55 protein-coding genes and 10 tRNA genes (2 of these 65 running past the window's edge) are annotated in these 56,342 nt (G+C 42.9%); 40 read left to right on the top strand and 25 right to left on the bottom strand.

The window, feature by feature from the left end:
* The 5 genes in view from NF865_RS00965 to NF865_RS00945 are tightly spaced (at most 30 nt apart) and all read left to right on the top strand, a layout consistent with a single transcriptional unit that may run on beyond the window.
* Nucleotides 1-118, top strand: the final stretch of a protein-coding gene (locus NF865_RS00965) for an L-fucose/L-arabinose isomerase family protein (protein ID WP_253304775.1). The gene continues 1,367 nt to the left of window position 1, outside the view; 118 of the gene's 1,485 nt are visible here — the last part of the coding sequence; the start codon falls outside the window, past its left edge; it ends in the stop codon at nt 116-118.
* Nucleotides 119-142: 24 nt separating this feature from the next.
* On the top strand, nt 143-2,056 hold the full coding sequence (locus NF865_RS00960; protein WP_253304774.1) for an amylo-alpha-1,6-glucosidase: 1,914 nt from the start codon (nt 143-145) through the stop codon (nt 2,054-2,056).
* Entirely contained in the window at nt 2,037-2,996 is a 960-nt protein-coding gene (locus NF865_RS00955) for a glycoside hydrolase family 130 protein (protein ID WP_253304773.1), read from the top strand. The genes NF865_RS00960 and NF865_RS00955 overlap by 20 nt, the downstream gene beginning before the upstream one ends.
* A 30-nt stretch (nt 2,997-3,026) precedes the next feature.
* On the top strand, nt 3,027-4,652 hold the full coding sequence (locus NF865_RS00950; RefSeq protein ID WP_253305695.1) for an ABC transporter permease: 1,626 nt from the start codon (nt 3,027-3,029) through the stop codon (nt 4,650-4,652).
* Nucleotides 4,646-5,659, top strand: coding sequence for an ABC transporter ATP-binding protein (locus NF865_RS00945; RefSeq protein WP_253304772.1), 1,014 nt, complete (start codon nt 4,646-4,648; stop codon nt 5,657-5,659). The genes NF865_RS00950 and NF865_RS00945 overlap by 7 nt, the downstream gene beginning before the upstream one ends.
* Here the strand turns inward: NF865_RS00945 and NF865_RS00940 are convergent.
* Nucleotides 5,648-6,721 carry a thiamine ABC transporter substrate-binding protein gene (locus tag NF865_RS00940; RefSeq protein ID WP_253304771.1) on the bottom strand — a complete coding sequence of 358 codons (1,074 nt, stop codon included), beginning with the start codon at nt 6,719-6,721 and terminating at the stop codon, nt 5,648-5,650. The genes NF865_RS00945 and NF865_RS00940 overlap by 12 nt on opposite strands.
* A 118-nt stretch (nt 6,722-6,839) precedes the next feature.
* Here NF865_RS00940 and NF865_RS00935 point away from each other — a divergent pair.
* A tRNA-Gly gene (locus tag NF865_RS00935) sits at nt 6,840-6,917 on the top strand.
* Nucleotides 6,918-7,031: 114 nt separating this feature from the next.
* Here the strand turns inward: NF865_RS00935 and NF865_RS00930 are convergent.
* Nucleotides 7,032-7,814: a BtpA family protein gene (locus NF865_RS00930; RefSeq protein ID WP_253304770.1), complete on the bottom strand. Its 783-nt coding sequence runs from the start codon at nt 7,812-7,814 to the stop codon at nt 7,032-7,034.
* A 71-nt stretch (nt 7,815-7,885) separates the two neighbouring features.
* Nucleotides 7,886-8,473 (bottom strand): RNA ligase partner protein, encoded by a 588-nt coding sequence (locus tag NF865_RS00925; RefSeq protein ID WP_253305694.1) that lies wholly within the window; start codon nt 8,471-8,473, stop codon nt 7,886-7,888.
* A gap of 85 nt (nt 8,474-8,558) precedes the next feature.
* Between NF865_RS00925 and NF865_RS00920 the strand changes: the two genes are divergently transcribed.
* The 3 genes from NF865_RS00920 to NF865_RS00910 are packed head-to-tail and all read left to right on the top strand — an operon-like array spanning nt 8,559 to nt 10,150.
* Entirely contained in the window at nt 8,559-9,755 is a 1,197-nt protein-coding gene (locus tag NF865_RS00920) for an L-arabinose isomerase family protein (RefSeq protein ID WP_253304769.1), read from the top strand.
* 58 nt (nt 9,756-9,813) lie between these two features.
* Nucleotides 9,814-9,963, top strand: coding sequence for a hypothetical protein (locus tag NF865_RS00915; RefSeq protein WP_253304768.1), 150 nt, complete (start codon nt 9,814-9,816; stop codon nt 9,961-9,963).
* Nucleotides 9,964-9,967: 4 nt separating this feature from the next.
* The gene (locus tag NF865_RS00910; RefSeq protein ID WP_253304767.1) at nt 9,968-10,150 is read left to right on the top strand and encodes a hypothetical protein; all 183 of its coding nucleotides are present in this window, start codon (nt 9,968-9,970) and stop codon (nt 10,148-10,150) included.
* Here NF865_RS00910 and NF865_RS00905 read toward each other — a convergent pair.
* The 3 genes from NF865_RS00905 to NF865_RS00895 are packed head-to-tail and all read right to left on the bottom strand — an operon-like array spanning nt 10,140 to nt 13,879.
* Nucleotides 10,140-12,440, bottom strand: coding sequence for a TRAP transporter permease (locus NF865_RS00905; RefSeq protein ID WP_253304766.1), 2,301 nt, complete (start codon nt 12,438-12,440; stop codon nt 10,140-10,142). The two genes, NF865_RS00910 and NF865_RS00905, sit on opposite strands and share 11 nt — an antisense overlap.
* 3 nt (nt 12,441-12,443) lie before the next feature.
* On the bottom strand, nt 12,444-12,893 hold the full coding sequence (locus tag NF865_RS00900) for a DUF1850 domain-containing protein (RefSeq protein WP_253304765.1): 450 nt from the start codon (nt 12,891-12,893) through the stop codon (nt 12,444-12,446).
* Nucleotides 12,890-13,879: a TAXI family TRAP transporter solute-binding subunit gene (locus NF865_RS00895; protein ID WP_253304764.1), complete on the bottom strand. Its 990-nt coding sequence runs from the start codon at nt 13,877-13,879 to the stop codon at nt 12,890-12,892. The genes NF865_RS00900 and NF865_RS00895 overlap by 4 nt, the downstream gene beginning before the upstream one ends.
* 298 nt (nt 13,880-14,177) lie before the next feature.
* Between NF865_RS00895 and NF865_RS00890 the strand changes: the two genes are divergently transcribed.
* The 8 genes from NF865_RS00890 to rpl12p all read left to right on the top strand — a co-directional run bounded on the left by NF865_RS00890 (nt 14,178) and on the right by rpl12p (nt 19,665).
* Nucleotides 14,178-14,996, top strand: a complete 819-nt coding sequence (locus NF865_RS00890) for a D-aminoacyl-tRNA deacylase (RefSeq protein ID WP_253304763.1) — start codon at nt 14,178-14,180, stop codon at nt 14,994-14,996.
* 132 nt (nt 14,997-15,128) lie between these two features.
* Nucleotides 15,129-16,250, top strand: a complete 1,122-nt coding sequence (ftsZ, locus tag NF865_RS00885) for a cell division protein FtsZ (RefSeq protein WP_253304762.1) — start codon at nt 15,129-15,131, stop codon at nt 16,248-16,250.
* A gap of 125 nt (nt 16,251-16,375) precedes the next feature.
* Complete coding sequence (locus NF865_RS00880; RefSeq protein WP_253304761.1) at nt 16,376-16,567, top strand: protein translocase SEC61 complex subunit gamma; 192 nt, start codon at nt 16,376-16,378, stop codon at nt 16,565-16,567.
* 17 nt (nt 16,568-16,584) lie between these two features.
* Complete coding sequence (locus tag NF865_RS00875; protein WP_004066285.1) at nt 16,585-17,040, top strand: transcription elongation factor Spt5; 456 nt, start codon at nt 16,585-16,587, stop codon at nt 17,038-17,040.
* Between the two features lie 13 nt (nt 17,041-17,053).
* Entirely contained in the window at nt 17,054-17,545 is a 492-nt protein-coding gene (locus NF865_RS00870; RefSeq protein WP_253304760.1) for a 50S ribosomal protein L11, read from the top strand.
* 82 nt (nt 17,546-17,627) lie between these two features.
* Nucleotides 17,628-18,278: a 50S ribosomal protein L1 gene (locus NF865_RS00865; RefSeq protein WP_253304759.1), complete on the top strand. Its 651-nt coding sequence runs from the start codon at nt 17,628-17,630 to the stop codon at nt 18,276-18,278.
* Between the two features lie 5 nt (nt 18,279-18,283).
* Nucleotides 18,284-19,303: a 50S ribosomal protein L10 gene (locus NF865_RS00860; RefSeq protein WP_253304758.1), complete on the top strand. Its 1,020-nt coding sequence runs from the start codon at nt 18,284-18,286 to the stop codon at nt 19,301-19,303.
* A gap of 47 nt (nt 19,304-19,350) precedes the next feature.
* Nucleotides 19,351-19,665, top strand: a complete 315-nt coding sequence (gene rpl12p, locus NF865_RS00855) for a 50S ribosomal protein P1 (RefSeq protein WP_004066279.1) — start codon at nt 19,351-19,353, stop codon at nt 19,663-19,665.
* Nucleotides 19,666-19,749: 84 nt separating this feature from the next.
* Here rpl12p and dcd read toward each other — a convergent pair whose 3' ends face one another.
* Entirely contained in the window at nt 19,750-20,223 is a 474-nt protein-coding gene (dcd, locus tag NF865_RS00850) for a dCTP deaminase (protein ID WP_253304757.1), read from the bottom strand.
* A 47-nt stretch (nt 20,224-20,270) separates the two neighbouring features.
* Here dcd and NF865_RS00845 point away from each other — a divergent pair.
* A tRNA-Arg gene (locus tag NF865_RS00845) sits at nt 20,271-20,346 on the top strand.
* Nucleotides 20,347-20,718: 372 nt separating this feature from the next.
* Here NF865_RS00845 and NF865_RS00840 read toward each other — a convergent pair.
* Both NF865_RS00840 and NF865_RS00835 read right to left on the bottom strand, forming a co-directional pair.
* Nucleotides 20,719-20,796: transfer RNA gene (locus NF865_RS00840), tRNA-Ile, on the bottom strand.
* A gap of 9 nt (nt 20,797-20,805) precedes the next feature.
* Nucleotides 20,806-20,881: transfer RNA gene (locus NF865_RS00835), tRNA-Asn, on the bottom strand.
* 98 nt (nt 20,882-20,979) lie between these two features.
* Between NF865_RS00835 and NF865_RS00830 the strand changes: the two genes are divergently transcribed.
* From NF865_RS00830 to rpsG, 10 genes are all read left to right on the top strand, one after another.
* A tRNA-Thr gene (locus NF865_RS00830) sits at nt 20,980-21,056 on the top strand.
* A gap of 7 nt (nt 21,057-21,063) precedes the next feature.
* Nucleotides 21,064-21,141 (top strand) — tRNA-Pro (locus NF865_RS00825).
* A gap of 182 nt (nt 21,142-21,323) precedes the next feature.
* Nucleotides 21,324-21,572: a DNA-directed RNA polymerase subunit H gene (locus tag NF865_RS00820; RefSeq protein ID WP_253304756.1), complete on the top strand. Its 249-nt coding sequence runs from the start codon at nt 21,324-21,326 to the stop codon at nt 21,570-21,572.
* Between the two features lie 18 nt (nt 21,573-21,590).
* Nucleotides 21,591-24,947 carry a DNA-directed RNA polymerase subunit B gene (locus tag NF865_RS00815; protein WP_253304755.1) on the top strand — a complete coding sequence of 1,119 codons (3,357 nt, stop codon included), beginning with the start codon at nt 21,591-21,593 and terminating at the stop codon, nt 24,945-24,947.
* A 4-nt stretch (nt 24,948-24,951) separates the two neighbouring features.
* The gene (locus tag NF865_RS00810; protein WP_253304754.1) at nt 24,952-27,669 is read left to right on the top strand and encodes a DNA-directed RNA polymerase subunit A'; all 2,718 of its coding nucleotides are present in this window, start codon (nt 24,952-24,954) and stop codon (nt 27,667-27,669) included.
* Nucleotides 27,670-27,674: 5 nt separating this feature from the next.
* Complete coding sequence (gene rpoA2, locus NF865_RS00805; protein WP_253304753.1) at nt 27,675-28,862, top strand: DNA-directed RNA polymerase subunit A''; 1,188 nt, start codon at nt 27,675-27,677, stop codon at nt 28,860-28,862.
* A gap of 13 nt (nt 28,863-28,875) precedes the next feature.
* Nucleotides 28,876-29,178, top strand: coding sequence for a 50S ribosomal protein L30e (locus tag NF865_RS00800; protein ID WP_253304752.1), 303 nt, complete (start codon nt 28,876-28,878; stop codon nt 29,176-29,178).
* A gap of 2 nt (nt 29,179-29,180) precedes the next feature.
* Nucleotides 29,181-29,618 (top strand): NusA-like transcription termination signal-binding factor, encoded by a 438-nt coding sequence (locus NF865_RS00795; RefSeq protein WP_253304751.1) that lies wholly within the window; start codon nt 29,181-29,183, stop codon nt 29,616-29,618.
* Between the two features lie 10 nt (nt 29,619-29,628).
* Nucleotides 29,629-30,072, top strand: a complete 444-nt coding sequence (locus NF865_RS00790) for a 30S ribosomal protein S12 (RefSeq protein ID WP_253304750.1) — start codon at nt 29,629-29,631, stop codon at nt 30,070-30,072.
* 5 nt (nt 30,073-30,077) lie between these two features.
* Nucleotides 30,078-30,725, top strand: coding sequence for a 30S ribosomal protein S7 (gene rpsG, locus NF865_RS00785; protein ID WP_253304749.1), 648 nt, complete (start codon nt 30,078-30,080; stop codon nt 30,723-30,725).
* Between the two features lie 6 nt (nt 30,726-30,731).
* On the opposite strand, the gene NF865_RS00780 is transcribed toward rpsG, so the two are convergent.
* Nucleotides 30,732-31,283: a DUF8121 family protein gene (locus NF865_RS00780; protein WP_253304748.1), complete on the bottom strand. Its 552-nt coding sequence runs from the start codon at nt 31,281-31,283 to the stop codon at nt 30,732-30,734.
* 187 nt (nt 31,284-31,470) lie between these two features.
* On the bottom strand, nt 31,471-32,589 hold the full coding sequence (locus NF865_RS00775; RefSeq protein ID WP_253304747.1) for an alkaline phosphatase family protein: 1,119 nt from the start codon (nt 32,587-32,589) through the stop codon (nt 31,471-31,473).
* Between the two features lie 119 nt (nt 32,590-32,708).
* On the opposite strand from NF865_RS00775, the gene NF865_RS00770 reads away from it, so the two are divergent.
* Nucleotides 32,709-33,287 (top strand): hypothetical protein, encoded by a 579-nt coding sequence (locus NF865_RS00770; RefSeq protein WP_253304746.1) that lies wholly within the window; start codon nt 32,709-32,711, stop codon nt 33,285-33,287.
* A gap of 206 nt (nt 33,288-33,493) precedes the next feature.
* Here the strand turns inward: NF865_RS00770 and NF865_RS00765 are convergent, their stop codons facing one another.
* From NF865_RS00765 to NF865_RS00750, 4 genes are all read right to left on the bottom strand, one after another.
* A complete protein-coding gene (locus NF865_RS00765) occupies nt 33,494-34,723 on the bottom strand; it encodes an Nre family DNA repair protein (RefSeq protein WP_253305693.1) in 1,230 nt (409 codons plus the stop codon).
* A gap of 116 nt (nt 34,724-34,839) precedes the next feature.
* Nucleotides 34,840-35,997 carry a tyrosine decarboxylase MfnA gene (mfnA, locus tag NF865_RS00760; protein WP_253304745.1) on the bottom strand — a complete coding sequence of 386 codons (1,158 nt, stop codon included), beginning with the start codon at nt 35,995-35,997 and terminating at the stop codon, nt 34,840-34,842.
* Between the two features lie 44 nt (nt 35,998-36,041).
* On the bottom strand, nt 36,042-37,223 hold the full coding sequence (locus tag NF865_RS00755) for a cation:proton antiporter (protein ID WP_253304744.1): 1,182 nt from the start codon (nt 37,221-37,223) through the stop codon (nt 36,042-36,044).
* Nucleotide 37,224: 1 nt separating this feature from the next.
* Nucleotides 37,225-37,470, bottom strand: a complete 246-nt coding sequence (locus NF865_RS00750) for a TIGR00304 family membrane protein (RefSeq protein ID WP_253304743.1) — start codon at nt 37,468-37,470, stop codon at nt 37,225-37,227.
* 73 nt (nt 37,471-37,543) lie between these two features.
* Between NF865_RS00750 and NF865_RS00745 the strand changes: the two genes are divergently transcribed.
* Both NF865_RS00745 and NF865_RS00740 read left to right on the top strand, forming a co-directional pair.
* Nucleotides 37,544-38,230 carry an HAD family hydrolase gene (locus tag NF865_RS00745; protein ID WP_253304742.1) on the top strand — a complete coding sequence of 229 codons (687 nt, stop codon included), beginning with the start codon at nt 37,544-37,546 and terminating at the stop codon, nt 38,228-38,230.
* Complete coding sequence (locus NF865_RS00740; RefSeq protein ID WP_253304741.1) at nt 38,214-38,834, top strand: diacylglycerol/polyprenol kinase family protein; 621 nt, start codon at nt 38,214-38,216, stop codon at nt 38,832-38,834. The genes NF865_RS00745 and NF865_RS00740 overlap by 17 nt, the downstream gene beginning before the upstream one ends.
* Nucleotides 38,835-38,871: 37 nt before the next feature.
* Here the strand turns inward: NF865_RS00740 and NF865_RS00735 are convergent, their stop codons facing one another.
* Nucleotides 38,872-41,466: a CARDB domain-containing protein gene (locus NF865_RS00735; protein WP_253304740.1), complete on the bottom strand. Its 2,595-nt coding sequence runs from the start codon at nt 41,464-41,466 to the stop codon at nt 38,872-38,874.
* A gap of 113 nt (nt 41,467-41,579) precedes the next feature.
* Here NF865_RS00735 and jtg point away from each other — a divergent pair, with 113 nt between their 5' ends.
* Entirely contained in the window at nt 41,580-43,559 is a 1,980-nt protein-coding gene (jtg, locus tag NF865_RS00730; RefSeq protein WP_253304739.1) for a 4-alpha-glucanotransferase, read from the top strand.
* A 54-nt stretch (nt 43,560-43,613) separates the two neighbouring features.
* Here jtg and ttuA read toward each other — a convergent pair whose 3' ends face one another.
* Nucleotides 43,614-44,516 (bottom strand): tRNA-5-methyluridine(54) 2-sulfurtransferase, encoded by a 903-nt coding sequence (gene ttuA, locus NF865_RS00725; RefSeq protein WP_253304738.1) that lies wholly within the window; start codon nt 44,514-44,516, stop codon nt 43,614-43,616.
* A 47-nt stretch (nt 44,517-44,563) separates the two neighbouring features.
* On the bottom strand, nt 44,564-46,018 hold the full coding sequence (locus NF865_RS00720; RefSeq protein WP_253305692.1) for an NAD(P)/FAD-dependent oxidoreductase: 1,455 nt from the start codon (nt 46,016-46,018) through the stop codon (nt 44,564-44,566).
* A gap of 206 nt (nt 46,019-46,224) precedes the next feature.
* On the opposite strand from NF865_RS00720, the gene NF865_RS00715 reads away from it, so the two are divergent.
* The 3 genes from NF865_RS00715 to NF865_RS00705 all read left to right on the top strand — a co-directional run bounded on the left by NF865_RS00715 (nt 46,225) and on the right by NF865_RS00705 (nt 47,876).
* Nucleotides 46,225-47,355 (top strand): glycerol dehydrogenase, encoded by a 1,131-nt coding sequence (locus NF865_RS00715; RefSeq protein WP_253304737.1) that lies wholly within the window; start codon nt 46,225-46,227, stop codon nt 47,353-47,355.
* A 337-nt stretch (nt 47,356-47,692) separates the two neighbouring features.
* Nucleotides 47,693-47,779, top strand: a tRNA-Ser gene (locus tag NF865_RS00710).
* A gap of 22 nt (nt 47,780-47,801) precedes the next feature.
* Nucleotides 47,802-47,876: transfer RNA gene (locus tag NF865_RS00705), tRNA-Cys, on the top strand.
* On the opposite strand, the gene NF865_RS00700 is transcribed toward NF865_RS00705, so the two are convergent.
* Nucleotides 47,877-48,923 (bottom strand): pyridoxal-phosphate dependent enzyme, encoded by a 1,047-nt coding sequence (locus NF865_RS00700; protein ID WP_253304736.1) that lies wholly within the window; start codon nt 48,921-48,923, stop codon nt 47,877-47,879.
* 72 nt (nt 48,924-48,995) lie between these two features.
* On the opposite strand from NF865_RS00700, the gene udp reads away from it, so the two are divergent.
* On the top strand, nt 48,996-49,829 hold the full coding sequence (gene udp, locus NF865_RS00695) for a uridine phosphorylase (protein ID WP_253304735.1): 834 nt from the start codon (nt 48,996-48,998) through the stop codon (nt 49,827-49,829).
* Between the two features lie 100 nt (nt 49,830-49,929).
* Here udp and NF865_RS00690 read toward each other — a convergent pair whose 3' ends face one another.
* The gene (locus tag NF865_RS00690; protein ID WP_253304734.1) at nt 49,930-51,042 is read right to left on the bottom strand and encodes a DUF4268 domain-containing protein; all 1,113 of its coding nucleotides are present in this window, start codon (nt 51,040-51,042) and stop codon (nt 49,930-49,932) included.
* Between the two features lie 228 nt (nt 51,043-51,270).
* Nucleotides 51,271-51,358 (bottom strand) — tRNA-Leu (locus NF865_RS00685).
* Between the two features lie 117 nt (nt 51,359-51,475).
* Here NF865_RS00685 and NF865_RS00680 point away from each other — a divergent pair.
* Entirely contained in the window at nt 51,476-51,634 is a 159-nt protein-coding gene (locus tag NF865_RS00680) for a 50S ribosomal protein L40e (protein WP_004068056.1), read from the top strand.
* 2 nt (nt 51,635-51,636) lie between these two features.
* Here NF865_RS00680 and NF865_RS00675 read toward each other — a convergent pair whose 3' ends face one another.
* Nucleotides 51,637-51,960 carry a PadR family transcriptional regulator gene (locus NF865_RS00675; protein WP_253305691.1) on the bottom strand — a complete coding sequence of 108 codons (324 nt, stop codon included), beginning with the start codon at nt 51,958-51,960 and terminating at the stop codon, nt 51,637-51,639.
* 155 nt (nt 51,961-52,115) lie between these two features.
* Here NF865_RS00675 and NF865_RS00670 point away from each other — a divergent pair, with 155 nt between their 5' ends.
* Together NF865_RS00670 and NF865_RS00665 are read left to right on the top strand one after the other, a co-directional pair.
* Complete coding sequence (locus NF865_RS00670) at nt 52,116-52,415, top strand: FUN14 domain-containing protein (RefSeq protein ID WP_253304733.1); 300 nt, start codon at nt 52,116-52,118, stop codon at nt 52,413-52,415.
* A 24-nt stretch (nt 52,416-52,439) separates the two neighbouring features.
* The gene (locus NF865_RS00665; RefSeq protein WP_253304732.1) at nt 52,440-53,762 is read left to right on the top strand and encodes a lipopolysaccharide biosynthesis protein; all 1,323 of its coding nucleotides are present in this window, start codon (nt 52,440-52,442) and stop codon (nt 53,760-53,762) included.
* Here NF865_RS00665 and NF865_RS00660 read toward each other — a convergent pair.
* Both NF865_RS00660 and NF865_RS00655 read right to left on the bottom strand, forming a co-directional pair.
* Nucleotides 53,734-54,489: a metallophosphoesterase family protein gene (locus NF865_RS00660; protein ID WP_253304731.1), complete on the bottom strand. Its 756-nt coding sequence runs from the start codon at nt 54,487-54,489 to the stop codon at nt 53,734-53,736. The two genes, NF865_RS00665 and NF865_RS00660, sit on opposite strands and share 29 nt — an antisense overlap.
* A gap of 380 nt (nt 54,490-54,869) precedes the next feature.
* A tRNA-Arg gene (locus tag NF865_RS00655) sits at nt 54,870-54,947 on the bottom strand.
* Nucleotides 54,948-55,012: 65 nt separating this feature from the next.
* Between NF865_RS00655 and NF865_RS00650 the strand changes: the two genes are divergently transcribed.
* The gene (locus tag NF865_RS00650; RefSeq protein WP_253304730.1) at nt 55,013-56,080 is read left to right on the top strand and encodes an aminopeptidase P family protein; all 1,068 of its coding nucleotides are present in this window, start codon (nt 55,013-55,015) and stop codon (nt 56,078-56,080) included.
* On the opposite strand, the gene NF865_RS00645 is transcribed toward NF865_RS00650, so the two are convergent.
* Nucleotides 56,066-56,342 carry the 3' portion of an amidohydrolase gene (locus NF865_RS00645; RefSeq protein WP_301281857.1) on the bottom strand. It continues 1,229 nt past the right edge of the window, so the window shows 277 of its 1,506 coding nt (coding positions 1,230-1,506); its start codon lies beyond the right edge, outside the window; the stop codon is at nt 56,066-56,068. The two genes, NF865_RS00650 and NF865_RS00645, sit on opposite strands and share 15 nt — an antisense overlap.

The following is a 56,342-nucleotide window of genomic DNA, read 5'->3' as shown; positions in this document are numbered from 1 at the left end:
CTCAGCAGTTCCTGGCGATTTCACGGAGGAAATTAAGTTCGTAGCAAGAATGTGGGGAGTTAAGGCGATAAATCTAAGAAAAAAAGAGGAAGTTGATGAATTTCTGGATTCTCTTTAATTTTAACTCTTTGGAGGTAGGGAGATGTCAGTTATCCTCTCTTATAACGGAGCTTTTGCGGTTACAAGACAGAATGGAGATATGAAGGATAATTACGATGGATTTTATATCTTTGATACACGCTTTCTGAAAGGGGTGAAGCTTAAGTTGGATAAGGACAGCATTCTCGTAGGAAGTTCTCAAGATGGTCCAAGAAGGGCATATTCTCATTTTTCCATAGGTGATGATGTAGTTCTGCTGAGAAAGCGGGAAATAAAAGATAACTGGACATACAGGGAAGAGCTTCAATTCTACAACACCTCACGGAGAAAAATAAACCTTAGAGTAGAGTACATCTTTAAAGTTCCTATTGAGGATATTTTTGAAGTTAGAAAGTTTGGAGGACAGAAGATTAGACGTAGGATCAAAAGCTTCCTTGGAGAAGAAGGCGAGTATTCCTATACCGGAAAAGATAAGATCAGGAGAAATTTGAGAATCAAAACAAACATGAAAATTGAGAAGGGGTTGGCATTTGCTGAGATCACTTTGGAACCCCTTGAGAAGGAGATCCTTTATCTTGAATTCATTCCTCAGATTTCGAAAGAGGGGCTTGAGGTATTTTTGACAGAAAAACCTCTTGTACTCCCAAACGTTATCTCAACGAACTTAACATGGCTTGAGATGGTTTTTGAGAGGGCCATTGAGGATCTAACCGCTTTAACAGCATACACAAACTATGGAATGGTTCCGTTTGCTGGCATTCCTTATTATGCATGCCCCTTCGGAAGGGACAGCATTATAACCTCTTGGTTTCTGCTTCCATATTATCCGCAGTATGCCGAAGGCACACTAAGGTTCTTTGCTAAAATCCAGGGAAAGAAATTTAACCCTGTAAACGAAGAAGAGCCTGGCAAGATCCCTCACGAATTTAGATTTGGTGAGCTGTCTCATTCAAGAAAGATGCCCTTTGCCCCTTATTATGGAACAGTAGATGCAACTCCCCTTTACGTTATTTTAGCCGCCGAGTATCTTCGGTGGACGGGTGATAGGAGATTAATAGAAGAGCTCAAGCCCAATCTGACTGCTGCTGTAGAATGGATTTTGAGAAGGCTCAGGGAAGGAGGGGGATACATAAGGTATGAAGGGGGTCTCTTGGTTAATCAAGGGTGGAAGGATTCAAAGGAAGGTATTCCAACCGAAGAGGGCACTCCCACAAAGCCTCCCGTTGCCCTAGTGGAAGTACAGGGATATGCTTATAAGGCCCTTGTGGATGCCGCTTCACTTAACTTAACTTCACTGAATCCAAAAATGCTTGAAAAAGAGGCAAAGGCCTTAAAGAGACGTTTTAATAGGGATTTCTGGTGTAATGGCTTTTATGCGCTTGCCTTGGATGGGGATAACGTTCCTTCTAAGGTAGTTTCTTCCAACATGGGACATCTTTTATTTACAGGGATAGCTGAACATCAAAAAGAAATAGCAGAGAGATTGTTTGAGGAGGATATGTTCTCTGGGTGGGGGATTAGAACACTTAGCTCAAATGAAAAAGCCTACAACCCATTCAGCTATCACAATGGCAGTATATGGCCCCATGACAATGCAGTGATAGCTCTTGGACTTGCATCAATTGGAGAAAAAGAAAAGGCAAAAACACTTTCAGAGGCAATATTCAAAGCTGCAAAGTCCCTTCCAAACTCTCAGCTTCCTGAACTCTACAGTGGTCTTGAAAGCGAATACCCGCTCTTATGTCCCAGAGCAAATGCCCCGCAGGCCTGGAGTGCCGCAAGTGTATTTGCATTTCTCACGGCTCTACTAGGTCCTAAAGTTGAAAAAGAATTAGCCCTTTCTCCACTATTGTCCGAAAACCTTGGAGTTTCCATGTTGATTAGGTTTAGGGGGAAGCCATACTTAATTGAAGCTCAAAACGGGGAGGTTGTTAGGTTTGAAGAGCGAAATATTTGAGAAGATTATCAGAATAGAGGGCAGTAAAATCAATATAAAGCCTCCAAAAAAGATCCCTCAACCCATTTTATCCCCATCAAGGGAAGGGTTTGATTCAAGAAATATTTACAATCCTGCAGTTGTTAAAGAGAAGGGCAGAATAGTTATGCTTTACAGGGCAGAATCCAAAAAGGATAATCTAACTGGTAGAATTGGACTTGCAATAAGCTATGATGGCATCAATTTCTTTAGACATCCAGAACCGGTGATAGAGCCAGAATACTCCTGGGAAAGTGTTGGCGTTGAGGATCCGAGAGTAGTAAAGGTCGGTAAAACATATTACATGACGTACACAGGTTATGATGGCAAGACTGCAAGATTGTGTTTGGCAACTTCAAAAAATATGCTGACATGGAAAAAGCATGGCCCGATTTTTGAAGATTTTGAATATGAGAAAAACAATATTAGGGGGTGGACAAAAAGCGGGGCAATTTTACCAAAAAAACTTGAAAAAGGCAACTTTAAGGGAAATTACTTAATGTATTTCGGCGACTCAAATATCTGGATAGCAGTTTCGAGGGACTTGATAAACTGGGAGTATATAAAGGAGCCAGTACTATCTCCGAGAGGAGGGTACTTTGATAACGTTTTAGTCGAACCAGGTCCTCCCTTGTTCGAGATTAGTAGTGGAATAACTTTAATTTACAACAGCGCTGGTAGATATAAGGATGGACTAAAATACAAAGTGGGAGTTGCGATTTTCGATAAAAACTCCCCAAATAGGCTTATTGCAAGAACTGAAAACCCAATAATGGTTCCGGAGTATGAATGGGAGCTCTATGGACATGTTAACAACGTCGTCTTTGTTGAAAGCATGGTAGAGCACGAGAACAAACTCCTCCTGTATTACGGTGGGGCAGACAGATATATCGGTCTGGCATACTGGACAACAGACTTATAAAACAATAAAACCCATTAAAAGTCGATGGGGATGAGGTTAAGGAATTTAATTGTCCTATTGCCCTTGATTTTTTTATTCCTGTTCTTTTACTTCCCCCTAATCAGCATATTAAAAGAGGGTCTGTGGGATAACGGGATTACGCTAAAATACATCCTTCGGGTTATCTCAAACAACTACCACAGAAGGGTTATATTTTTCACTTTTTGGCAGGCATTGGCCTCTACACTCTTTACACTGTTATTGGGCTTGCCCGGAGCATATATTTTTGCAAAATACGACTTTCCAGGTAAGGGAATTTTAAAGGCTCTCCTAACAGTTCCTTTTGTAATGCCCAGCATCATGGTTGCTTTGGGATTTATAATCCTATTTGGGCGATCTGGAATTCTTGCCCACCTAATTGGAAGAGATCCAGGTATTCTTTACTCTTGGAAGGCAATAATATTAGCTCATGTGTTTTACAACTTTCCCGTAGTTGTGAGGATGGTGTCCTCGCTATGGCAACGCATAAATCCCCACTATGAAGAAGCAGCCTTGAGTTTAGGAGCGAGGGGATTCACCCTCTTCAGGAAAGTGACCTTGCCCATGCTTATGCCGGCTATATTTGCCTCTTCGATGCTGACTTTTGTTTTCTGCTTTTTGAGTTTTTCAATTCCGTTAATTCTCGGTGGATATCAGTATGCCACTATAGAAGTCGATATTTTCACCGCAATAATGACCCTTTTAGATTTCAAGACAGGGGCAGCTTTGGCCATAATTCAGATTTCTTTGAGTTTTGTTTTCATGTACCTCTACTTAAAAAGTCTTGATCTCTATGTAAAAGCAGAGGAGCAGAGAATATTCAAAGAGCCAGTGCCATTGACCTTAAGGGAACTTTTGAGTGTAAATGGAGTTTTTATAGCAGCTTATTCCGCCATAGTGTTTATCTTCATCCTGTCCCCGTTGATGGCGGTTGTTTACCATTCGTTCACCTATGGAGGCGGATTTACCCTTGAATGGTATAGGAGGGTTTTTTCTCCAGAGTACAATCCAATCTTTGGTGCAAACAGCATAACGGCAATTAGAAATTCTCTCTTCTTTGGGTTTTCTACGGTGCTTATTTCGACTCTTTTAGCTTTGAGCATAGCTTACATAATGTATAGATGGGAATTTAAGGGCAAAACTCTCTTTGATGCACTTGTAATGCTACCCCTAGCCTCTTCCGCAATAACTTTGGGCCTTGGATATATAAAAGCTTTCCATAAGCCTCCTTTAAACCTTTTAGGCACGTGGTATCTGATAGTCTTCGCGCACACAATCATTGCCTATCCCTTTGTTCTAAGGGCGATTTCCACGGTGTTAAAGAAAATAAAACCCAGTTTAAAAGAGGCCGCCATGAGCTTAGGAGCTAACGAGCTTAAAGCATTCCTGAAAGTTGAGCTCCCTCTGGCTTTTGGAGGAATAGTGGTGGGAGCGATATTTGCCTTTGCAATGAGCATAGCCGAGCTTGGGGCTACCTACATGATATATAAGCCTGAGTACACAACAATAACCATTGCAATTTATCGCTTTCTGGGGTCACGACAGTTTGGCCCTGCCTCAGCAATGTCCGTTATTTTAATGATGGTTAGTACAATAGCCTTTATTTTGATTGAGAGAGCGGGTGAGGAGATATGGTGAGGCTGAGACTTGAGGACATAGAGTTTAAGCAAGAGGGTTTTGAGCTCAATATTCCCTTTCTAGAGGCAAGACCGGGAGAGTTTTTAACACTACTTGGGCCAAGTGGCTGTGGAAAAACAACAACCCTTAGAATAGTAGCCGGTTTTGAAAAACCAGATAGGGGCAGGATATACTTCGACGATATTGTTATGAATGAAGTTCCCCCCTATGAAAGAAACATAGGTATTGTTTTTCAGGACTATGCCCTCTTTCCACATATGACGGTTTATGACAATATTTCCTTTGGTCTAAGGCTCAGAAAGCTCCCCAAGGAAGAGATCAAAAGACGTGTCTCATGGGCACTGGAACTAGTGGGATTGGAGGGCTTTGAAAACCGCTACCCAGAACAGCTCAGCGGCGGTCAGCAGCAGAGAGTAGCTTTGGCAAGGGCTCTGGTAATAGAACCCCAACTTCTGCTTTTGGACGAGCCGCTTTCAAACCTTGATGCAAAAATAAGAGAGAGGCTCAGAGGGGAAATAAAAAGAATTCAACGAGAGCTTGGAATAACCACAATTTATGTCACTCATGATCAGGAAGAGGCAATGGCAATAAGTGACAGGATAGCAGTTATGAGTATTGGGAAGATAGAGCAGGTGGGAAGTCCTTTGGATCTTTATTACAAGCCAAAAAATGAGTTTGTGGCTCAGTTTTTAGGCCTTTCTAATATTTTAGAGATTAATGCAGAAAATGGCAAAGCATGTATTGGAAGCCTTTGCTTTAAAGTTAAAAAAGAAGGGAGAATCAAAATATTCTTCAGGCCGGAAAGTGTCTATATTGAAAAGGGCGATGACGGAGAAGTTGTGGATTATGAACTGCTGCCTGGTAGAGTACGGCTCAAGATTGACGTGGAGGGTAGGCTTATAATTGCAGAGCGATTTTTGGATGAGATTCCATTTTTAATTGAAAAATTGCCAAAAAAAGTTGGGATAAAAGTAAAGAGCTTTTCAATACTTGAGTCATTCCCTTGAGGCTATTATTTCCTCTGGACTATTTCCTTCTACCATAAGTGCCGTCCATTCCTTAATCCAGCGTTCGAAGTTCTCTTTCACGTATTCTGGGTCGAGGGTTATGGGCTTTATCTCTTTTGGCTGGAGGGCATATTTAAACACTTCCGGCAATTTGATGTTCGGGTTCACTGGATACATCCACTGATTCGTGGGAATAGCACTTTGGAAGTCCTCGGTAAGCATAAATTCTATGAACTTCTTTGCCAGCTCTTTGCTCTTTGCCCCCTTGACTATTCCTGCCCCTTCTATTTGCATGTAGTTGCCCTCTTCAAAGGCTACAGCCTTGACATAGGTTATGTTATCATAATACACCGTTGCAGCGGGAGATGTAGCGTAGCTGAGCACTAGGGGGAACTCTCCATTCATAAAAGCTGTCCAAGCCTCGGTCCAGCCCTTAACTATGTGTACATCATTTTCCTTAAGCTTCTCCCAGTAGTAAAGATATCCGTCGTCTCCATATACGGCTATCGTCCACAATAAAAATGCGGCTCCTGGAGATGAAGTTCTTGGGTCCTCAATGACTAGCTTTCCTCTCCACTCTGGTTTTGTAAGATCTTCAAGGCTTTTTGGCGGATTTTGCACCATATCCTCTCTGTAATTTATCGCGATATACCCGTAATCATAGGGGGTCAAGTGAAACGTTAGATCGAATATTAGGTCTTCTGGAACGAGGTTTATGTTCTCTGGCTTGTATGGCTCCAGCACTCCAGCTTCGATTGCCTTTGCTAAAAGGCTGTTATCTATCCCTATAACCAAATCGGCCCTTGGATTGTCCTTTTCCAGAATCAATCTGTTTAAAACTTCTCCTGCATCTCCGATAAGCTGTAGCTCAACTTTAACTCCATATTTCTCTTCAAATTTTGGAATTACTTCGCTTGCGAGATATTCGAAGCTATCGTAAGAGTAGATAACAAGCTTTTGCTCTTCTTTCGCTGTGCTTTCTGTTGTTGTTTGGTTCTGTGTAATGCACCCAAGGGTTGTTGCTATTACAAGAAGCCCCAAAATAATCGCAAGCTTTTTCATATCCACCACCTAAAACTCGTTTCTATTCTTTCAAAACTGTGTTCTAAGGAAGATTTAAAAACCTTCTCTCATCGTAAACTTTATAAATCCAAACCAACTCATGTTAAAACAGCCACATGCGGTGGTAGTCTAGCCTGGTCTAGGACACCGGCCTTCCAAGCCGGTGACCCGGGTTCAAATCCCGGCCACCGCACCAACTTGATTTTGGAGTCTCTTCTGTTCTCCACATTCTTAGATATAAGCTTCAGTTCGTTTATATCTCTGGTGCTAATTATGGCTCCTTGTATTCTATATTTGATGAAATTAACTCCTATGTCTTTTTTCGAAGTTTCTCTGCTAGTTTGACGATTTTTTCCACCCGTTCTGGATCAATATCGTTTTTGACATTTCCATCTCTCTTGATCCATGTCCCGATAATAAATCCATCTGCATATTTCCACAGTTTTGGAAGATTCTCATAAGTTGTTCCCGAACCTACTAAAACGGGAACGCTTGAAAGCTCTTTAGCAAGTTTTAGTTTCTCTAATTCCACTTCACTGCCCGTCCTTTTTCCACTGATTATCAGGGCATCTGCCAGCCCCCTTTCAGCAGTGTCCCCCAAGGCCTCTTCAAAATCTCCAAAATGGTAGGCATGCTTAACATGGACATCTGCAAAAACCTTAATTTTCGAAGGAAGGAGTTTTCTAAGCCTTGCCAGTTGATGTGCTGCCCCTTCGATTATTCCTTGGTCAGTATATGCAACTCCGCTTAGAACATTTACTCTAATAAAATCTGCTTTAACAGTGTAGGCTATAGAATAAGCCGCTATTGCATCATTTCTTAAGACGTTTATGCCAAGTGGGAGAGAGACTTCTTCCTTTATAGCTTTTGCAACAATACTCATGGAGGCAACAGTTATGGGCTCGACAGTTTTTGGAAAAGGTACGTCGTTAAAGTTTTCGATCATTAAGGCATCGAATCCTGCTTTTTCCAATTTTTTTGCTTCTCTTAGTGCATGTTCGATGACCTCGTCAAAGTTATCTTGGTAGAGGTATGAACCTGGCAAAGGCTTGAGATGAACCATCCCAATGAGGGGTTTTTCTTCAAACTTCATGAAATCACCAAGAAGAGAATGATAGTTTGGATAATAAGTTTTTCTTCGAAGAGTGCATCTTTGAACTAATTTTACCTTATCTTTTCCACGAGCTCGTCCAGAACTTCCTTGAATCTTGCCGCATCTATCCATTTGATTCCCATCTTTTGGGCCCACGTTAAAATTCCAATGTCTGCAGAAACAATTGTGGCATCAAGTTCCTTAGCTAGGAGAATGAGCTCAAAATCTTCTTTACTGTCAACGATGCCCTCTCTTAGAGCCCTCCTATAGTTTCTTCTTAGTCTTTGGATTATTGCATCTACGTTCTGTGTGTCTATTACACTCTCTCTCACGGCCTTTTCAGCAACCCTAAGACCTTTGTCTATCCTTCTTCTGATATCTTCAATGAGTTCATAAACAACAAAGGCCGGTATTTTAATGTCGTGCACGTTGGGAGGTTTTTTGACTATATACAGCTCAATATCGGGAGAAACCTCTTCGAGTTCAACAAAATGGGTTATCTCTTTGTAGATACCAGGAGGAACGTAGAACTCGACCCTTCCAAAAAGCTTCTCCGCGTAATCTAAGAACTTTTTCATAGCTTCAGTCGGGCTTTCTCCAAACTTATTTCTAATATCGGGGTTGACAAAGATGCTCGTGTCAAGTACAAAGCGAATCATTTTCATCACAATTTATTATTGCCTATTGGCTTTAAAACGGTAACCTTAAATTTCGGTGTTCTTAACCTTTGTTGGAGGTTGTAAAATGAAAGTGGGAGTAGCATTTGGAATTAGCGAACTGGCAAATCCAAAAGTCTTTGAGAAGAAAGCTTCCGAATTTTTAATGAAGCTTGCCAATGAGTTTGAAATTGAGGGAGGAGTGTTTGTATCATCAAAGTCAGAAACGAGGGAAGTAGACTTCAAAGATGTTGACGTTATAGTTTTGTATCCCCTAACCGGAGGCACCGAGAACCCTCTCAAAGAGTTCGCTTACTATAGAAAACCAATAATTCTCTTTGGGGATCCCTTCAATAACTCAATTGCTGCGGCAATAGAGCTTAGAGAATATTTCAGAGACAGGTTGATTCCAGCGACGCTGGTGAAAACCTTTGATGAGCTTAAAGCCGCTATTCTGGGGTATGAAGATATGAGAGATATGTTGGAGAAGTTTCTAAACCTTAGACTGGGATTAATTGGAAGAACGTCTATATGGCTCATAAACGAGAAGTTTGAACTTCCCTATGTTCACATAAGCCTGAAGAAGTTCTATGAATACTACGACTCAACAACGGAAGCTGAAGGATGGAAAGCTGTCGAAGAAATAATCGCAAAAGCCAAGGAAATTAAGGAACCCCAGAGGGAGGATCTTGTAAAGGCGGGCAGGATATATGTGGCCCTTAAGAAAATAATTGAAGACTACAATTTGGATGGATTTGCAATAGGATGCTTTGAAATGCTGAACAAACTTAAAGCTACCCCATGCTTAGCTTTGGCAATGCTCAACGCTGAAGGAATTCCTGCTGCATGTGAGGGAGAGCTAAACTCTCTACTGGGGATGATGCTGATAAAGAAATTCTTTGACAAACCCGCTTTTATGGGTAATATAACAGACTACGGTGAAAGTCATATAATACTGGCTCATTGTACTGCACCTTTAATAAGCGACTACATTCTTAGATCTCACTTTGAAAGTGGAAAAGGTGTTGGAGTGGCTGTAGGCCTTCCCAAAGGAAAGGCATCACTCTTGAAGATTAGGGGCAGAAAGGCTGTGGTGGCAGGTGTCGAGGTGGTAGAGCAAGAAAGGAGCGAACACAGGTGCAGGACGCAGATGAAGCTCAAAATCGAGGAGGCAAAAGACTTTATTGATGGAACTCTTGGAAATCATCATCTCTTAGCTTATGTGGACAGTGAGGAACTTGCTGACCTGTTGAGTGAACTCGGCTTCGAAGTCATGCTTTACTAATTTCCCACAACTAAAGATTTATTAATCTTTATTTCATTATTTCAAAGGTGGTGGTTGTATGGAATTCCATGAAAAAGAAAAGAAAATACTTATGTATATTTTAGACAAGATAATCGAATTTGTGGTAATAACATCCGCAGTTGCAATTGGCTTTATAATAGCTTCAGGTTTCGTTGCTAAGCAGATAGCCCAAGCTCTCGGAGGATGAAATAATGAAGAGGAATGCCCAGGCGGCTATAGAGTACTTGATGATGATAGCCATTGTCATCATTATAGTGTTTATTGTAGTCCGGCTCGTTAGAAAAACCGTCCTAAATGCCGCTCAGAACATCCAAAACCTGACTCAATCAATAATTAAGGAACTGCAAAAAACAAAAGAAGAAGTCAGCCCATGAGCTTTTTCCCAAAAAGCCTAAGCCCTATGGCAACTATTACTCCAACTGCAACCGGGACTACATGAAGGCTTGCTGCAGCAATGCCTATTGCTCCAATAACTGCTCTTATCTCTTTTCTAAGGTTTTTCTGGAACCAGCCGGTGAGTGAGACTGCCAGGAGATACATGACCAAAAGTGTAGCCCCAAAGTCGTAAAGTACTTGAAGGACTGTTGTTGCCGTCCAATTTTCTACGGTTATTAAGAACATCTCTGGATGGGTGAAATATATGTAGGGTCCAATATATCCTGCCAATGCATATTTTACGGCATTCATTGCTGTCTTCCAGAAGTCCCCTCCCGCTAAAGCTGAGCCTGCATAGGAGGCTAAAGCTACTGGTGGCGTGACATCGGCTAGTATTCCAAAGTAGAATACAAAGAAGTGTGCAGCTAGGAGGGCTATTGGAGTCGTAAACCCTGGAACTGGAGAGCTATATGGCTGTAGTCCTAAGACCGCATTGTATATTGCTGGGGCGGCCACGAGAGATGTTATGATATAATTTGCCGTTGTTGGCACACCCATTCCCAAGATTAAGCTGAATATCATTGTCAGCATGAGTAAAAGCCAAAGGTTTCCTGCTGTTAGGTCAATTAACTTGTATCCCAAACTTGTCACTAATCCCGTCATTGTAAGCACCCCTTGGATGAGCCCAGCACTTGCTGCTGCCAGCATTACACTTGTGCTTGTTTTTCCAGCATCAATCATAGATTCATAGGTGGCTGAGTACATTTTTTTACCGTCCTCGCTTTTTGAGATGTAACCAACTATTAGCGAGAAAACTATCCCCATGACACCACTCATCAGCAGTATCTGTTCTTTTCTCATCCCTAGGTATTTCGTTAGAGCTATAAACAGAATAAAGAGCAAGCTTATGTACAACTTTTCGTTAAACTCCAATAGTCTGGTTGAAAAAGATAATACTATTAAAGATAATGCAAGCAGAATAAGGATTATCGTCACAGGTGATGCGATTTCTCTGCCTGTGAACATAAGGATTGTGGTCATTATTACTGAAGCTACGTAAATGCCCTCATGTCCTTTGATGTTGTCCTTTGATATCCAAGCAACCCAGATTGCTATTCCTAGAGAAGAAATTGCAGATATGTGCGGAGGTATTCCCCAAACTAGTGCCACTGTAATAACGGCTATTGGGAGCAGTATGTAGAGTTTTCTGATGAAGTAGTTAAGAGGTGGGAATTTCTCTCTTGGCATTCCTTTTAGTCCAAGTCTTTTTGTTTCTAGGTCTATAAACAGATAAACGCCTGAATAATAAACTAAAGCGGGCAGCACGGCTGCTATGATTAACTTATTATAGGGAATTCCAAGAAATTCGGCCATAATAAAAGCGGCTGCACCCATTATAGGGGGCATTAGCTGTCCGCCAGTGGAGGCAACAGGTTCAACGGCTCCTGCAACCTCGGGAGGGTAACCAGCTTTTTTCATCAGGGGTATCGTGAAAGTTCCTGTAGTTAAAACGTTGGCAACGCTTGAGCCGCTTACGGTTCCCATTAGCCCACTTGAGATAACTGCAGATTTTGCTGGTCCTCCTGGACGGGAACCAAAGAGGGATATCATGAATTCCGTTATGTAATCACTTATTCCAATTTTTAGCAAAAATGCTCCAAAGAACACAAAAGCAAAGACATAAATTGTCATGACGAAGAATGGTATCCCAAAAATTCCTTCATCAAAATACAGTTGTTGGGTAAACCTGATCCAGTTAAAACCTATGTTGTTTATTCCATAGAGCAAAAACACAACTACAACAAGTGGAAGAACCCATCCAAGCACTCTCCTTGTTGCCTCCAGCACTAGTATTATCGCCATCACGCCAAAAACGACATCGATCATATATACCTCCGCATATGTGGCGTATCTCTGATATACAAAGAACAGGTACATTGAAGAGATAACTCCAAGTACTGCTAAGATATAGTCATACCATGGGATTTTTTTGAGGTATTCTTCCTTTTTCTTTATTGGATAGAGAAGGTATGTTATCAAGAGGATCATTGCCAGTACAAAGGCTTCTCCCTGCTTTGTCTGGAAGGTTATCTTTAGCGGAGCAATGCTTATTCCCATTTTTGAGAAGAGATCGTAGAGAGTGTAGTTGAAATTGAATATGAAGAGGATTTCGTAGATGCCTATTAAAATTGCGGCTATCTTTATCACATTCTCGAGTTTTGGAGGAAGGGTTCTTGTTTTTTCTAGCACGATTTCCTCTGCTTTTTCAAATTTTTCTTCGATTTCCATATATCAGCACCTCCTCACAATTGCAAGTATAAGTGGACATTTCTTCACATTAAAATTCACAAGGGTTTCTTTGGTTGGAGATAATATAACCTCTTCGTTCACGCTAATTTTTGCGTGGTTCAGAGGAATAAACCAAAAGCTGAGACTCTTTCCAAGGGGAATATTAACTTTCTTAACATAATACCCATTTTCTGAGTACTGGATATCCTCTGGTAGACCAGCCCCGAAGTCCTTCCACCACATCCCGATAACATAAAGACCTGTTTTGTTGACTTTAAGCTCTTCTATGATTTCACTTCTTTGGACACTATGAATGTAGGCAATCTTTATCTCCTTTTCACCGAGAAGGCCCACATAGGAGTGAGCTCCATCACTTATTACAAGAACATTCACGGGAAAAAGAAGTATTATAAGAAAAGGAAGCAAAAAAAGAAACCTTCTCAAAAGATTCACCCTTTAAGTTCTTCTGGAACGCTTAGGCCTTTCTCTTCGTAGTACTTTATGGCTCCGGGGTGAAGTGGTATGCTCATACCGTCAAGGGCTGTTTCTAGGCTTATGAGCTGGGCTTTCTGGTGAACTGCCCTAAGTTGATCCACATTTTCGAAGAGTATCTTGGTCATCTTGTAAACCGTATCTTCCGAAAGGTCGGCACTTACGGCAAGCATTGCTTTAACGGCTAGAGTTGGAGTGTCCTCTTCAACCCCGTTGTAAGTTCCTTTTGGAACAACCTGTCTAACATAGAATATGTAACCTTGTTGTTTGAGCTTGTTAAGGATGTCATCTGGAATTGGGAGAACTCTAACTGGTGTCTGCACGGCTATTTGGTTAACCGATGGTGTTGGAATTCCAGATACTATAACGGCTGCGTCAACTTGGCCTAGCTTAAGGCTTTGTGAAGCTTCATTGAAATCTTGGTTGACTTTCTCAATGCTGTCCCATACGCCAGCTGCCCTAAGTACTTGCTCTGCAGCAACGGCAGTTCCGCTTCCCGGGGCACCAATAGCCACTTTCTTCCCAGCCAAGTCTTGAAGTGTCTTAATGTCACTGTCTGCTCTAACAATAAATTGGATTGTTTCTGGATAGAGGGCGGCAACTCCTCTAATGTTTTTTATTGTCTGCCCTTCAAACATATAGAGACCGTTGTGGGCATAGTAAGCTACATCGTTCTGGAGAATTGCGGCCTGAGCGGTTCCATCTCCAATTGCCTTTGCGTTTGCTACACTTGCACCGCTCGTAACGGCCTTAGCCGGGACGTCGTTTTTAGTCAAGATCTCGGCATACTTGGAACCGAGGGGGAAGTAAACTCCACCGGTTCCGCCGGTATATATTGTTATTTCTTGGGCTTGGGTTGTCTGAGTTTGTGTCTCTTTTTGTGTACAGCCCGAAACAATCAAACCAAGGGCCAAAACAAATATTAAACCAATTGCTTTCCACTTCATTTTTCACATCTCCTTTTCTGTACATTCAAATAATTTAGTATACATTACTGTATTTGTTTTGTATTTATGTCCCGTTATATACTTTACGGTCATAAACTTTTACTTGCCCGTAAATCATTAGTTTTTGATCGTACTGGCCCAAAATTGAAATTTTCTGGAAATATGTGTATTTTTAGCCAAATTCTAGACATCTGGACAAGATTTGCATTACCTCATAGATCGTAGAGCTGGATGATTTTTGATATCCAGAATGCTAAGATTTTTATGCTAAAACTCAATGTATCATAGGGGATAATGGATGAAGATTATAATGACAACCAGCGTTGATCTAGCGTCAATGAACATTAAGCATAAGTTGATTGAATATTTTGGATTTAAGGAGACGGAAAAGGAATTCGATGGGAATCAAGTTTATCGTTGGAAAGATGCTATTCTACTAACGACAGATAGAGAAATGATATATTACGATAACTTGGACAGAGAGATAGAAAAACAGCTCAACATAACTCCAGAGATAATAATCTTTGCATCTAGGCATTCAAGTCAGCAAAAGCTCCCAGCGTTAACTACTCACGTAACTGGAAACTGGAGAAAGGCAATGTATGGGGGAAGAGATGAGAGCTTGGCTATTGCGGAACCTAGGGCAATGAAGCTTGCACTTCTAAAGTTATATGAGTTAAATACACTAGACTGGATAGTATGTTACGAAGCAACACATCACGGTCCGAGTGAGCTTGAAGTGCCTTCTCTTTTTATAGAAATTGGTTCCAGTGAAGAGGAATGGAGGAACGATAAAGCTGGGGAAATAGTTGCAGAGACAATTGTACATGTGCTGGAGAATTATCAAAAAAGTAAGTTCAAAACAGCGGTCGGGATTGGTGGGGGCCATTATGCTCCCAAACAAACAAAAACAGCATTGAATTCAGATATTGCTTTTTCTCACATAGCTGCAAAATACTCCCATCCTCTGTCTAGGGAAATGCTCGTTAAGGCCATAAAAAGAACTTCAGGAAGAGTTGATGCAATTTATGTTGACCGGAAGGGGAGCAAAGGAGAAACAAAGCAGCTTGCGAGAGATTTGGCTGAGGAATTGGGCTTGGAGTTTATCAAGGATTAATAGAAGAATCGAAATGCTTAAAGCTTTAAAAGTACACATTTAAATATCGGCTTAACTAATTTGGCTAAGGTTTATATATGTAGAGAATGTGAAAAAACATTTAGAACTGTTATCAATTGGGAGGGTGAAACAATGCTGAAACTAATTGAAAACGCAATAGAAAGAACCTCCGCTGAGACAAATGTCCCAGTCGAAGTACAAGCTCCAGCTTCTGATATTGATGAAGAACTTAAGAGAATACTGGAGCAAGTGCAGGCAAAGATATATGTCATCGGTGTTGGTGGTGCGGGCTGTAACACCGTTAATAGAATGATGGAAGTTGGAATTCAAGGAGCCAAGATAATTGCAGTTAACACTGATGCCCAGGATCTTTTAAAGATAAAAGCTCACAAAAAGATACTCATTGGTAAAGAACTTACAAGAGGACTTGGTGCTGGAAACAACCCAAAAGTTGGTGAAGAGGCCGCAAAGGAAAGCGAGAGAGAAATTAGAGATGCCCTTGAAGGAGCGGACATGGTCTTTATAACCTGCGGTCTTGGAGGAGGAACTGGAACCGGTGCCGCTCCAATAGTTGCCGAGCTGGCAAAGAAGATGGGTGCTCTAACCGTTTCTGTAGTAACGCTTCCATTTACCGTTGAAGGCATAAGGAGAATTAAAAACGCCGAATATGGCCTTGAAAGACTCAGGAAGAATAGCGACACTGTTATTGTTATTCCAAATGACAAGCTTATGGAAGTCGCTCCCAACTTGCCAATTCACATGGCGTTTAAAGTTGCAGATGAAATTCTCGTTCAAGCCGTTAAGGGTATTACAGAACTCATCACAAAGCCAGGCCTAATTAACCTTGACTTTGCGGATGTTAAGGCTGTCATGAAAGACGGCGGTATTGCAATGATTGGTATTGGTGAAAGCGATAGTGAAAAGAGGGCTTTAGAGGCCGCAACACAGGCATTAAACAGCCCATTGCTTGACGTTGACATAAGCGGTGCCAAAGGAGCGCTGATAAGCATCGCGGGAAGCGATGTTAAGCTTGAAGAGGCGCAACAGATAATTGAGCTCGTCACCAGCAAGCTTGATCCAGAGGCACAGGTAATATGGGGAATACAGCTTGATCCAGATCTTGAAAAGACCATTAGGGTAATGGTGGTTGTAACAGGAGTTAGCTCTCCATATGCCGTTGTTGAAGAATCTGAGATTTCATACTCCCCTGAGGAAGAAAAGAAAGTTATTAAGCTTGATTTAACCGAGCTTTAATTTTGTTTTAACTTCTTTAGCTTTTTGTTCTCCCTTAACTTTATAAATAAACTTGAAAAGATATAAGCATAACTTTTAAATAGTCGAGAAATAGTCAAGTCTGAGAGTCGTGAGGGGTGTTAAAGATGGCAGAGAGCTACACGGAAAAGTTTAAAAACTTCATATCTGAGTCGAAGAGAGTTTTCCTTGTAACCAAAAAGCCAAGCTGGAAGGAGTATAAGCTTGCTGCCAAGATAACGGGCATTGGGATTATTTTAATAGGCCTTATTGGCATGTTTATCCACATTATTGGTGCATTAATTGAAGGTGGGGCATAAACGTTTTGGTGGTAGAGATGGAGTCGAAGATATTTGCAGTAAGGGTAACAGTTGGACAGGAAGAAAACACCGCTAAGCTCATCTACAGTAAGGCAAAGACCTACAACCTCCCTATTAGAGCAATTTTGGCTCCTTCTAAGGTTAGGGGATACATCTTTGTTGAAGCTGCAGAGAAAGCCGCAGTGGACGAAGCAATTAGAGGCATCAGACATGCAAAAGGAACTCTGCCCGGTGAGATAGCCTTTAGTGAGATAGAGCACTTCCTTGAGGAGAAGCCTGCGGTAAGTGGATTTGAACCTGGAGACATTGTCGAGCTTATTGCCGGCCCATTTAAGGGAGAAAAGGCCAAGGTTGTCAGAGTTGATGAAGCAAAGGATGAAATTGTTGTTGAGCTCATTGGGGCCATAGTGCCAATCCCCGTTACAGTTAGGGGAGAATACGTTAGGCTTATAAGCAAACGCTCAGAGGAGTAGAGGGGTGAAGAGGATGGCAAAGAAGCAAATTGTTGAAGTGTTGGTTGAGGGTGGTAAAGCTACTCCTGGTCCTCCATTGGGTCCAGCCATTGGTCCACTGGGACTGAACGTTAAGCAAGTAGTTGATAGGATAAACGAGGCAACAAAAGATTTTGCTGGAATGCAGGTTCCGGTCAAGATCATTGTAGATCCAGTGACAAGACAATTTGAGATAGAAGTTGGTACTCCTCCAGTAAGCCAGCTTATAAAGAAGGAGCTTGGGCTTGAAAAGGGTTCAAGCGAGCCAACAAGAAATATCGTGGGCAATTTAACAATGGAGCAGGTAATCAAGATAGCAAAGGCAAAGAAGCAACAAATGCTTGCTGCTGATCTAAAAGCCGCTGCCAAGGAGGTTATAGGGACGGCACTAAGCATGGGAGTTACCGTGGAAGGTAAAGACCCAAGAGAAGTGCAGAAGGAAATAGATGAAGGAGTTTATGATGAAGTATTTGCAAAGGCGGAGTGAGGGAAAAGTTTAAAAATATCCCCTTTTACGAATTTTTGATTTTTCCTTCCGGCTTAAATAAAAAAAGAGGGAGGTCAGAGAAATGGCCTTTGACAGGCAAAAAATCGTGGAAGCGGTGAAGGAGGCAAAGGCCCGGGCTAAGCCGCGTAACTTCACACAGACCGTCGAAGTGGCAGTAAACCTCAAGGATATTGATCTTAAAAAGCCTGAAAACAGGTTTAAGCTTGAGGTTGTTCTGCCACACGGTCGCGGGAAGGAGCCCAAAATCGCGGTCATTGCTGATGGTGCTGTTGCCGAGGCGGCTAAAAAGCTCGGGCTTGATGTGATTAGTGGTGAGGAATTGGAGGAATTGGGGAGCAACCCAAGGGCTGCGAGAAAAATAGCCAAAAAGTATGACTTTTTCATAGCAGCTGCTCCACTAATGCCAAAGATTGGTAGATACCTTGGTAGATACCTAGGTCCAAGGAATAAGATGCCCGTGGTAGTTCCGCCTACAGTAACCGATCTTACCCCATTTGTTGAAAGGCTCAAGAAGACTGTAAGGATACAGCTCAAGAATAACCCAGTAGTGCATGCTCCAGTTGGCACAGAGGAAATGGACGATGAAAAGCTCGCAGAGAACATTGAAACAGTGCTCAACGCAATAATAGGAAAGCTCGAAAGAGGAGAGAACCAAGTTAAGTCAGCATACGTCAAAACAACAATGGGCCCAGCTGTAAAAATAGAGGGGTGATATAGATGGCTCATGTCGCTGAGTGGAAGAAGAAAGAAGTTGAAGAACTCGCCAAGCTTATCAAAAGCTATCCAGTAATTGCTCTTGTAGATGTAGCAGACGTTCCAGCTTACCCCTTATCAAAGATGAGAGAAAGCCTTAGAGGCAAAGCTGTGCTTAGGGTTTCAAGGAATACCTTGATCGAGCTTGCGATTAAAAAAGCCGCTCAAGAACTCAACAATCCAGATCTTGAAAAACTAGTGGGGTATATCCAGGGTGGAGCAGGTATTCTCGTCACGGAGATGAACCCATTCAAGCTTTACAAATTCTTAGAAGAAAGTAAAAAACCAGCTCCAGCTAAGCCTGGAGTTCCCGCTCCAAAAGACATCGTAGTCCCAGCGGGGCCGACGCCTCTCTCACCAGGGCCTCTTGTAGGTGAGATGCAGGCTTTAGGAATTCCCGCAAGAATTGAGAAGGGTAAGGTTTCGATTCAAAAAGACACTGTCGTGCTTAAAGCTGGCGAGATAATAACTCCTCAACTTGCTAACATCCTCAACCAGCTGGGAATTGAACCTTTGGAAGTGGGACTTAAGTTGCTCGCCGCTTACGAGGATGGCATCGTTTATACACCTGAAGTACTTGCAATTGATGAGGAGCAATACATCAACATGCTTCAGCAGGCTTATATGCATGCATTCAATCTCTCTGTTAACACTGCATATCCAACAAAGCAAACAATTGAAGCAATCATCCAAAAGGCATTCCTTGGTGCAAAGAACGTTGCCGTGGAAGCAGGCTACATTACCAAAGAAACCGCTGGGGATATACTTGGCAAGGCCTTCAGAGTGGCATTACTCATAGCCCAAGAGCTACCGGAGGAGTTGCTTGATGAGAAGACCAAAGAACTTTTAAACCAACAAGCACAAGTTATAGCGGCTCAACCTCAGCCAACTGAAGAGGCTGAGGAGAAGGTTGAGGAAGAGGAGGAAGAAGAGGAGAAAGAGGAAGAGGAAGCTCTCGCCGGACTGGGAGCTTTGTTTGGTTGATGCGCATCAAATAACAAAAAATAAAGATAACTCGGAGGTGTAAGGAGATGGAATATGTATATGCTGCTTTATTGTTACACGCCGCTGGTAAGGAAATAACCGAAGAGAACATAAAGGCCGTACTCCAAGCTGCTGGAGTAGAGGTTGACGAAGCAAGAGTAAAGGCTCTCGTTGCAGCCCTTGAGGGAGTCAACATTGATGAGGTTATAGAGAAAGCCGCAATGCCAGTTGCAGTTGCAGCTGCTCCAGCTGCAGCCCCAGCTGCCGAGGCTCCTGCAGAGGAAGCTCCAGCAGAAGAGGAAGAAGAGGAAGAGGAGAAGGAAGAAGAGGCGCTCGCTGGGCTTGGTGCACTCTTCGGCTGAACTCCTTTTCTATCCCTTTATATTTCGTTTTCCTAAATTCGATATTACAAACCTGCTTTTGCTACACAAGATAAAGAAAAGGAATTATTTTTTGGATTTCCTCTTGGATAAAACTAAATGTTGACTTCCTTGATAGCTACCTCTGTAGGGTTTACTTGATGGCTCTTCGAGTCTTATAAAAGCTATCTGCACAAACCTTTCTCCGTAGTGAAGGACTACTTCCTCCTCTGAGCTGTTGAACAATGCCAGCGTAAGGTTTCCATCCCATCCCGGGTCAACCCATGCAAAGCTCCCCAAGAGACCTTCCCTTGCAAAAGTGCTTCTCAGCCTCATATCCCCCATAACATCGTCTGAGAGTTTTACTCTTTCTAGGGTGAGAATCAAAGCATGGCCTTTGGGAGGGATAATGACTTTTCCTTCCTTCTCTACATTTATGAACTTCCCGTTAACCATGGCCTCTTTTCCAACCCTCAAATCATAGCCCGCTGGCTGGAGGGATTTCTCGTTAAACGGTTCTATCAATATTTCCTTCCTAATTTTATGATCTGGCAGTATCATTTTATCACCGCAACTTTTATTTATGCACCTTGTTATAACTTTTTTGAGGGCCCGTGGCCTAGGGGATTGGGCGTCGGCCTTCGGAGCCGAAGGTCCCGGGTTCGAATCCCGGCGGGCCCGCCAAATAAGGTTTCTAGTTGTTCCTTAGGGGAAGAGGGTTGCAGGTATTTCTTAAATTTGATAATGCAGAAAATCTAATCATAAAACCTTCGTTTCACGGGTTCCTAAAATTGTCTGGGTTCTAACATGGTCTGATGAGCTTTCATGGCATCTAAATTAAAATCTCCTCCTGCTGGGAGGTTTATTAACCTTGAGCATTGCGAGCTGTGGGGTATTTTGTCCCGATAGAACTCCGAGAAACCTCCCGAGTGGGTTCATAAAAACTTTTAGTCAAGCAAAAATGCATGCTGAAGCTGGAACTTAAAGGGACTATCCTTTGTAGGTTTTTGCTGAATTTGGATTCTAAAGAAGAATGCCTTGCTATTGAAAGAGAAATGGTGGGCCCGGGGGGCTTTGAACCCCCGACCACGCGGTTATGAGCCGCGCGCTCTGACCAGGCTGAGCTACGGGCCCACAAAGGACTGGCGCCGCCGGCCCGACTTGAACGGGCGACCACCGGATTAACAGTCCGGCGCTCTACCAACTAAGCTACGGCGGCACGAACCCAATCATAGGGAGTATAAGGGAATTTATAAAGCTTACGGTGGGTTCTGGGCGAAAAGTTTATATACTAACTTAAGCCTTTCTTCATTCGGTGCCCCGGTAGCCTAGCCTGGTGGGGCGGCGGACTTGTAATCCGCAGGTCGCGGGTTCAAATCCCGCCCGGGGCTCCATTGCAATGGGGCCGTGGGGTAGCTTGGTCTATCCTGCGGGCTTTGGGAGCCCGTGACCCGAGTTCAAATCTCGGCGGCCCCACCATACTAATGATCATATAAGTGCACCAATGGAGTGTTAAGGCTTTCGGAAGAGTTCTTAAATTTTACGCAAACAATATAAACCCTCTTTCAGACTAAACTCACGAAAAGCTTATATACTCCAATTGAAAGCTGGAGGTAGTGAGAGGGTGTACCTTCTAAAAATTTTAAAGGGGGCAATTCTCTGTGACGGCGAAAAAAACCTTTACAATATTTGATCACGAATTAGTTCCCGAACACAGAATCCTCAGTGAAGAGGAAAAGGAGGAACTGCTTAAGAGGTACAGGGTTAAACTTTCTCAGTTACCGCAAATCAAAGCAAGCGATCCAGCAGTTCAGGCTCTTGGAGCCAAGCCTGGTGATGTTATAGAAATAAAGAGGAAAAGCCCTACTGCGGGGGTTTATTACTATTATAGGATTGTTGTGGAAGACTGAAGTTTTTGAGGTGAGAAAATGAGAGGTCCTACTGTTGTTGAGGTTACTCCGGATGATCTTTGGGAAGTTATGAAAAGCTACTGGGACGAAAAAGGACTTGTAAGGCAACATCTCGATTCTTACAACGCTTTCATTGATCACGGAATGCAGGAAGTAGTTAACGAATTCGGTGGAGTCAAGCCAGACATTCCAGACTTTGAAGTCAAATTCGGAAGAATAAGGCTGGGTGAACCGGAGTTTCAAGAAGCTCACGGGCAGAGAAAGCCACTCTATCCAATGGATGCAAGGATTAGAAACCTCACATACTCAGCGCCGATCTTCTTGGAGATGATACCGGTTATCAAAGGTATTGAACAAGAGTCCGTTGAGGTCAGAATTGGAGAACTGCCTGTAATGCTCAAGTCAAAGGTATGCAGACTTTACGGCCTAAGCGAAGAAGAATTGATTTCTCATGGAGAGGATCCCAAAGACCCGGGAGGATATTTTATCATCAACGGTTCTGAAAGAGTTATCGTGTCTATCGAGGATTTAGCACCAAACAGGACACTCGTAGAGGTTGACGAAAGACAGAACAGGTACATAGCAAAGTGTTTCTCCTACAGGCATGGCTATAGAGCTTTGATAACAGTGGAAAGAAGGAAAGACGGCTTGCTTTACGTTTCTATTCCAAATGTGCCGGGTGTTATAAAGTTCGTTTATGTCATGAGGGCCCTTGGGCTTGAGAGTGATAAAGAAATCGTCGATGCTGTGAGCAACAACCCTGAGATTCAGCAGGTTCTCTTTGACAATTTGGAGGACGCTAGCGAGATACAAACTCAAGAGGAAGCTTTAGACTATATAGGAAAGAAGGCCATGCCAGGACAGCCAAAGGAGTACAGGCTGAGGAGAGCCCAATCTATAATTGACAACAACCTTCTCCCGCACATGGGTGTTTCTCCAGAAGACAGAATAAGAAAGGCCTATTACCTTGGAATGATGGCCCTTAAGGTTATTGAACTCTCTCTTGGGCTTAGAGGAGAGGATGATAAAGATCACTATGCAAACAAGAGGCTCAAGCTTGCTGGTGACCTCTTGAGAGATCTCTTTAGAGTTGCATTTGGCCAGCTTGTTAAGGACATGCAGTATCAACTTACCAAAACCTACCAGAGAAAGGGCGAGAAATACACTTTCCAGGACATCCAGAGGTTTGTGAGAAATTCTGTGAGGCCGGATGTTCTAACGGAGAGAATTGAGCACGCTCTTGCAACCGGCGCATGGCCCGGGGGAAGAACCGGTGTAAGCCAACTCCTCGATAGGACTAACTTTATGTCCACTCTTTCTCACTTGAGAAGGGTTACTTCTCCATTGAGCAGAGAACAGCCTCACTTCGAGGCAAGAGACCTTCACGGTACTCACTGGGGAAGAATATGTCCAACAGAAACTCCAGAAGGTCCCAACTGTGGTCTGGTCAAGAATCTTGCACTGATGTCTCAAATAACAACTGCGATCCCGGAGGAAGAAGTTTTGGAATATCTTGAAAGCCTTGGTATAGTGCACATTGAGGAGAAGAGGCCAGAACCAGATGACTGGAGAATCTATCTTAATGGAGTCCTCATTGGAACCTACAAAGACGGTATTGGTTTGGTAAACAAGATAAAAGACGACAGAAGAGCAGGAAGAATCAGCGATGTGATAAACGTTGCTTATTATGAAGACGTCAGGGAGGTTTACATCAACAGCGATGACGGTAGAGTTAGAAGACCTCTCATAATTGTTGAAAACGGCATTCCAAAGCTTACAAGAGAACACGTTGAGGCCATAAAGAAGGGAACTCTTAAGTGGAGCGATCTTGTGAGGATGGGAGTGATTGAGTACCTTGATGCCGAGGAAGAGGAAAACGCCTATGTGGCGACCTGGCCCTGGGAAGTTACAGAAGAACACACTCACTTGGAGATAATGCCCGCCGCAATACTTGGTCTGCCAGCTTCTCTCGTTCCATATCCAGAGCATAACGCCGCTCCAAGAAACACCTATGGAGCCGGTATGGCAAAGCAGAGCCTTGGTTTGGGCTGGGCCAACTTTAGAATAAGGGTAGATACAAGAGGCCATTTAATGCACTATCCACAGATTCCACTCGTTAATTCAAGGATTATGGAGGCGGTAGGTTTCGAGCAGAGACCAGCGGGTCAAAACTTTGTAGTTGCAGTTCTCAGCTACGGTGGATACAACATGGAAGATGCTGTTATCATGAACAAGGCCTCCATCGAGAGAGGACTTGCAAGATCGACGTTCTTTAGAACTTACGAGGCTGAAGAAAAGAAATACATGGGTGGACAGACAGATAAGTTTGAAATTCCTGATCCGACTGTTAGGGGCTTCCTTGGTGAGAAATACTACAGAAACCTTGATGAAGACGGCATAATCTTCCCAGAATCGAAAGTGGAAGGAAAAGACGTTTTAGTTGCAAGAACTTCTCCACCAAGGTTCCTTGAAGAGCAGGCAGGATTAGGTGCCGGTATCCTTCAAGGAAGGAGAGAAACGAGCATAACTATGAGGCCCGGTGAGAAGGGAATAGTGGACAAGGTAATATTAACTGAAACCGGGGACGGCACAAAGCTTGTTAAAGTGACGGTTAGAGATCTCAGAATTCCAGAATTTGGTGACAAATTTGCTTCAAGGCATGGACAGAAGGGTGTTATAGGCCTAATTGTTCCACAAGAGGACATGCCGTGGACGGAGAGCGGAATAGTTCCAGACTTAATCGTTAACCCACATGGTATCCCAAGCCGTATGACTGTCGGACAGCTCATCGAAGCAATAGGTGGGAAGGTAGCATCACTTAAGGGGAGAAGAATAGATGGAACTGCCTTCATTGGAGAACCAGAAGAAAAGCTTAGAAAAGAACTTGAAGAGCTTGGCTTCAAGCACAACGGAAGAGAGGTCATGTATGATGGAATCACCGGAAGAAAACTTGAGGCAGACATATTCGTTGGCGTTATATACTACCAGAGGCTCCACCACATGGTGGCAGATAAGCTTCACGCACGTTCAAGAGGTCCGGTGCAAGTTCTTACCAAGCAGCCGACTGAAGGTAGAGCGAGGGAAGGCGGTCTTAGGTTCGGTGAAATGGAGCGTGACGTTCTCATTGGCCACGGCGCATCAATGCTCTTGGTAGAGAGATTGCTAGAGGAGAGCGATAAAACAGAGGTCTGGGTATGTGAGAGCTGTGGGCATCTGGCAATCGAAGACAAGCGTAGGGATAAGGTTTACTGTCCGGTTTGTGGAGAAGAGGAGAAGATAAGCAAGGTAGAGATGAGCTATGCCTTTAAGTTGTTGTTGGATGAGATAAAGGCCATGGTTATTAGACCATCATTAAAACTCAAGGAGAGGGTGTAGGGCTATGCACTCAATGAAAAAGGTTATCGGGAGCATTGAATTTGGTATATTGTCTCCTCAGGAGATCAGGAAAATGAGCGCTGCCGAGATAACTGTACCGGATACTTATTCAGAGGACGGTTACCCAATTGACGGTGGATTAATGGATAGGAGACTTGGCGTTATAGATCCAAACCTTAGGTGTGAGACCTGTGGAGCAAACTACAAAGAATGCCCTGGACATTTCGGACATATAGAACTTGCGAGGCCTGTTATTCACGTAGGATTCGCAAAGACAATATACAGAATCCTTGAAAGCACCTGTAGAGAATGTGGAAGAATCAGGCTGACTGATGAAGAAATAGAAGAGTATATGACAAAGTTCAATGTGAATGAAGCCAGGAAGAGCGAGATAGATGCTTTGGTAACGGAGGTATACAAGAAGGCAAGGGAAAGAATGGTCTGTCCACACTGTGGTGCTCCCCAGTATCAGATAAAGTTCGAAAGGCCCACAATATACTGGGAAATAAGAAGAGATGAAGAAGGAAACGAATATAGGCACAGAATGATGCCAAGTGAAATTAGAGACAGGCTCGAAAAGATTCCGGACAAGGATCTACCTCTTCTTGGTCTTGATCCTGAGAAATCAAGGCCGGAATGGATGGTTTTGACGGTTTTGCCCGTTCCTCCAGTTACGGTAAGGCCATCAATCACTCTTGAAAGCGGTATAAGGGCTGAAGATGATTTAACTCACAAGCTTGTTGACATAATAAGAATTAACGCTCGTTTGAAGCAGAACATAGAAGCTGGAGCTCCACAGCTCATTATTGAAGACTTATGGGATCTCCTTCAATATCACGTAACCACGTACTTCGACAATGAAACATCCGGAATACCTCCAGCGAAGCACAAAAGCGGAAGGCCTTTAAAGACACTTGCCCAGAGGCTCAAGGGTAAAGAGGGGAGATTCAGGAAGAACCTTAGCGGTAAGCGTGTTAACTTCTCTGCAAGAACTGTTATCAGTCCAGATCCTATGATAAGCATAAACGAAGTAGGGGTTCCATTGGTCGTCGCAATGGAGCTCACCGTTCCAGAAAAAGTGACCGAGTTCAACATTGAAAAGCTGAGAAAGATGATCCTCAATGGCCCAGAGAAGTACCCAGGGGCTAACTATGTAATAGACCCGCAAGGAAGAAGAATCCGCCTCATGGAGAGCAACAAAGAGAACATAGCAAACATGCTCGACATAGGATGGACCGTTGAGAGACACCTCCTTGATGGAGATATAGTCCTTTTCAACAGACAGCCGTCCCTTCACAGGATGAGCATCATGGCCCACAGAGTTAGAGTAATGCCTTACAAGACCTTTAGACTTAACTTGGCAGTCTGTCCTCCATATAACGCTGATTTCGACGGAGATGAAATGAACCTCCACGTTCCACAAACTGAGGAAGCACAGGCCGAGGCTAGGATATTAATGGAGGTTCAGAACCACATATTGTCACCAAGATACGGTGGTCCAATTATAGGTGGAATCCAAGACCACATATCAGGAGGCTATCTATTAACGAGAGAAGGGTCGTATTTCACAAAATACGAAGTTGAGCAGATGTTGATGTTTGCAGGCGTTGATGTGAAGGAGCTTCCAAAACCGGACAAGGTTGAAAACGGCATTGAATACTGGAGTGGAAAGACTATATTCTCCCTCTTATTGCCAAAAGACCTGACAATCTGGTATCGCAACAAATTATGCGATGATCCATCTCAATGTGAGCCGATTGAAAAGCTCATTGAAGAAAAACTAGTGCCTAGTGAAGAAGAAATTAGAAAGGTTGCTACGGATGGATTTGTTTACATCCGCAACGGTAAGCTTCTAAGCGGTGCGATAGACAAGAAGGCTTATGGTAGAGAGGATGGAAAGATTCTTGACATTATAGTTAGGGAGTATGGTGTCGAAAGGGCCAGACAATTCTTAGATCAGGTTACAAAGCTTGCAATATGGGTAATTACCCACAAAGGGTTCACAACTGGAATAGATGACGAAGACCTCCCTGACGAGGCAAAGGCAAGGATTAGAGAGATAATAATGGAAGCAGAAAAGAAGGTTCAGAGGTTAATAGAGGCATATAAGAACGGTGAGCTTGAGCCACTGCCAGGTAAGACTCTTGAAGAGACCCTTGAGAGCAAGATAATGGCTGTGCTATCTGAGGCAAGAGATAATGCAGGTAAGGTTGCTGAGAAGTACTTGGGTATGAACAACCACACAGTTATAATGGCCAAAACCGGAGCGAGAGGTAAGATCCTTAACATTACTCAGATGGCTGCTATGCTTGGACAGCAGTCTATTAGAGGTAAGAGACTTTATAGAGGATACAGAAACAGAGTGCTTAGCCACTTCAAACCAGGAGACCTTGGGGCAAAAGCAAGAGGTTTCGTTGTGAACTCTTACAAGAGCGGATTGACACCCCAAGAGTACTTCTTCCATGCAATGGGTGGTAGAGAAGGTCTCGTCGATACAGCTGTTAGAACAGCCCAGAGCGGTTACATGCAGCGTAGATTGATAAACGCTCTCCAGGACCTCAAGGTAGACTACGATGGAACTGTAAGGGATCCAAGTGGAATCATTGTGCAGTTCCGCTATGGTGAGGACGGAGTAGACCCAATGAAGAGCTGGGGTGGAAAAACAGTTGATGTTGATAGAGTGATAATGAGGACTTTAATAAAACTCAGAGAGAAGGGGTGAGATGTGTGGCATTATCAAGCTCAACTATTAAAAAGCTTATAGAGAGTAAAGCCTCCAATCTGCCAGAGAAACTTAAGGAGGAACTCTTGGATAAGCTCATTACCTACAATGAAAAGTACCAGTTGAAGAAAGCAGAAGTTGAAGCAATAATCGATGAAGTCGTCAAGGAATATGAAAAAGCATTAGTGGAGCCTGGAGAAGCTGTGGGAACCGTTACCGCTCAGTCAATTGGAGAGCCCTCTACGCAGATGACCCTTAATACCTTCCACTATGCTGGTGTTGCTGAAATTAACGTTACTTTGGGTCTCCCAAGAATCATTGAGATTGTTGACGCTAGAAAGAACCCATCAACGCCAATCATGACTGTTTATCTTGACGAGGAACACAGATATGACCCAGAGAAGGCTCGTGAAGTTGCAAGGAGAATTGAAGGAACAACCCTGGAAAGCCTCGCCAGAAGCATGACACTTGATATACTCAACATGGAATTTGTGGTCGATATTGACCCAGAGCGCCTTGAGAAAAGCGGTTTGACCATGGAAAAGATTCAAGCAAAGCTTGAGCGCTCATTCAAGTCAGCAGAAATTGAAGTTGACGGAAATACATTGATAGTCAGAATGAAAAAGGCACAAAGCGTTTCAGCATTGAGAAGGCTTGCCGATAAAGTTAAAAAGCATCGCCTAAAAGGACTGTCAGGCGTGGGAAAAACAATTATCAGGAAAGAGGGAGACGAGTACGTTATCTACACAGAGGGGTCAAACTTCAAGCAGGTCTTGAAAGTCCCCGGCGTCGACCCAACAAGGACGAGAACCAACAACATCCACGAAATAGCAGAAGTGCTCGGCATTGAAGCAGCAAGAAACGCCATCATTGAAGAAATACTCAGAACAATGCAGGAGCAGGGTCTTGAGGTCGATGTTAGGCACATCATGCTCGTTGCCGACATGATGACCCTCGATGGTGTGGTGAGACCTATAGGAAGGCATGGTGTAGTTGGTACAAAGGCAAGTGTGTTGGCTAGAGCTGCATTCGAGATTACCGTTCAACACTTACTTCAAGCTGCTGAAAGGGGAGAAGTTGATCCCCTTAACGGTGTAGTCGAAAACGTATTAATTGGTCAGCCCGTTCCAGTTGGAACGGGAATCGTTAGACTGGCAATGAAGTTACCGATTAAAAAACCAATAGAAGAGTAGGGAGGTGTAAGTAATGGATTTAGCATTTGAGCTTAGAAAAGCCCTTGAAACTGGAAAGGTTATCATCGGTTCAAATGAAACAATTAGGCTTGCCAAGGTTGGGGGAGCAAAGCTTATCATTGTAGCTAAGAATGCACCAAAGGAGATTAAGGATGACATTAACTACTATGCAAAGCTCAGCAACATCCCAGTCTACGAGTTCGAGGGAACAAGCGTCGAACTAGGAACAATGCTTGGTAAGCCATTTGTAATAGCATCACTCGCGATAGTTGAGCCAGGAGAGAGCAAAATACTTGCACTGGCTGGAGGTAAGTGAGCATGCCACTCAAGCTAAATACAGACCAGATCAAGTACATAGCACTCTTTGAGAGCTTCACAGGAGCAACAGTGCTCGATTGCTTAATTGACAAGTCAAGAAATCGCCTGATATTCGTAATCAAGAAGGGAGAAATGGGCTTAGCATTGGGCAAAAGAGGCAGCAACGTTAAGAGAATACAGGGGATGTTAGGAAAGGACATTGAACTGATAGAACACTCAGAGAATCCAGAAGAGTTCCTCAAGAACATTTATAAAACAATGGGCGTAAGGATTAAAAAAGTCCACATAACTGAAAAGAAAGATGGGAAAAAAGTTGCCCTCCTTGACGTGAATCAGAGGGACAAGCCTAGGGCGATAGGTAGAGGAGGGCAAAATATAAATCTCGTCAAAGAGTTAATGGAGAGGCACCACGGTATTGAAGAAGTTGTGGTAATTTGAGGTGATGATCATGCCCGGAAAGAAAGCCCCTTACGGTGAATTTGCCGGAAGAAAGCTCAAGCTTAAGAGGAAGAAGTTTAGGTGGAGCGACATAACCTACAAGAGAAGAGTTCTCAGGCTCAAGGAAAAGAGCGATCCCCTTGAAGGTGCACCACAAGCGAGAGGAATCGTCCTTGAGAAGATTGCAGTTGAAGCTAAGCAGCCAAACTCAGGTATGAGAAAGGCAGTCAGAGTTCAGCTCATCAAGAACGGTAAGGTAGTTACCGCATTCACACCCGGTGACGGTGCTATCAAGCACATTGACGAGCACGACGAGGTCATCATAGAGGGAATTGGTGGTCCAAAAGGTGGATCTATGGGTGACATTCCAGGAATTAGGTACAAGGTCGTCATGGTTAACAGAACCTCCCTCAAAGAAATAGTTAAGGGTAGAAAAGAAAAGCCAAGAAGGTGATGCTCATGGCTAAACCACTAGAAGAGAGATTTTTTGTCCCAAAGGATCTTAAGGTCTTTGGAAGATGGAGCGTTGAGGATGTAGTAGTTGAAGACCCATCCTTGAGGCCTTACATTAACCTTGAACCAAGAATTCTTCCACACAGTCATGGAAGACACGCTAAGAAGCAGTTTGGCAAAGCAAACGTTCACATTGTGGAGAGATTGATAAACAAGGTAATGAGAAGCGGTGCCTCAAGCTATAAGGTTGCTGGTCACTTCATGAGAAGAGAGCACCGCTCATTGATGAGCAAGAAAATGAAGGCTTACGAAGTCGTAAAGGAAGCCTTCAAGATTATCGAGCAAAGAACAAAGCAGAACCCAATTCAGGTTCTCGTTAAGGCAATTGAAAACTCCGCCCCAAGAGAAGACACAACAACTGTAATGTTCGGTGGAGTTAGGTACCACATTGCGGTTGATATTTCTCCACTTAGAAGGCTTGACGTTGCTTTGAGAAACATTGCCCTTGGTGCATCAGCAAAGTGCTACCGCAACAAGGTCAGCTACGCAGAGGCTTTGGCTGAGGAAATCATAGCTGCAGCAAACAAGGACACAAAGAGCTTCGCATACAGCAAGAAAGAGGAAATCGAGAGGATTGCACAATCCTCAAGATGAAGTCTTTTATTTCTTTTTCAACTCTATATCAACTACGCTTTCTCCTTTGTACCTTTTAAACCTCCCAGAAAATTCAAGTTCAGCTTTTATGGTAATTAAGACTGTGTTTGTTCTTTCCAAGGGTACCACAATAAAATCTAATGTCGTGCTCCCCACTCCCTGAACGCCGAGGTCTGGGATCTCTAATACAGCAGAGTTCAGATTATCCCTGTTTCTCTGCAATTTTAAAGGATTCCAATTATATCCCTCGGGAATCTTTAAATAAACTTCCGCACTAACGTTTGGTGTTATTACAAGCTTTAAACTCTTGGTTTTCCATCCATCTTTATGCCACACATTAACGCGGAAGGAAATTACGTCCTCTTGGAGATAATGTCTCTTCATGATGGAAAGAGTTGCAACCCTTTCGCCTTTTGAATCATAAAAGTTGGAATGGACTTCATCAGGTTCTCCGATTTCTTCGTTTTTTAGACTTTCGACTGAAAGAGCCTTAATGCCCAATGCACAAACCACAAGCAATAGGATTATAGATACCAGCAGTTTAGAACTTTTCTTCATACCTATTCACCCTTAGATGTTATGCTTTTGAATTACTTATGGGTTTCTCTTCAGAACCCTAAGAAGAAAAGTCAATGGGACAACGCCTTTCCGAGCCACTTAGCTAAAGCTACTATTGTCAAAATGGGTGGCAACCCGGGAGCTTTCGGTAAAACACTTGCGTCGTAGACTTACAAGTTCCATAGTTTCATAGTAGGCTTTTTCCTATCATTTCTTCCGGCTTCTCAATGCCAAAGAACTTCAGTATTGTGGGGCCAATATCATAAAGGGTTGCATTTTCTAAGTTTACCTCCTCAAATCCCCATAAGATAAGCGGAACCTTTCTCACTGGCTCGTTTAAAGACCCGTGCATTCCTTTCGTCCAGTAGCTTGATCCCTTTATTCCATCACATTGCCTGTGTGAGCAGAACCAGTAGCCTTCTTTAGCCGAAACTATCAGCTCCCCACTGTTTGGAGTATTTAGGTGTGGTAAATCCTCCCTGAAGAAGACGTACTTTACACCGGGGGCTCTTTTTAATAATGAATAAGCTTCCTCGGCTTCGGTTGGGTCTTTTAGATAAACATGCACTCCTCCTCCTGAGGAAACCCTTAGTGTTGCAATTCCGTGGTTATTGAGATACTTCTTTAGATTTACCCACGTGTGAACTCTTTCCTGCCCGTGGTCGGCAAATATTATAAACGCATACTCATCTCTAAGCCTCTCCCATAGGGTGTTCAATGCAGTATCTACGGTTTCAACAGCTTTCATAGCTTCATCGCTCAAAGGCCCATAATCGTGCTGCATTCCATCAATCGAGCAGAAGTGGACTAAAAGCAAATCTGGTTTGCATTCTTCGTAGAGATACAGAGCTGAGTTCAAAACCCAGAGGTCTTTTCTCCAGTCTCTTCCGTGCTCTCTATAGAGAGCATCGTCACTGAAAAACGGTGGAAAGATTCTAACATGAGTGCCGCTGAAAGGAGGCATTGTATAGCCAGTGACAGAAGCGCTTCTTATTCCTTTTTCTCTGAGAATATCAACTACGGTTTTTGCTCTTATGACCTTGTGGGGATTAAATGCGATTTCATAGTCGTAGAAATTCACTTTCCTATCGGTTATCCTATCGTAGTATCCGTTTTCCACAACGCCATGAACCCTTGGGGGAACCCCAGTAACTACGGTTGTGTGGACTAAATCCGTGAGCGTGGGAAATATTGACTCGACAACTTCGAAGAACCCTTTCTCGGCTAGCTCACTTAAAAACGGCATGTGTTTTAAATTGTAAACTCCATTGCCGTCGATGCTTATTAAAGCTAGCTTCTTTCTCATAATGCAAGCTATGAAAAGTGGGTTAAAAAGTTTAAGCTTATCCTGATTAACTGTCTCAAAAGTTAAATAAATCTAAACCTAAAATTCTACTGTAAACTTTGAAGACATGGTGTTTAACAATGAGGATCGCACCGGAAACCCTGATAAAGGTTGTAGTTGTTATCCTATTATTGTTTGCAATACTAGATGTTGGATTCGTACTTGACTATCGTTCTCATATGAAGACAGTTAATAAGGTTTGTGAAGCCTTCAGGTACTTCAGACAGAATGAATCATATCTCTATAGACCGAATGGGAGTTACTATGCACATGTTTTTATCAAAAACTATAAAGACGCAAAAAGGTTCACAAATGCATTCCAAAAGTATAGGCCTCTAATAGCAGGGAGTTCTTCTTGTAACGAAAATAGGGGAGTGTTTTCAATCCTTGTGGAGAGTGATAGGCATGAGAGGTTTGTAGAGGAAGCCGGGGGTCATATTCTATGGTCAATTGAAACTCCAGAAGAAGTGGAGCCTCCAATACCACAATTAAATAAGACAGGCAACATGACATACCTAAGGCTTGAATGTGATATCTACACACCTTGTGATTATTACCACTTTGCTATATCGCTTGTAAAGGCTAATGCAGTTGCCCTTATAGTAAGTTTAATATTGCTTTCCAGAAAATACAGTATCAGGGATGTTTTTGGACTCTGAATAACAAATTTTCATTATTTCACTAAAGGATGTCTAAGGTTTGCATGCCACGTAAAGGGTATTATAAGTTGTACGGGGAGCAATGATCAGAGATTTCTTTAAAGAAATCAAAGGGTATAACGAGGACTTCTTTTTGGACCTATATTTTTTGTCAGGATAAACGTGTTAAGCTTAACACCCTCTGCTTATCTTGACAGTATCGGCAATCACATCATATTAAAGTAATAATCAAGTGTTCTCTGCTTTCTCAACCGTAGAATCCAGCTTTTTTCCAGGTATTTCTCAAGCTCCAGCTCGAGGAACTTCCTGAGCTCATTAAGAGCCTCTTGGAGTGTGTTAAATTTTCCCACGGGATTTTCCATGGCCTTTTTAACTCCAACCCTTATCTGCCATACCCCTACCGGAGCATAGTACTTTGGGGTTACCTCTCTGAAGACTATTATTCTTGCCTGTCTTCTTCTCCATCTAAGGCTTTCGAGAACGCTCAATCTGGCTGCATAGTAAGCCCCGGTGGTCTCTTCAGCGTAGCCTTTAATCCCGCGAAAGTCCTCGTAATCGTGAATTACCTCCGGTTCATCGCTCCCAAACAGAGAGCCCTTAAGCCAAACCTCAAGGAGCTCAAAAGCGTAAGTTTCGGGCATTAAGATAACCGCATATCTGTTGCCTAAGAACTCGTAAAAGTAAAGCTCAAATTCATTTATGGTGTCATAGCGCAGGATTTCTTCCCTCAGCTTCTTACCTATTGTATCTTGCACCGCCGTGATGCTCCATCTTGTCGGAACGAGCTTTTTGTTGATTCCGAGTAGTCCAGCTGAGAGGAGCCTTATTATGTAATACTCATCAAAGCCCCAGTTGTAGAGCCGCATTATTGCTTCCTCGGCTTTCAGCTCATCGCTAACTACGTAGTCGGTTTTTCTTGGTATTCTTGGGTTTTCTGTGAGCTCAAAGTCAAGGAGTTCTGCCCTTGGCCCTACTGGAGGAGCAAATTCACTTGGAAGGACTTTTAGAATCGGCCTCCTCTTGAGTAGAATCTCGCTGTCCACAGGCTTTACTGACATGGCCAGCTCTTGAACTTCTTCAAGGATTCTTCCGCTTTTTCTCACGTTGACATCGGCTTTCATTTCCCCCATAACAAGAAGGGAGCGGTAATAGAGAACGTCTTTTATTGTTTTGTTTTCCCATTTCAAGGGGCTGTCAAGATGAGAGGTGTTCCCTTCTATTGGGGGAACAAGAGGTCCAACGCGGACTTTTGGATAGCCATATTCACCGACAAACAAGCTTGGAGGGGATGAACCAAAAATTTCTCTGCGGTTTATCTTTTGCTCTACACTCTTTACTACCCTAAAGCGTTCGAGAATTGGGCATGTAGGACGGCCACAGAGGAGCTTTCTCCCCTTGCACAGTGCACAGAGTTTTGAGTTAAAGAGCTTCATCAGTTTTAACTAGCAAGGCAAGAGTATTTATATCTATCTTCATTCTGGCACGGCTGAACTAGGTACCAATGCTGAGGCATTAATTCTAATTTTGGTTGAGAGGTGATAAAAATGCAGAATTAGAGGGTTTTCTTCAAAATTTCCCTTAAGTCCCTTAAGAAGTTCTCCAGATGTTCTCTTTTTACGTGGGGCATCATAACTATCCTTATATATCCCCTGTGGGCACTTATTCCCCAGCCCCTGGCTTTGAGTTCTGCTTCGATTTTCTTAAGCTTCTTGGCGCCGAAGGAAACTATGTTAAGCATTGGCTCCCTTATCAAATACACTCCTTTTGTGGCTTTTATTTGTTCAGCAAACCAGTATGTATTTTCCATTGCCTCTTTGACCACTCTCTTGTACCCTTCAAATCCAAGGTGCTTGAGAAGAGCCCAAACAGCTATTGCATTTGCACCTGGTCTAGTTCCCGTTATTGTGGCTTGGAATATCTTACCTCCCGCCAGATACGGAGCCAGAACGTTAATAGCGTTTATGTATTTTTTCTTTCTAAAAACTATCCCGCCGGCAGGAATTGGTGCCATTCCCATTTTGTGGGGGTCTATGGTAACGCTCTGCACACCTTTGAGCTTAAAGTCAAAGTCCGGTAAATCATAGCCCAACGCCTTTGCAAATGGTATCACAAACCCACCAAAAGCTGCATCAACATGAAGGGGAATTCCATAATCTACCGCTATATCCGAAAGAGCAGGGATATCGTCAACAACTCCCAATCCGGTTGTACCGGCTATTCCAACTATTCCAATGGTGTTGTCGGTTATCTTATTCTCAACGTCTTTGACGTTAACAGAATAGTCCTTATTGAGCTCAGCCCAGACAAGCTTAACTCTCAGCAGATCACTTGCTTTTAGAAAAGAGAAGTGTGCGCTTTTTGGTAAGATTAATTCGGGCTTCTCAACATCTGAAATGTTGCGAAAGGCTCTCACGGCAAGAATATTTGCCTCAGTGCCTCCGCTTACTATGTTACCGTATGCTTTCTTTAAATGCAAAAGCTCTCCAAGCATTTGGACGGCTTCTTCTTCAATTTGCCTGCTTCCCTTGTGTAGCCCGGGATCACCTAAGTTTCTGTCTATGTATTTTTGGACTATCTTTTGGGCAAGAGGGTGAGGGTAAGTGCACATGGATCCTAAAATCTTGCCTGAATTAAAGGTTAGGTCAATTTTAAGCCTCCCTTCAAGTTCTGCAAGTACTTCCTCTTCGCTCATTCCTTCCTTTGGGATCATAGTCTCACCAGCTTGAAGTTCTCGGCATGGCATTTAAATTTTTGTTATTCTTCTCTTCTTATGCGGGATAAATAAAGCTTGAAGAACTGGGGAGTCGTTACTGCTGTTAGCATGGATACTATAACAACGGTGGCAAAGAGTCCTTGATCTATCAACCCCTCTTCAATCCCGAACTTTAGTATGGCAAGTTCTAAGCTACCTCTTCCGCCCATTCCAATGCCGACAAGTATTGCTGATTGCCAGTCAAATCCAAAAACTTTCATCCCCATTCCACAGCCAAGGAGTTTTCCTAACACTGCAGCCAGATATAGGAGGGCTATCAAGGCGATGTTGAGTTCACTGATAGGAGGATTGAACATCAGCCCGACGTAAATGAAAAAGAGGGGCATAAAGAATTCTGTAAGGACGACTTCCAATTCTCCAATAAGCTCGTTGAGCTTTATCTTGCTCAATATGAGAGGGTCTCTCCTTTCTCTCAGCCTGCTTATCGTTAAACCTGCGAGGTAGGCACCAATTATTTGATGTAGCCCTACTTTTTCCGCCACTATTGCTAGGAGGAACGTGAGGATTATTGCAAATGTAAAGAAGGTGTTCAGGTTTCTCAATATGCTGTAAAATCTCAGGGAACGCTTAAATATGTACTCAGAAATCAAAAGAACGGCCGTTATGAATATCGCTATCTTAATTGTCAAAATAATTAGCGGGAACAATGCGAGCTCGCCTCTTGTCATTGCGGTTATTATGCCAATCAGATAAACTGCCATTATATCATCGGCAAAAGCAGCTCCCATTAGTATTGATGATATTTCCTTTCTAACCCTCGATTTTAGCAATACCCCGCTTGTCACTTCAATTGCAGTATTCCCTAAAGTTACTCCAACGAAAATTGCAGCAGCCAAGCCTTTTCCGAAGAAGTAAACCGTTGAAAATCCTAAGATAAATGAAACCGCAACGCCCAAGCCAGCCACTGAAATGGCCTTCACCTTGTTTGATGCGATCGAGGAAAAATTGCTTGTAAGACCCATGTAAAGCATCATCATTAAGAGACCAAACTCTGAGAGAACTTTTAATGGCTCAGAAGGGGAAACCACATTAAGGAAAAAGGGCCCAAGTATCATTCCGGTGAGTAGGTGGGCAATTATGGGGTGAATTTCTTTCTTTTCAAAGAGCCATTCTAACGTCTTTGCAAAAACCAGAAGAATGGAGAGGTCAAGGATGTACTCCACTTTATACCCTCCTGCTCAGCAGGGCCCCTATTATCCACAGGAGCATTAAGAAAATTGCAAGTACCATTGCTAACGTAGCCCCTCTGCTCGTTCCGAAGACTATTGGGATGGGCCCTATCATTATTACTCCTCCGCCCTCAACGTCAGCCTCTCCTTCAGATGCTGCTAGTAGGGTCCCTATGAAGATAAGCACAAAGCCTATGAATATCAACCCCATCCCTGCCAGCACAAGTAGCTCTCCCTTCATGGTTCCTCATGGAAAACTACGCTTAGAGTTTTTAAGCTTTAACGCTAAAGTTGTTAAGGGAGGAACTAGTCTTATGCTAGTGATAGTTGATCTTGATGATACTCTATGCAACACATGGGAAGCGGCCAGATGGAGTGTTCTCAGGCTTTTGCCCCATCTAGTTAGAAAAAGGAAGTTTAGGGCACTACTTTATATTCTCACTCAGAGGTACAAGGAGCTGGAGCAGTCAAGAGAGTTGCATCTTCTAGACCTCGATGAACTAGTTGAGAATTTCATGGAGCGAATTTACCAAAAAATCTCGGAAGGTGACCTTAGAGAGATGTTCGAGCTGGTTGATAGGACATTTTTTTCAAATTTAAAGCTTTATCCAGACGCTATTGAATTTTTAGAGGGTTTAAAGGATATGAACGCTAAATTAGTGCTTGTGACGGATTCTTCATCCGAGTGGCAGAGGAAAAAACTGGAGTATCTCAACATAAAGCGCTACTTCGATTACATAGTAATAAGTGGGGAGACAGGTCACAGCAAGCTTGAGTCGTACAATTTTATGCTTGTAAAGAGAAAGTTCCCCAAAGAGAGTGAAATTTATGTGGTAGGAGATAGAGACGATACTGACATGAGGGGAGGAAAAGAGATTGGAGCAACCACAATTCTCGTAAAGAGGGGATACTTTAAGTCCCTTTTGCCAAAACATGCTGATTACATAGTTAAAGACCTCAGAGAGGCATTAGAGGTGATTAAACGTGAGCATAAAAAGTGAACTTAAAAGAAAGGTGTTGCACCTTACTGGGCTCACAGTTCCAGCAATATACCTAATATTCGGACAAAAGGTAACAATAGGGTTTGTTGCGTCTGCACTAATACTCTTTCTGATTCTGGAACCATTTAGAATAGTTGATGAGCTAAGAGACAAAGTAAAAAGAAAGCTTGGACTTTATGTTAGGGAGGAAATAATAAACCTCGTAGAGCGGGAGTTAGAAGCGATTTCTCGGGAACATGAGAAGCATTCGATTGGGGCTCACATATACTTCACTGTTGCGGCACTAATAATAGTCTGTTTCTTCCCAAGAGATATAGCCATAGGTGCTATAACAGTTGCAACCCTTGGTGATGCCATAGCGGCAATAGTGGGGAAACCCTTTGGAAAACACAGATTCAAAAACGGAAAGAGCGTAGAAGGGAGCTTGGCATATTTCTTAAGTGCCTTTGTGATATTGAGCCTATTGATAGACATTCCTCACGCTTTTGTAGGAGCTTTAGCTGGAACACTGGCAGAATTTTATGAATTGCCGCCAGATGACAACTTCTCAAACCAGCTGGCAGTGGCATTCACCCTTTACGTATTCAGAAAAGTCGTCTTTTAGAAGAATGAAGAATTAAAAAGGAAAACGGAAAAGAAGTTCACTTGATATAAACCTCTGCAAAGGTGCTTATGATGTCTTCATCACCCCACTCGTTGTCACTGTCATGTACGCTTGGATCATCTGGAATTGTTGTAACTGCTGAATCTCCTGGATTGGCACCAGTAATCCATGCAACAATATAGATCTTTTCTGGTTTTCCTCCGAGGAGTTCCCATGGGATAGCCATTTCGAGGATTTGCAGTCCGTTCTCGCCTCCGGTATACTTTACTGCTGCATTCTTAAACAGTGGGATATAGCTCCATCCATTTCCATTCCATATTGCAAGTTCCGCAGTTGTTATTGAGTTTGTTCCAGGTTCGTCAAAGAACGGTCCATGCCAGTAGAGATAGATTTCTGTGTCAACTCCTCTTGTAAATCCTATCTTTCTATCCCAGGCGTCGGTATCTCCGGTGTAACCGCCCTCTTTATAGTCAAGTGCAAATCCATAAGCAATTCTCCATGATTCCATGTTCTTGGTACTTAGGGCAATGTAGAGGTATTTGTCATCGTAATCTACATAGAGGGCATCTAAGTATGCCCCTGATCCAGCCCCTGCTTTGTTTTGAGCGACCAACGATGTTTCATTCCAATCGCTTAATGATCCGTCAATTTTCTTTTTGAACTCCAAGCTTTCTAGGAAGTCTTTTATTTCTCTCTGCAATCTTAGAAGACGCGAATAAGCTGAGAACATTTTCAATGCTCCTCTCAACTCATAATTAGGCGTGTAGATGAGGGATTTTCCTTCATTAAATAGGGCCAAGCTTTCGTTAAGATTTAACTCGAACTCCTCTATAATATTTCCAGGCAAGCCCATAGAGGCGACTTCTTCTACAAGCTTTTTAGTTTCTTCGTACTTTGCGGGATAAATCCTTGGCCATACATACATGCCAAGTCTCACGAGCTTGTTTTGTCTTTCTGCAACCTGTCCAACGATGATATCAAGGGTGGCGACGTTGTTACCTTCATTTACTTCCTCTATCTTGTTTTCTGGATCTACAACAGCCTTCAACGTGTGAACTCCCCAAGCCTCTGAGTAGGGGTACAGGTAAGTGAGAATAACTTCTGTGTTGGCTGGTAAATCGACCACCCAGCTCTTTAATAGGTTGCTACCATCATAGAGGTGGACGGTGACATTTTGGGCGTCAACTTCTCCTATATTCTTGACTTTGATTGTTATGTTAGCCGGTTGCCACTGTTCTACATCAAGTACATCTGAGGAGATGCTAACTGTGAGCTCGGGTTTTGGAATTGGGATCTCGATTATGGCGAAGTTTGAGAGGTAATCCTGATCAGTCCAATCACTTCCATCAACTGCAGGATCTAAGGGAACTGTATCAACTGCTGAACTTCCGTCTCCTCCTGCAATCCAAGCTATTAATGCAACTTGAGAAACCCCCCCTCCTAGGGCACTCCATGGAATCCGGATTTCTAAAGTTTGGAGTCCATTACTGTTGCCAGTATATGCATAGTCAAAAGACGCAAAATTATAATCCCAGCTTTCCCAATAGTTGTTTCCAACGTATCCATTGTATCTATTGAAATTAGCTGAAGTTATGGCCCCATCTCCACCACTCCACCAGAAGTAAAGTTCATAATCGATTCCTCTAGAAAATGCAATTTTCCTTCCCCAAGAATCCTGATCTCCAGTATATCCTCCGTCTAGTACATCTATTCCAATTCCATATGCCACATCCCAGCTTTGTGTATTATTCGTGGTCAGGGCAATGTATAGATATTGGTCATCATAAGAGACATAGAGTTTGTCGAGATCTGCACCATCGGGACCGTCTAAAGTGCTAACGCCAACTAACTCATAGCTTGCCCAATCACTTAGGTCTCCATCAATAGTTTTTGGGGCTATTTGTACCTCTACTAGCTCCGTGAAATAATCACTATCGCCCCATTCATCTCCTCCATACCAAGAAGCAAAAGGAGGATCTAAGCTTTCTAGCGTGACGTCCCATGGAACAGAGCTTACAGCAGAACTTTCACTTCCACCGGCAATCCAAGATATAAGAGCAAGCTTATTTGGCTTTCCGCCTAATGCATTCCAAGGAATCTTAATCTCCAGAACTTGAAGACCAGTGGATGTATCCCCAGTGTAAGCAAAGTTCGCACCGACGTCTGCAAGACTCTTATAGTCCCATCCACTGCCAGTCCACGTGATGAAGTTGTTGGAGCCCATACCAGTGTTCCCGTCCCACCAAAAGTAAATTTGGTAATCAACTGCATAGCCACTTCCAAATCCTATGTGCCTTCCCCACGCATCACTTGGAGAAGTACCCCCCGTATAACCGTTTCCAGTTCCTGGATCGACGTCAATGCCTATACCATAAGCTACGCCCCAACTTTCGGTATTATTGGTTTTTATAGCTATGTATAGGTACTGATCGTCCCACGCAACATAGAGTTTATCGAGCTTTGCTCCTGCCAATCCGTTGTCTTTTGCTTGGCCGATTAAGTCCAATGTTCCCCAATCATCTAGATTTCCATCGATAATTTTTGTCCCATAGAGAGCACTAACAAATTTTGCTGCTGGCACTAAACTAAAAACCACTAAAAAAACAATGCACAAAGACGTACTTTTCCTCATTCTTATTCACCCCGAGTGATATTTGTTCACCTCAGTTGGTATGTGGGCATAAAATATTTATATACCTTTCTCACTATCACTCTTAGTGATAACATTTTTGTGGAGGTGGATGGATGAAAAGAATAAACTTCATATTTGGCATTCACAATCATCAGCCACTGGGCAATTTTGGCTGGGTGTTCGAAGAAGCATATAACCGCTCTTACAGGCCTTTTATGGAAATCTTGGAAGAGTTCCCAGAGATGAAAGTAAACGCCCACTTTAGCGGGCCGCTTTTGGAGTGGATTGAAGAAAACAAACCCGATTATCTCGATCTTCTCAGGTCTCTTGTAAAAAAAGGCCAGCTTGAGATTGTCGTTGCAGGATTCTATGAGCCGGTTTTGGCGGCAATTCCCAAGGAAGACAGATTAGTTCAAATAAAAATGCTAAAAGATTACGCCAAAAAGCTGGGCTACGATGCAAAAGGTGTATGGCTCACAGAAAGGGTTTGGCAGCCAGAACTTGTAAAGTCACTCAGAGAGGCTGGGATTGAATATGTAATCGTTGATGACTATCACTTCATGAGCGCCGGGTTGAGCAAAGAAGAGCTCTTCTGGCCGTACTACACAGAAGATGGAGGAGACGTCATAACGGTGTTCCCAATAGATGAGAAGTTGCGCTATCTGATACCCTTCCGCCCGGTTAAGAAGACTATCGAATACTTGGAAAGCCTTGCAAGTGATGATCCCTCAAAAGTAGCTGTCTTCCATGACGATGGTGAAAAGTTTGGAGTATGGCCGGGTACGTATGAGTGGGTTTATGAAAAGGGCTGGCTTAGGGAGTTCTTTGATACAGTTACAAGCAATGAAATGATTAACCTCATGACTTATACCGAGTACCTAAGCAGGTTTAAACCGAGAGGACTTGTGTATCTCCCAATTGCCTCTTACTTTGAGATGGGCGAATGGTCTCTTCCAGCAAAGCAGGCAAAACTCTTCGTAGAGTTTGTAGAGCAGCTGAAGAAAGAGGGGAAGTTTGAACGCTATAGGGTTTTTGTTAGGGGAGGAATATGGAAGAACTTCTTTTTCAAGTATCCAGAAAGCAACTTTATGCACAAAAGGATGTTAATGGTGAGCAAAGCCGTTAGAGAAAACCCCGAAGCGAGGAGATATATTCTCAAGGCGCAGTGTAACGATGCATACTGGCATGGCGTCTTTGGAGGCGTTTATCTGCCCCATTTAAGGAGGGCAGTGTGGAAGAACATAATAAAGGCTCAAAGCTATCTAAAGCCAGAAAATAAAATCCTTGATGTCGATTTCGACGGAAGAGAAGAGGTCATGCTGGAAAACGACAACTTTATCGCCACAATAAAGCCCCACTATGGAGGCAGCATCTTTGAGCTCAGCTCAAAGAGGAAGGCAGTAAACTACAATGACGTCCTGCCAAGAAGATGGGAGCATTACCACGAAGTGCCAGAAGCTGCGACGCCTGAAGAGGAAAGTGAAGAAGGCGTTGCAAGTATACACGAGATCGGAAAGAAGATTCCGGAGGAAATAAAGCGAGAACTTGCCTACGACTGGCAGCTAAGGGCTATCCTTCAAGACCACTTTATCAAACCTGAAGAGACTCTCGACAATTACCGCCTTGTAAAGTACCATGAGCTCGGCGATTTCGTGAACCAGCCCTATGAATACGAAATTGCGAAAGACGGAATAAGGCTATGGCGTAACGGTGGTATCTACGTTGAGGAAAGAATACCTGCCAAGGTTGAAAAGAAAATAGAGCTAAACGAAAATGGATTCATGGCCCACTATAGGGTTTCACTTGAAAAGCCCTATAGGGCTCTCTTTGGGGTAGAGCTAAACTTAGCAGTGCACAGCGTTATGGAAAGCCCAGAGGAATTTGAAGCAAAAGAGTTTGAAGTAAACGACCCATACGGCATAGGGAAAGTTAAGATAGAACTCGATAGGGAAGCAAAGGTCTGGAAGTTCCCAATAAAGACACTAAGCCAGAGCGAGGCAGGATGGGACTTCATACAACAAGGAGTCAGCTACACTCTGTTGTTCCCAGTGGAAAAAGAATTTGAGTTCAAAATAGTGTTTAGGGAGCTTTGACTCTTTCTTTTTCAAGTTTTTCTGGAGAGGCATGTTTCAAAAAGAGAAAAGTGTTCAAATTTTAAGGTCTATTGGTTTCTCTAAACGCCAAAATCTGCAGAAGGAGCACTTTTCTCCTTGAGCCGGCATTCCACAGACCTTGCATTCCTTGAGCTCTACTTTTTTAAGTTCAACTTCGAACAAGTGCCTCTTTCTTAGGTAGCCTTTCACGAAGTTTATTTTTGTGCCCGGTCTTTTTTCCTCAAGTTCATTCAAAACCTGCTTGTACTCTATTGTCGTTGCCCCTCTTGCGTGTGGACATTCGTCGATTATGTATTCTATCCCAACAGCAAGGGCATAGGCCACCACTTCTCTCTCGGTAAGCTCGTAGAGGGGCTTGACTTTTCTTACGAATTTTCCTTCCCCGGGTAAAAGCGGCCCCTGCTTTGCAAGGTACTCAGTGTTCCAGTTCATGAGGTTGGAAAATATAAAGCTTGCCTCGTCGTCCAAATTGTGTCCCGTTGCTATAACGTCGAATCCATTGTCATGGGCAAATTTGTTGAAAATGTAGCGCTTTGTAAGGCCACAGTAGGAGCATGTTGGTCTCCTAGTCTTCACTTCGCCAATTCCCCATCCCAAAAGCTCTTTGACTCTAACTATATGGAGCGGTGCACCTATAAGTTCGCATTGCTTTTTAGCGTAGCTCTCGCTTTTTTCTGAGTACTCACCTATACCGAGGTTTATGTGGAGGCACTCCACGTTGTAGCCGAGCTTTTTAAGGACGTAAGCGGTAACAGCTGAATCCTTTCCTCCGCTAACGACCACAAGAACTTTTTCATTCGGCTTTAGGAGTTTGTATCTTTCAATTGTTCTCTTAACCTTTCTCTCAAAATATTCCACGAAGTGATCAGCACAAAGATACATTTTTGGATAATGGAGTTTTATAAATGCTTTCTCCCCGCAGACCCTGCATTTCATAGTCTCACCAAAATCAGAAAAAGGGAGGCAAATTTAAGTCTTTGCCTTTATGCCTCCAAGCTTTCAACAGTCTTCTTCCAATTGCCCGGCTTTTTAAAGTCTCTCTCTGTATATAATCCTTCTTTGATCAATACTCCTCTTGCAGCCAAAAGGCCCGTAGCAGCGGCATTAACTATGTCTCTACTTAGCCCAGCTCCGTCTCCTGCAGCGAATATGTTCTCTATGCTGGTCTCGAGTAGATCGTTAACTTCAACTCTCATGGCATAGTATTTTATCTCTGGAGCGTAGAGCAACGTATGATCGCTCGCAACACCGGGAATTACCTTGTCGAGCCTCTCAAGCCCTTCAATGATGTTTGTCACGACTCTATGAGGCAATGCCATTGCTATATCTCCGGGAGTAACATGTTTTAAAGTTGGCTCAACGTCGCTCTTCTTTATTCTGCTCCATGTGCTTCTTCTCCCCCTCCTCAAGTCGCCAAGCCTCTGAAGTATTGGCCTTCCGCCGCCTATAGTGGTGGCAAGTTGGGCTATGCTTCTGCCGTATGCAGTGGTATCTTCAACTGGCTCGGTAAGCTCAATTCTGGTTAAAAATGCAAAATTGGTGTTGTTGCTCTTTTTATCCCTCATGGAATGGCCGTTCACGCCGACATAACCGTCATATTTTTCTTCGACAACAAAACCATTCGGGTTTGTACAGAAGGTTCTCACGAAATCGTCGTAAGTATCCGTGTAGATGTGGAACTTTGGATCATGGTTTATTCTGGTTATTGGTTCCATTATTATCGCTGGCACTTCCACTCTAACTCCCACATCTATCGGTCCGTGTCTGGCCTTTAGTCCAATCTTTTGGGCAACATCATGGAACCACTCTGCCCCTCCCCTGCCGGGGGCGACTATTATGTACTTGGCCTTGACTGTAAATACGTCTTTTCCTCTTCTTGCCTTGATTTCTCCTTTGTTAAATTCCTCAACTTTTGTCCATAGAATAAACTTAACTCCCTTGGACTGTAGATAGTCTTTAATGCTCTTTATGACTTCCTTTGTGTGGTCTGAACCAATATGGCGTTGGATTATTGGTATAAATTTCACTCCGGCTTGGGCAGCTCTTCTTTCCCATTCCCTGATTTCGTCTTCATTTCCCTTGTAAACGCCCTTGGGAGCACCGTGCTTTAGGAATATTTGGTCAACTTCCCAAACGAGCTGCCAAGAATAGTTTTCATCCTTTGTAAGCTCTGTTAGGTCTCCTCCGATGTCTGGTCTTAAGTTTATAGTCCCATCACTTAGTCCACCTGCGCCACCTACACCGCTCATTATATGACAGGGCTTGCACCCAATGCAGTGGCCGAGTTCGTCCATGGGGCATGTTCTCTGCTCTATATCTCCGCCTTCGTCAAAAATCGCAATTTTCAGATTGCTTTTTTCTGCAAGCTCATATGCCGCAAAAAGGCCTGCAGGGCCTGCACCTATTATAACAACGTCAAACTTCTCGGCAAAGGTCATATTTCCCTTACCAACGTTTGGGCACAACCATCTTATAAACTTTTTGCCAAGCGCTTTTCAGAATAGATACTTGTCAGTATGACTTTGACACAACATCTTGAACTCTTGTTTTACAAGTTGTCATTGGTCATTTTGTTAATTCCTATGAAGAAACGTTTAAAATTAGTTTATGAAAACTCAAATACGCTTAAAGGGGGTAGTACTGTATGCCTTTGGAAAATATATATGAAACACCAAAAGTTCTGGGAGCTCCAACAAGGTATGTTCTGGGTCCAAGAGTCGTAGAAAAACTACACAGATGGATTCCCTTACTTGGTGGAAAGAGGGCTTTGTTGATTGGAGGAAGGACCTCATTAAAGCAGTGTGAAGAGCAAATAAGGACTGCCCTAGCAGAAGCTGGCTGTGAAGTTGGTGCATACTCAAATAAGGAAAAATACTGTACTGACGAAGCTGCGGACAGACTGGTAGAAGAGGCAAAGGCCGCCGAATGTGATTTTGTCATTGGCGTCGGCGGTGGGTCAATTATGGACTTGGCAAAACTCGTGGCCCACAGACTAGGCGTTAAAGTCGCTTTGATAAACACAGTGGCTTCTACAGATGCTCCCTGTAGTGCACTTTCAGTTGTATACGACGAAAACCACGTCTTTAAGAGATACGAGTTTTATCCATACAACCCGGCGTTGGTCATTGTTGACTCAGAGATAATAGCACGTGCACCAGTAAAATTCTTAGTATATGGAATGGGAGATGCTTCATCAACAAAATTTGAGGCTGAAGCGGTTTATGCCAGCAGATCCAAGAACTGTCTTAGAGAGGGTGCGTTGCCAACACACACTGCCTTGACACTCGCAAGATTGTGCTGGGAATTGTTAACTAAGTATGGAACCGAAGCAATACTGGCATGTGAGAGGAATGCAGTCACGCCCGCATTGGAGATGATTATAGAAGCGAACACCCTGCTGAGTGGTCTCGGTTTCGAATCCGGAGGATTGGCTGCTGCACATGCAATTCACAACGGACTGACAGCGGCACCTCATGTGCGCGGTGCACATGGACAGCTTGTAGCTATAGGTACCTTGACTCAGCTCGTTCTGGAGAACCAGCCAAAAGAAGTTATATTGGAGCTGCTGAGCTTCTACAAGGCAGTTGGTCTCCCAATGACCCTAGAAGAAATAAATGTATCAGAGGACGACCTCGAGATTGTAGCTGAAAAGGCTACGGCACCAGGCGAAACAATCCACAACGAGCCATTCAAAGTTACCAAGGAGATGGTTATAAACGCATTGAATGCTGCTGACGCAATAGGAACTAAGTTCAAGGAAGAAGGCACTATCTGATCGGGAGCGAACCACCTGTCTGACTGATAGAGCTTCCTGTTTCGTCAAGTTGCTCTTTTAATTTATTTTTCTCTTAACAACATAACAACATATAGGACGAATTTTCCCGTTTTGTAGTCTTAAAAACCGCTCAATCAGAATCAACGCGCGAATAATAGACTCCAACATTTATGGCCGCAATTCTATAAGTTTCTGTTCAATTGAAGTTCGTACCAGTTTGAGACTCATGTGGTAATATGGCTGGATACCTGAAAAGGCAATGCCCAGGTTTCTCGACAATATCGTTGCCTTTTGCGAAAGATTTAAATACCCTCCTTAACTCCTTAATGTTGGACATGCCGCGGTAGCCTAGCCTGGTAGGGCGCCGGCCTGCTAAGCCGGTGGGCGTTGTCCCTCCGGGGTTCAAATCCCCGCCGCGGCGCCAAAATATTTTCTTCGGGTAAAATGCCGGGATAGCCTAGAGGTGAGGCGGCGGACTGCAGATCCGCTTTACGGGGGTTCAAATCCCCCTCCCGGCTCCATTAAATGTTCTTTAATCCCGAGCCGGTGAGGGGTATTAGCACTCTCGAACCTCTCTCGAAATACTCCTTTTCTAAAAGCGCTTTAAACCCTGCATAAGTAACCGCTGAAGTTGGCTCAACGAGGAATCCCATAGATAGTAGCTCTTCAAGAGCATTTTTTATTTCCTCGTCGCCTACGGAGACGCATGTTCCCTTTGTATTCTTTAGCACCTCAGTCATTTGCTCCCTCCTTGGAGGGTTGGGAATAGCTATTCCTTCCGCCAGCTGGCTTTTCTCAGCACTCCTCTTGCATAAGCTTTCATATCCCTTCCCTTGAACTGCAACCATCTTGGGGATTCCTACTTTTTCGAGCTTTTCTAAATCTTTGAAGCCTTTGTAGATGCCCAAAAACATAGTTCCGCTCCCTGTTGGTGCTAACGCATAGTCTAAACTCCCTACCTGCTCATAAACCTCGTAAGCGACTGTTTTTGTGCCCTCGATAAAATAGGGGTTGTACCAATGCGAGATGTAGACTCCTCCTTGGTAATTCTTTGCCCTTTCGTGCACTTCCATTCTTGAGCCTTCGATTTCATGAACTTCTGCTCCCAGTAGCTTGAGGAGTCTCTTTTTTCCTTCGCTTGTGTGTTCTGGAATGAAAAGGTGGGCTTTTATGCCCTCGCTCTTTGCAAACAGCGCTAAGCTTAATGCGGCATTTCCTGAGGAATCAAGTGTTACTTCTCTTATCCCTTCTTCTTTCAGCTTTGCAATGGTAATATAGGTGCCCCTGTCCTTAAAAGAGCCGCTGGGCATTAGATAATCAAGCTTAAAGAAAACCTTGACACCCTTAATTTCTCTCTCCACTATTGGGGTCACTGGGGGTGTCAATTTTGGTAAAAATTCCTCTTTCGCGGGCAGAAAGTTAAGGTATCTCCTTATATCCAAGAATTGCCTTTTCAGCAAACTGTTGAAGTTGCCACTCTTCTCATCGATGTATTCAAGGATTCCTCCGCATTCGCACATAATTTTGAAGCCCCTATGAGTTTTTCCACATTTTAGACATTTTAACATGTTCTCTCCCCTTTCTAGAGTAAGGGTTTTATTTATATATCCCTTTTCAAAATCCGTGTAGAGGTGAGGGAAATGAAGAAGTTCATGCCTGCTGATAGACCCCAAACGGAAGAGGGGTATCAATACCACATAGCCTGTAAGCCCGGTGATGTTGCTAGGTATGTTCTTCTCCCGGGTGATCCCGAGAGAGTCCCTAAGATAAGCTCCCTATGGGACGAAGCAAGGGAGATAGCATTTCACAGAGAGTATAGGACTCACACCGGCAAATACAAGGGAGTTCCCATAAGCGTTACATCTACGGGGATAGGTGGGCCTTCAACGGCAATAGCGATAGAAGAATTGGCAGCAATAGGTGCTGACACGTTTATTAGGGTCGGTTCAACAGGAGCAATCCAGCCCGGAATTGAAATTGGGGACTTGATAATAGCGAAAGCGGCCGTTAGACTTGAGGGAACGTCAAAACAGTATGTAAGAGTTGAGTACCCTGCAAGTGCAGATATTGAGGTTACTCTAGCTTTAATTGAAGCCGCAGAGACCTTGGGAGTTAAATACCACCTGGGAATAACAGCTTCCACAGATAGCTTCTACGTAGGCCAAGCGAGGCCTGGTCTAAACGGCTACTTCCCAAGCTTTGCAAAGAACCTTATAGACGATCTAAGGCAGGCTAAAGTTACGAACTTTGAGATGGAAGCTGCAACACTGTACACTCTGGCGAACATTTATGGTCTCAGGGCCGGCTGTGTCTGTGCGGTCTTTGCGAATAGAATCACAAATGAGTTTGGAAAAGCCGGGGAAAAAGAAGCGGCTTTGGTTGCAAGCGAAGCCGTCAAAATCCTTCACGAATGGGACGAAGAGAAAGAGAAAAAAGGCAAAAAAGTCTGGTTCCCAAGTTTGAGGAAGCTTTAACTCCTCTTTTTTATTTAGTTAAGGAATTCTGGAGCTCTTGAGCTTCAATGCTGATTAATACTGCGTGGGCAAAAAATTAGCCCAAGATTGCTACAAGTGCTTATGTTTCCCTTACTGCTTGTATGGCTTTTTCTATTTCTCCACTCTCCTTGAAAATTTCATAAAATTTTATCATCATTCTTACAGCCCACTCTTTTATTTCATCACTTTCTAAAGCTTTGTCCAGACTGCCAACAATTTTTTCGACGTAAATTTTTCTCCATTTACTCCCAAGCTTCCCAAATTTTAAATCTTCCGCTTCTAACTCTTTTTTGAGAACGCTTTCTTTTGATTTGAAATAATCAAGTAGCATTTGGTTAAAGTCCTCTTTCTTGTCTTCAAAGTGTAAGCCAACTTCCAATATCTTATTTGGTTCTCTTCCTCGGAAAAGCCACTCGAAATGAACCGAACTAAAGCCAGCAGGTATCTGTAGCCAGCTGTCAGTAGTTGCCCTTCTTTCAGTTACTCCAGGTTTTCTCTCTTTGAAGCTTGAGAGGATCTCTGAAAAAAATCTCAAGTATTTTTCTTGAGTTTCTGTTTTTCTCTCAATTCTTTCGGTCTCTTCCATACTACCACGTAATTTTGGAACAAAGATTTCTTTGTTTTCACTTTTGAAGTAATCAAATTCCACACAGAGAATCTTTATTCCAAACTTCCTAAGCCACCCCGCAAGCCTTAGAGTGTCATCACCAATGGTATAAGAGACCAATAAGAGTTGAATTTTATTGGGATTCGTGAGGGATTCCAAAAAGTTTCTTTTGAAATCATCATAACTAAATTCCTCATCATTTGCATAGAAATGTCTGTATATTTCCTCTATAGATTGGAATTTTACGTTTGCGGAGCTGAACAGTTCACTTTCACTCATTTGTTGCAAATCAGAAGCATAGTCTAACAATTGAGCAATAGCCTCTCTGTGTCCCTTTCCTTTTTTTAGCTCTACTAAAATCAGATTTCCGGCAGAATCTACTAATAATAAATCGAGCTCACCACCACTTGGTAGTTTTAAATGACTAGCCAATGTAACTACGTCATTTTCTGTAATTTCTTTCAAAATTATCTGTGGATTCTTCTCAACAAGGGTATGCAGGTACTTTTCATCTTTGTCAGTTGAAAAATCGCCTTCTCCAATTATTTCAACTTTGCTACCATTCTTAATAACGATGTATCCCACTTAACTCACCTCACTAACTACTCCAAATATTTGTCTTGCACTAAGAATAAATATCTGGATTCTGATAAGTTTATTGTTTACTGAACACCGATGTAGAATGAAATGATTCTTGAGAAGTTGCTGTATTTGTAGTAGGGGTATCAAAGTAGCAAGTTACTAACATAATAACCTGAGAAGTGTTGATTGCTTCTCTAAGGTTTCCTAAAAAGAAGGTTGCTTTTGAAGGAATGGTGCGGGGGACGGGATTCGAACCCGCGCAGCCCTACGGCACCGGATCTTAAGTCCGGCCCCTTTGGCCAGGCTCGGGCACCCCCGCTCATAAGTGAAAGAGCAAAGTTCGATTAAAAAGCTTTCGGTATTAAGGATAAAAAAAGGTAAAGCTTAAAAAGAAATGCTTGTAAGTGAACACAGTCAAGATCATGGAGGGATTAAAATGGCGAGGTTCCCTGAAGCAGAGGCAAGAATATTTAGGAAGTATATATGTATGAGGTGCGGTGCTACCAACCCATGGAAAGCAGAGAAGTGCAGAAAGTGCGGATACAAGGGATTGAGGCCAAAAGCTAAGGAGCCAAGAGGAGGAGCAGGACGTTAGAGTTACTTAAGCTTGTTTAATGTTTCTTCTATAAATTTTATTCCATCCTCAAGGAGTTTTTCTCCCTTTTTTGTGAGTTTGTAATATTTCCTTGAGGGCTTTCCAGTTTCGCTTTCCTGCCATTCTGAGGTGACATATCCATCGTGTTCAAGCTTGTAGAGCACCACATAGCTACTCACTGTAGCAGGTTCAAACCCAAATCTCTCCCTTATCTCCTTTTTGAGCTCGTATGCGTACATGGGCCTATCCTTTAGCAGTCTCAGTATGTAAATCCACAGAACTTCTTTTGTCATCTTTTCCTTAAGTCTCTCCATAGGAGTTGTCATATATATCACCCTCGATGATACATATTATCTGATTTTAAAACTTTTATGCCTTATAAATACTTGTTTTCATACAATTTAAACATTTTGTCGTTATAAAAGTCGAAAACAAAAGTGTTTTAATGAGGGAAACCTAAAAATACAACCGGTGAGGTATAATGAACTTTGAAGTTAGTGGGATAGTGGGTGATATGGGGATTGGAGCTGTTGTCGGCTTTATAACTGGTTATGCGCTTAAGAAGTTCATAAAAATAGTGCTCACATTGATAGGCGCATATGTATTGAGTCTATTCTGGCTCCAGCAGAAGGGAGTTATAACGATAAACACTGATGCCCTCTTTAACCTTGCAGAAAGCGCAACTACCTCGACTTTAACGCTTGCAGATAAAGTGGAGGGGATTTTACCCGGAACAGGGGCATTTGTTGCAGGCTTTTATCTGGGATTCCGCAAAGGTTAAATCCTGCGTTATTTATTTTCTTTCATGAGTTACGAGAAAAAAGTAATGCTAAGACACTCAATAGCGAGTATCGTGGCTTTGGCACTTTTTGGCCTCAGCAGGTTTATTTACAGCATAGTTATTTCAAGGAGATTCGGCGTAGAAGTTTTAGGAAAGGTAAATTCATTAATATCGCAGGCATTTTTACTGGCTGTTCCGTTAAGTTTTTTTGCTGTGGCTTTGGGGAAGTACGCCTCCGAGTTCTTGGGAAAGGGAGATATAGAAAAAATAAAGTCCATGACAGTATTGGGGTTTTCTTTTCCTTTCATTGGCTTAGCTTTGATCCCGTTTAACTTTTATCTGGCTATTTTAGCAGTTTTGAGGGCGCTCCAGCTAACGTTTCGGAGCTTTATTTATGGTCTTCATCGGGGTGAGATCTACGCTTATGCAATGTTAGGGGCGTTTATTCTGTTTATTGGGGGATTCTTTTCGGAAAATTACTACCTTCCTTATATTGGTCTTCTTTCTGGAGTAGCTATTTTTGGATTTGTATATCTTTTTAAGGAGAAATTGTTTGGAAAACCTAGTCTTAATGTATTCAAACTTCTCTTGAAGTACTCCAGCTTTGCGTTCCTTGGGACAATCTCGGGAGTTTTTCTTGTTCAGGCGCCGTATTTCCTAAGTGAAAAGCTGGCTTCTCCTAAAGTTGCCGGCATTGTCTCAGCTTCTCTTTCGGCTGCATTTTTGCTAACCTACTTGCCGCAGGTATTCCAATCGGCGATAATGCCGTTGTATTCTTACAAATACGGGAAAGACGATATGGAGTACGTAAAATGGCTTGCCGAAGAGTCTACAAAGACACTCTCTCTTCTAGTAGCTTTGGTTGTTTTCTCTCTTTTACTCGTAGGCAGGGAGATTTTGTCAATTCTCTTTGGGTTTCGCCTGGGCAGTGAGTTCTACTTGGCTCTAATAGCGGTGGAAACTTATATAGCATACAACCCCAGTATAGTGGCATTGAATTCAACAAAATATGTGAAAGAAGGAACTGTTATAACTCTGTTGGGGGCAAGCGTTTCTTTAATTGCCTGGTTGCTGTTAATTGAGCCCTTTAAGGAATATGGGGCGGTTTTGGGGCTATTCTTGGGATACCTCTCAATACTGATTGGGACATTTTACATGGCAAACAAAAAGCTGAAAGTAGCGTTTGACTGTTACGCTCAGTTTGTTGCAGCTATTCTGTTGCAGTCCACTGTATTTATTTCAAAAAGCCTTTTGCTACTGGCTTTCATGATATACTTGTGGCTCTTCAGAAAAGAAATAGGGAAGATGCTAAATCTCATCAAACTTTTCCGTGGTAGAGGATTTTGATGAGCTCTTCTGGCAATCCTTCTGCTTTAATCTTATCCTCTATAACCTTCTTGTCGTAGTCAACCTCTACGAATTTTGTGTGCAGGTTGTCAACCTTTATGAGGGCAAAAGTTGCCTTGTGTTCCTTTCCGGGAGGAAATCCGACGCTACCTGGGCACACTACCCTTCCGTACCTTGTCATGGCATTTACAGGAAGTTTTGGAGATGATACTAATAGGAGTTCATAGTCTTTTACCGGTCTCATAATGGCTTCATAGTACGTAGTGGGCTGGTCTGGAAGAACCTTACCTTCGAATGGATTTAATGGGCTCCCATAGACTCCAAATATGTCGTTTTCACCGATTTTGTCTACAAGATATATCGGCAAGTCTCTTATGAACTCCCTTCCCTCGTGGCCAAGCTTTTCCCATGTGTATTTTAAAGCCTCTTTTATGTAGGGCTCAATGTTAAGTTCATCAATATACTCTGGCCCCTCCGCATGTGGGTCGCTCATAGCTATTATCTGGTCAAACTCTCCACGAATTATCTTTACATTGTTGTTCTTGATTAGGTCATCGAGAACATCAAGAACCTCCTTTGGATAGGGAAACAGCCCAATGATGTTTCCAAGTATGTAGTACTTTTCAATCTCGTATCCTTCTTCCTTAAGCTCCTCGATTCTTCCAAGGGCTTTTACAAGTCCCGGGAAGTTTCCGTTGATATTTGCTAATACTGCCACGTATGGCATTTTATCACCTCCTCACTTTTTCTAACTTTAATTTACTAAAAAGAGGTATTTAAGCTTTTCGAAGCTATAAGGAATCAGAAGGGCAGGAGCTTTCGTTTCTTTTTCTTTTCTTGGTTGATTCTTGCATTGCTGATCAAATAGAGCATAAGTGCGTCTTCTATCATCTCTTTCACCTCCTTGGTCTGTTAGAATATATTGTTTTTAATTCTCTGAAGCTCTCCGAAAGAAGCACTCTATATTTTAATCACTTGGTGTTATTTAAAAATTTTTGGTCATTTTATTCTCTAGGGAATGGCATTGATTAGGTACATTACGACCATCTATTGCAAAAATTTTCGGATGTCTATATTACAACAACGGAAGTAAGAAGATATTTTTGTTGGCGCCCCGGCGGGGATTTGAACCCCGGACCTCGAGGTCCGCAGCCTCGCGCCCTATCCAGACTGGGCCACCGGGGCATCAAGGAAACTTTTTGGGAAATGCCTTATAAATTTTGCCCGCAAGTTTCATATGGTGATTGCACATGGACAGAATGAAAAAGTTCTTGGAAGCCCTCGAGGAGTATGATGGTGCACTGATAACTCCCGGTAGCAATCTCTATTATTTAACTGGAATGGCACCTCAAGCAACTGAAGAAAGGCTGTTTCTTCTCGTGGTCAATAAAAATGGAGAGAGCGTGTTAATAGCCCCTAAGCTCTATGAAAATGAAGTTGAATGGGAAAACGTAGTGTTCTGGGGGGACGATGAGGATCCCTATGAGGTTCTTGAAAGAGTGCTTTCTTCCCTAAACTTAAAAAGCGGCAGGATTTTGGTTGAAGATACAATGAGGGCAAGCTTCTTAATTCGTATTGAGCAGCTTTTAGAGGGTTACACCTTTTATCCTCTGAGTGCAGTTACAAAAGAGATGCGAATGCGTAAGGGTGAAAAAGAAATAAGGCTGATGAAAAAGGCCGCTGAGATTGCAGATAAGGTTTTTTATGAAATCATAAACAGAGACTTAGTGGGAAAGACCGAAAAGCAAGTTGCGTTGGAAATTGAGTTCCTTATTAGGGAGCTAGCAGATGGTGTGTCTTTTTCTCCAATAGTTGCCTCTGGCAAAAACGCCGCAAATCCCCATCATTCGCCCGGTGAAAGGAAAATAAGGCGTGGAGACTTTGTAATACTCGACTTTGGGGCAAGATACAAGGGTTACTGCTCCGATATAACAAGAACTGTGGCAATAGGCTATGCCAACGAGAAGCTTAAGGAAATCTATGAGATCGTTAAAGAAGCTCAAGAAAGGGCTTTCCAGAGTGTCCGTGAAGGAATAAAAGCTAAAGAAGTTGACATGGCTGCAAGAAATTACATAGCCAGTAAAGGCTATGGGGAGTACTTCATCCACAGAACGGGACATGGATTGGGTCTGGAAATCCATGAAGAGCCTTATATAAGCCAAACAAACGAGAGAGTTCTTGAAAACGGCATGACGTTTACCATCGAACCCGGCATTTACGTCCCCAATTTGGGCGGTGTAAGAATAGAAGACGACGTTGTTGTAGAGAAAAAAGGAAAAAGGCTTACAAACGCTGAAAGAGAACTAATAATTCTTTGAACCGGATACATAGACTTCAAGGACTTTTATGTCTTTTAGCTCTTCTTCTTTAACTTCAAACGGATCCTGATCAACTATAATGAAGTCTCCAAATTTGCCCTTTTCAAGTGTTCCAAGTTCATCTTCAGCATGCATTATGTAGGCAGAACCGTAGGTATAGCTGTGGAGGCTCTCTTCAAGGGAAAGGCACTCGTCTTTTGTGTAATCGTAAGTTTCAATGCCTTCAAATTTGCCCCGGGTTACCGCTGCATAGACGCTTTCC

It is taken from the genome of Thermococcus aggregans (assembly GCF_024022995.1).
GTDB classification, from domain to species: domain Archaea; phylum Methanobacteriota_B; class Thermococci; order Thermococcales; family Thermococcaceae; genus Thermococcus_A; species Thermococcus_A aggregans.
The sequence above is the reverse complement of the archived record's forward strand: the minus strand, read 5'-3'. Positions and strand labels throughout refer to the sequence as shown.

Bases quoted from the DNA above. Each gene is read 5' to 3' on its own strand.
- NF865_RS00945 (WP_253304772.1), top strand. From the start codon at position 4,646: ATGGTGAGGCTGAGACTTGAGGACATAGAGTTTAAGCAAGAGGGTTTT.
- NF865_RS00910 (WP_253304767.1), top strand. From the start codon at position 9,968: ATGAAGAGGAATGCCCAGGCGGCTATAGAGTACTTGATGATGATAGCC.
- NF865_RS00930 (WP_253304770.1), bottom strand. From the start codon at position 7,814: ATGAAGTTTGAAGAAAAACCCCTCATTGGGATGGTTCATCTCAAGCCT.
- NF865_RS00720 (WP_253305692.1), bottom strand. From the start codon at position 46,018: ATGACCTTTGCCGAGAAGTTTGACGTTGTTATAATAGGTGCAGGCCCT.
- NF865_RS00680 (WP_004068056.1), top strand. From the start codon at position 51,476: ATGGCGAGGTTCCCTGAAGCAGAGGCAAGAATATTTAGGAAGTATATA.
- NF865_RS00890 (WP_253304763.1), top strand. From the start codon at position 14,178: ATGAAGATTATAATGACAACCAGCGTTGATCTAGCGTCAATGAACATT.
- NF865_RS00875 (WP_004066285.1), top strand. From the start codon at position 16,585: ATGGAGTCGAAGATATTTGCAGTAAGGGTAACAGTTGGACAGGAAGAA.
- NF865_RS00880 (WP_253304761.1), top strand. From the start codon at position 16,376: ATGGCAGAGAGCTACACGGAAAAGTTTAAAAACTTCATATCTGAGTCG.
- NF865_RS00940 (WP_253304771.1), bottom strand. From the start codon at position 6,721: ATGAAAAAGCTTGCGATTATTTTGGGGCTTCTTGTAATAGCAACAACC.
- NF865_RS00745 (WP_253304742.1), top strand. From the start codon at position 37,544: ATGCTAGTGATAGTTGATCTTGATGATACTCTATGCAACACATGGGAA.
- NF865_RS00660 (WP_253304731.1), bottom strand. From the start codon at position 54,489: ATGCCATACGTGGCAGTATTAGCAAATATCAACGGAAACTTCCCGGGA.
- NF865_RS00670 (WP_253304733.1), top strand. From the start codon at position 52,116: ATGAACTTTGAAGTTAGTGGGATAGTGGGTGATATGGGGATTGGAGCT.
- NF865_RS00650 (WP_253304730.1), top strand. From the start codon at position 55,013: ATGGACAGAATGAAAAAGTTCTTGGAAGCCCTCGAGGAGTATGATGGT.
- rpsG (WP_253304749.1), top strand. From the start codon at position 30,078: ATGGCTAAACCACTAGAAGAGAGATTTTTTGTCCCAAAGGATCTTAAG.
- NF865_RS00870 (WP_253304760.1), top strand. From the start codon at position 17,054: ATGGCAAAGAAGCAAATTGTTGAAGTGTTGGTTGAGGGTGGTAAAGCT.
- NF865_RS00665 (WP_253304732.1), top strand. From the start codon at position 52,440: ATGAGTTACGAGAAAAAAGTAATGCTAAGACACTCAATAGCGAGTATC.
- jtg (WP_253304739.1), top strand. From the start codon at position 41,580: ATGAAAAGAATAAACTTCATATTTGGCATTCACAATCATCAGCCACTG.
- dcd (WP_253304757.1), bottom strand. From the start codon at position 20,223: ATGATACTGCCAGATCATAAAATTAGGAAGGAAATATTGATAGAACCG.
- NF865_RS00750 (WP_253304743.1), bottom strand. From the start codon at position 37,470: ATGAAGGGAGAGCTACTTGTGCTGGCAGGGATGGGGTTGATATTCATA.
- NF865_RS00860 (WP_253304758.1), top strand. From the start codon at position 18,284: ATGGCTCATGTCGCTGAGTGGAAGAAGAAAGAAGTTGAAGAACTCGCC.
- NF865_RS00925 (WP_253305694.1), bottom strand. From the start codon at position 8,473: ATGATTCGCTTTGTACTTGACACGAGCATCTTTGTCAACCCCGATATT.
- NF865_RS00715 (WP_253304737.1), top strand. From the start codon at position 46,225: ATGCCTTTGGAAAATATATATGAAACACCAAAAGTTCTGGGAGCTCCA.
- NF865_RS00700 (WP_253304736.1), bottom strand. From the start codon at position 48,923: ATGTTAAAATGTCTAAAATGTGGAAAAACTCATAGGGGCTTCAAAATT.
- NF865_RS00815 (WP_253304755.1), top strand. From the start codon at position 21,591: ATGAGAGGTCCTACTGTTGTTGAGGTTACTCCGGATGATCTTTGGGAA.
- NF865_RS00675 (WP_253305691.1), bottom strand. From the start codon at position 51,960: ATGACAACTCCTATGGAGAGACTTAAGGAAAAGATGACAAAAGAAGTT.
- NF865_RS00895 (WP_253304764.1), bottom strand. From the start codon at position 13,879: ATGAAGTGGAAAGCAATTGGTTTAATATTTGTTTTGGCCCTTGGTTTG.
- NF865_RS00950 (WP_253305695.1), top strand. From the start codon at position 3,027: ATGAGGTTAAGGAATTTAATTGTCCTATTGCCCTTGATTTTTTTATTC.
- NF865_RS00915 (WP_253304768.1), top strand. From the start codon at position 9,814: ATGGAATTCCATGAAAAAGAAAAGAAAATACTTATGTATATTTTAGAC.
- NF865_RS00920 (WP_253304769.1), top strand. From the start codon at position 8,559: ATGAAAGTGGGAGTAGCATTTGGAATTAGCGAACTGGCAAATCCAAAA.
- udp (WP_253304735.1), top strand. From the start codon at position 48,996: ATGAAGAAGTTCATGCCTGCTGATAGACCCCAAACGGAAGAGGGGTAT.
- ftsZ (WP_253304762.1), top strand. From the start codon at position 15,129: ATGCTGAAACTAATTGAAAACGCAATAGAAAGAACCTCCGCTGAGACA.
- NF865_RS00905 (WP_253304766.1), bottom strand. From the start codon at position 12,440: ATGGAAATCGAAGAAAAATTTGAAAAAGCAGAGGAAATCGTGCTAGAA.
- NF865_RS00790 (WP_253304750.1), top strand. From the start codon at position 29,629: ATGCCCGGAAAGAAAGCCCCTTACGGTGAATTTGCCGGAAGAAAGCTC.
- NF865_RS00775 (WP_253304747.1), bottom strand. From the start codon at position 32,589: ATGAGAAAGAAGCTAGCTTTAATAAGCATCGACGGCAATGGAGTTTAC.
- NF865_RS00795 (WP_253304751.1), top strand. From the start codon at position 29,181: ATGCCACTCAAGCTAAATACAGACCAGATCAAGTACATAGCACTCTTT.
- NF865_RS00800 (WP_253304752.1), top strand. From the start codon at position 28,876: ATGGATTTAGCATTTGAGCTTAGAAAAGCCCTTGAAACTGGAAAGGTT.
- ttuA (WP_253304738.1), bottom strand. From the start codon at position 44,516: ATGAAATGCAGGGTCTGCGGGGAGAAAGCATTTATAAAACTCCATTAT.
- NF865_RS00735 (WP_253304740.1), bottom strand. From the start codon at position 41,466: ATGAGGAAAAGTACGTCTTTGTGCATTGTTTTTTTAGTGGTTTTTAGT.
- NF865_RS00960 (WP_253304774.1), top strand. From the start codon at position 143: ATGTCAGTTATCCTCTCTTATAACGGAGCTTTTGCGGTTACAAGACAG.
- NF865_RS00865 (WP_253304759.1), top strand. From the start codon at position 17,628: ATGGCCTTTGACAGGCAAAAAATCGTGGAAGCGGTGAAGGAGGCAAAG.
- NF865_RS00810 (WP_253304754.1), top strand. From the start codon at position 24,952: ATGCACTCAATGAAAAAGGTTATCGGGAGCATTGAATTTGGTATATTG.
- mfnA (WP_253304745.1), bottom strand. From the start codon at position 35,997: ATGATCCCAAAGGAAGGAATGAGCGAAGAGGAAGTACTTGCAGAACTT.
- NF865_RS00780 (WP_253304748.1), bottom strand. From the start codon at position 31,283: ATGAAGAAAAGTTCTAAACTGCTGGTATCTATAATCCTATTGCTTGTG.
- rpl12p (WP_004066279.1), top strand. From the start codon at position 19,351: ATGGAATATGTATATGCTGCTTTATTGTTACACGCCGCTGGTAAGGAA.
- NF865_RS00770 (WP_253304746.1), top strand. From the start codon at position 32,709: ATGAGGATCGCACCGGAAACCCTGATAAAGGTTGTAGTTGTTATCCTA.